This window comes from Sphingomonas glacialis (genome assembly GCF_014653575.1).
Lineage (GTDB): Bacteria > Pseudomonadota > Alphaproteobacteria > Sphingomonadales > Sphingomonadaceae > Sphingomonas > Sphingomonas glacialis.
Genome location: NZ_BNAQ01000003.1, coordinates 522,790 through 576,701 on the forward strand (window position 1 = coordinate 522,790; position 53,912 = coordinate 576,701).

The 53,912-nt window shown below is 63.1% G+C and carries 39 protein-coding genes and 3 pseudogenes; 28 read left to right on the forward strand and 14 right to left on the reverse strand.

The window, feature by feature from the left end:
• The 3 genes and pseudogenes from IE187_RS13235 to rfbA all read right to left on the reverse strand — a co-directional run.
• Positions 1-1,591, reverse strand: a pseudogene (locus IE187_RS13235) (hypothetical protein); the annotation flags it as partial.
• 518 nt (positions 1,592-2,109) lie between these two features.
• Entirely contained in the window at positions 2,110-3,192 is a 1,083-nt protein-coding gene (rfbB, locus tag IE187_RS13240; RefSeq protein ID WP_189676613.1) for a dTDP-glucose 4,6-dehydratase, read from the reverse strand.
• 57 nt (positions 3,193-3,249) lie between these two features.
• Positions 3,250-4,176 (reverse strand): glucose-1-phosphate thymidylyltransferase RfbA, encoded by a 927-nt coding sequence (gene rfbA / locus IE187_RS13245; RefSeq protein WP_189676614.1) that lies wholly within the window; start codon positions 4,174-4,176, stop codon positions 3,250-3,252.
• A gap of 225 nt (positions 4,177-4,401) precedes the next feature.
• Between rfbA and IE187_RS13250 the strand changes: the two genes are divergently transcribed.
• A complete protein-coding gene (locus IE187_RS13250; protein WP_189676615.1) occupies positions 4,402-5,148 on the forward strand; it encodes an HAD-IIB family hydrolase in 747 nt (248 codons plus the stop codon).
• Between the two features lie 99 nt (positions 5,149-5,247).
• Here the strand turns inward: IE187_RS13250 and IE187_RS13255 are convergent, their stop codons facing one another.
• The gene (locus IE187_RS13255) at positions 5,248-6,609 is read right to left on the reverse strand and encodes an LTA synthase family protein (RefSeq protein ID WP_229839404.1); all 1,362 of its coding nucleotides are present in this window, start codon (positions 6,607-6,609) and stop codon (positions 5,248-5,250) included.
• Between the two features lie 331 nt (positions 6,610-6,940).
• Here IE187_RS13255 and IE187_RS13260 point away from each other — a divergent pair, with 331 nt between their 5' ends.
• The 15 genes from IE187_RS13260 to IE187_RS13330 all read left to right on the forward strand — a co-directional run bounded on the left by IE187_RS13260 (position 6,941) and on the right by IE187_RS13330 (position 26,832).
• The gene (locus tag IE187_RS13260; protein ID WP_229839395.1) at positions 6,941-8,311 is read left to right on the forward strand and encodes a capsule polysaccharide biogenesis protein; all 1,371 of its coding nucleotides are present in this window, start codon (positions 6,941-6,943) and stop codon (positions 8,309-8,311) included.
• 215 nt (positions 8,312-8,526) lie between these two features.
• Positions 8,527-9,561: a GDP-mannose 4,6-dehydratase gene (gene gmd, locus IE187_RS13265; RefSeq protein WP_189676616.1), complete on the forward strand. Its 1,035-nt coding sequence runs from the start codon at positions 8,527-8,529 to the stop codon at positions 9,559-9,561.
• Between the two features lie 88 nt (positions 9,562-9,649).
• On the forward strand, positions 9,650-10,549 hold the full coding sequence (locus IE187_RS13270) for an NAD-dependent epimerase/dehydratase family protein (protein WP_189676617.1): 900 nt from the start codon (positions 9,650-9,652) through the stop codon (positions 10,547-10,549).
• Positions 10,550-10,551: 2 nt separating this feature from the next.
• On the forward strand, positions 10,552-11,658 hold the full coding sequence (locus IE187_RS13275) for a glycosyltransferase family 4 protein (RefSeq protein WP_189676618.1): 1,107 nt from the start codon (positions 10,552-10,554) through the stop codon (positions 11,656-11,658).
• A 9-nt stretch (positions 11,659-11,667) separates the two neighbouring features.
• A complete protein-coding gene (locus IE187_RS13280) occupies positions 11,668-12,867 on the forward strand; it encodes a polysaccharide biosynthesis/export family protein (RefSeq protein ID WP_189676619.1) in 1,200 nt (399 codons plus the stop codon).
• A 169-nt stretch (positions 12,868-13,036) separates the two neighbouring features.
• Complete coding sequence (locus tag IE187_RS13285; RefSeq protein ID WP_229839396.1) at positions 13,037-14,158, forward strand: KpsE/RkpR family capsule polysaccharide export protein; 1,122 nt, start codon at positions 13,037-13,039, stop codon at positions 14,156-14,158.
• Positions 14,159-14,168: 10 nt separating this feature from the next.
• Positions 14,169-14,963 carry an ABC transporter permease gene (locus tag IE187_RS13290; protein WP_189676620.1) on the forward strand — a complete coding sequence of 265 codons (795 nt, stop codon included), beginning with the start codon at positions 14,169-14,171 and terminating at the stop codon, positions 14,961-14,963.
• Positions 14,960-15,619: an ABC transporter ATP-binding protein gene (locus IE187_RS13295; RefSeq protein WP_189676621.1), complete on the forward strand. Its 660-nt coding sequence runs from the start codon at positions 14,960-14,962 to the stop codon at positions 15,617-15,619. Before IE187_RS13290 ends, IE187_RS13295 begins: the two co-directional genes overlap by 4 nt.
• 65 nt (positions 15,620-15,684) lie before the next feature.
• Complete coding sequence (locus IE187_RS13300; protein WP_189676622.1) at positions 15,685-16,890, forward strand: glycosyltransferase; 1,206 nt, start codon at positions 15,685-15,687, stop codon at positions 16,888-16,890.
• A gap of 339 nt (positions 16,891-17,229) precedes the next feature.
• Positions 17,230-18,243 carry a right-handed parallel beta-helix repeat-containing protein gene (locus tag IE187_RS13305; protein WP_189676623.1) on the forward strand — a complete coding sequence of 338 codons (1,014 nt, stop codon included), beginning with the start codon at positions 17,230-17,232 and terminating at the stop codon, positions 18,241-18,243.
• Between the two features lie 1,694 nt (positions 18,244-19,937).
• Positions 19,938-20,522, forward strand: coding sequence for a DUF4214 domain-containing protein (locus IE187_RS13310; protein WP_189676624.1), 585 nt, complete (start codon positions 19,938-19,940; stop codon positions 20,520-20,522).
• Between the two features lie 22 nt (positions 20,523-20,544).
• Positions 20,545-23,832 carry a glycosyltransferase gene (locus IE187_RS13315; RefSeq protein WP_189676625.1) on the forward strand — a complete coding sequence of 1,096 codons (3,288 nt, stop codon included), beginning with the start codon at positions 20,545-20,547 and terminating at the stop codon, positions 23,830-23,832.
• A 116-nt stretch (positions 23,833-23,948) separates the two neighbouring features.
• Positions 23,949-24,815: a WcbI family polysaccharide biosynthesis putative acetyltransferase gene (locus IE187_RS13320; protein ID WP_189676626.1), complete on the forward strand. Its 867-nt coding sequence runs from the start codon at positions 23,949-23,951 to the stop codon at positions 24,813-24,815.
• Positions 24,812-25,885, forward strand: a complete 1,074-nt coding sequence (locus IE187_RS13325; protein ID WP_189676627.1) for a GSCFA domain-containing protein — start codon at positions 24,812-24,814, stop codon at positions 25,883-25,885. The genes IE187_RS13320 and IE187_RS13325 overlap by 4 nt, the downstream gene beginning before the upstream one ends.
• 203 nt (positions 25,886-26,088) lie before the next feature.
• The gene (locus tag IE187_RS13330; RefSeq protein WP_189676628.1) at positions 26,089-26,832 is read left to right on the forward strand and encodes a class I SAM-dependent methyltransferase; all 744 of its coding nucleotides are present in this window, start codon (positions 26,089-26,091) and stop codon (positions 26,830-26,832) included.
• 1,210 nt (positions 26,833-28,042) lie between these two features.
• Here IE187_RS13330 and tnpC read toward each other — a convergent pair.
• The 6 genes and pseudogenes from tnpC to kdsA all read right to left on the reverse strand — a co-directional run bounded on the left by tnpC (position 28,043) and on the right by kdsA (position 33,805).
• Positions 28,043-29,515, reverse strand: a pseudogene (tnpC, locus tag IE187_RS21720) (IS66 family transposase).
• A 60-nt stretch (positions 29,516-29,575) separates the two neighbouring features.
• Positions 29,576-29,923, reverse strand: coding sequence for an IS66 family insertion sequence element accessory protein TnpB (gene tnpB, locus IE187_RS13340; protein ID WP_189676629.1), 348 nt, complete (start codon positions 29,921-29,923; stop codon positions 29,576-29,578).
• Positions 29,920-30,306, reverse strand: coding sequence for a transposase (locus IE187_RS13345; RefSeq protein ID WP_189676630.1), 387 nt, complete (start codon positions 30,304-30,306; stop codon positions 29,920-29,922). The genes tnpB and IE187_RS13345 overlap by 4 nt, the downstream gene beginning before the upstream one ends.
• A gap of 91 nt (positions 30,307-30,397) precedes the next feature.
• A protein-coding gene (locus IE187_RS13350) for an IS3 family transposase (RefSeq protein WP_189676631.1) occupies positions 30,398-31,638 on the reverse strand; the annotation gives its coding sequence in 2 pieces (ribosomal slippage) (positions 30,398-31,291 and positions 31,294-31,638; 1,239 coding nt in all).
• Between the two features lie 103 nt (positions 31,639-31,741).
• A pseudogene (locus IE187_RS13355) lies at positions 31,742-32,732 on the reverse strand (IS110 family RNA-guided transposase).
• Positions 32,733-32,977: 245 nt separating this feature from the next.
• Positions 32,978-33,805, reverse strand: coding sequence for a 3-deoxy-8-phosphooctulonate synthase (gene kdsA / locus IE187_RS13360; protein ID WP_189676676.1), 828 nt, complete (start codon positions 33,803-33,805; stop codon positions 32,978-32,980).
• Between the two features lie 151 nt (positions 33,806-33,956).
• Between kdsA and IE187_RS13365 the strand changes: the two genes are divergently transcribed.
• From IE187_RS13365 to IE187_RS13390, 6 genes are all read left to right on the forward strand, one after another.
• Complete coding sequence (locus tag IE187_RS13365; RefSeq protein WP_133190920.1) at positions 33,957-34,952, forward strand: KpsF/GutQ family sugar-phosphate isomerase; 996 nt, start codon at positions 33,957-33,959, stop codon at positions 34,950-34,952.
• A 7-nt stretch (positions 34,953-34,959) separates the two neighbouring features.
• Entirely contained in the window at positions 34,960-35,769 is an 810-nt protein-coding gene (locus tag IE187_RS13370) for a 3-deoxy-manno-octulosonate cytidylyltransferase family protein (RefSeq protein WP_189676632.1), read from the forward strand.
• Complete coding sequence (locus IE187_RS13375) at positions 35,760-36,368, forward strand: histidine phosphatase family protein (RefSeq protein WP_189676633.1); 609 nt, start codon at positions 35,760-35,762, stop codon at positions 36,366-36,368. The genes IE187_RS13370 and IE187_RS13375 overlap by 10 nt, the downstream gene beginning before the upstream one ends.
• 104 nt (positions 36,369-36,472) lie before the next feature.
• Positions 36,473-38,086 carry a capsular polysaccharide export protein, LipB/KpsS family gene (locus tag IE187_RS13380; protein ID WP_308435277.1) on the forward strand — a complete coding sequence of 538 codons (1,614 nt, stop codon included), beginning with the start codon at positions 36,473-36,475 and terminating at the stop codon, positions 38,084-38,086.
• Complete coding sequence (locus IE187_RS13385) at positions 38,083-39,282, forward strand: glycosyltransferase family 4 protein (RefSeq protein ID WP_189676635.1); 1,200 nt, start codon at positions 38,083-38,085, stop codon at positions 39,280-39,282. Before IE187_RS13380 ends, IE187_RS13385 begins: the two co-directional genes overlap by 4 nt.
• Positions 39,283-39,347: 65 nt before the next feature.
• Positions 39,348-40,304, forward strand: a complete 957-nt coding sequence (locus tag IE187_RS13390) for an NADP-dependent oxidoreductase (RefSeq protein ID WP_189676636.1) — start codon at positions 39,348-39,350, stop codon at positions 40,302-40,304.
• A 20-nt stretch (positions 40,305-40,324) separates the two neighbouring features.
• Here the strand turns inward: IE187_RS13390 and htpG are convergent, their stop codons facing one another.
• Positions 40,325-42,202, reverse strand: coding sequence for a molecular chaperone HtpG (htpG, locus tag IE187_RS13395; protein ID WP_189676637.1), 1,878 nt, complete (start codon positions 42,200-42,202; stop codon positions 40,325-40,327).
• 36 nt (positions 42,203-42,238) lie between these two features.
• On the opposite strand from htpG, the gene IE187_RS21620 reads away from it, so the two are divergent.
• The 3 genes from IE187_RS21620 (at position 42,239) to IE187_RS13405 (ending at position 44,474) form a co-directional block, all read left to right on the forward strand.
• Positions 42,239-42,364 carry a hypothetical protein gene (locus IE187_RS21620; protein ID WP_268249511.1) on the forward strand — a complete coding sequence of 42 codons (126 nt, stop codon included), beginning with the start codon at positions 42,239-42,241 and terminating at the stop codon, positions 42,362-42,364.
• A gap of 25 nt (positions 42,365-42,389) precedes the next feature.
• On the forward strand, positions 42,390-42,653 hold the full coding sequence (locus IE187_RS13400) for a hypothetical protein (RefSeq protein ID WP_189676638.1): 264 nt from the start codon (positions 42,390-42,392) through the stop codon (positions 42,651-42,653).
• A 252-nt stretch (positions 42,654-42,905) separates the two neighbouring features.
• On the forward strand, positions 42,906-44,474 hold the full coding sequence (locus tag IE187_RS13405) for an alpha-N-arabinofuranosidase (RefSeq protein ID WP_189676639.1): 1,569 nt from the start codon (positions 42,906-42,908) through the stop codon (positions 44,472-44,474).
• 295 nt (positions 44,475-44,769) lie between these two features.
• Here IE187_RS13405 and IE187_RS13410 read toward each other — a convergent pair whose 3' ends face one another.
• A complete protein-coding gene (locus IE187_RS13410; RefSeq protein ID WP_189676677.1) occupies positions 44,770-45,528 on the reverse strand; it encodes a FadR/GntR family transcriptional regulator in 759 nt (252 codons plus the stop codon).
• A gap of 747 nt (positions 45,529-46,275) precedes the next feature.
• Between IE187_RS13410 and IE187_RS13415 the strand changes: the two genes are divergently transcribed.
• Positions 46,276-47,526, forward strand: coding sequence for an arsenic transporter (locus tag IE187_RS13415; RefSeq protein WP_189676640.1), 1,251 nt, complete (start codon positions 46,276-46,278; stop codon positions 47,524-47,526).
• On the opposite strand, the gene IE187_RS13420 is transcribed toward IE187_RS13415, so the two are convergent.
• Entirely contained in the window at positions 47,523-49,010 is a 1,488-nt protein-coding gene (locus tag IE187_RS13420) for an alginate export family protein (RefSeq protein ID WP_229839398.1), read from the reverse strand. The genes IE187_RS13415 and IE187_RS13420 overlap by 4 nt on opposite strands.
• Position 49,011: 1 nt before the next feature.
• A complete protein-coding gene (locus IE187_RS13425) occupies positions 49,012-50,352 on the reverse strand; it encodes a dicarboxylate/amino acid:cation symporter (protein ID WP_438810930.1) in 1,341 nt (446 codons plus the stop codon).
• 359 nt (positions 50,353-50,711) lie between these two features.
• Here IE187_RS13425 and IE187_RS13430 point away from each other — a divergent pair, with 359 nt between their 5' ends.
• On the forward strand, positions 50,712-52,469 hold the full coding sequence (locus IE187_RS13430; RefSeq protein ID WP_189676641.1) for a sensor histidine kinase: 1,758 nt from the start codon (positions 50,712-50,714) through the stop codon (positions 52,467-52,469).
• Entirely contained in the window at positions 52,466-53,758 is a 1,293-nt protein-coding gene (locus IE187_RS13435) for a sigma-54-dependent transcriptional regulator (RefSeq protein WP_189676642.1), read from the forward strand. The genes IE187_RS13430 and IE187_RS13435 overlap by 4 nt, the downstream gene beginning before the upstream one ends.
• The last annotated feature ends 154 nt before the right edge of the window (positions 53,759-53,912 follow it).

Consider the following 53,912-nt stretch of genomic DNA (forward strand, 5'->3'; position numbering starts at 1 on the left):
CGGCGATGCTATCACGCTCGGCTTCGAGTTCGGCGACGTGGTGGTCGGCGGCGTCCTTGGCGGCTGCAGTCTCGGCAAGCGTTGCGGCGATGCGATCACGCTCGCCTTCGAGTTCGGCGGTGCGATGATCGGCAGCGTCCTTGGCTGCTGTGGTCCCGGCGAGGGTCGCGGCGATGCTGTCGCAGTCCGCGCTGAGCGCCTCATTCGCCTTTTCGACAAGCGACCGCGAGGCCAAGGCCTCGGTTAGCGCAGCGGCAAGGCTGTCACGTTCTGCCGCAACGCTGCTCAGCGTGGCCTCGGCATCGGTGCGCGCCTGCGCCGCTTCCACAAGTGACGCAGCGAGCCGCTCGTGCTCGGCAGTCGCTGTCGCGATAGCCTCTTCGGTCGCAATCCTCGCGGCGTCGGCTTCCGCGAGCCTTGCGGCGATCCGATCGCGGTCCTCGGTGATGGTAATTGTGGTTTCGTCGGCCGCGGCCTTGGCGGCGGCCATGGACGCAAGGGACGTGGCAAGGCGATCGCGCTCCGCGCCGAGCGCGTTCATCGCTGCGTCCGCGGCATCCCGGGCAACGGTCATCTCGTCGAGCGCCGCGGCCATTCGATCGCGTTCCGCCTCGAACGCAGCCGCGGCGTCTTGCGCCACGGTTCGCGCTGCCGCAGTCTCGGCATGGGCGGCCGCGATTGCATCGCGTTCGGCCGTCACCGTCGCCAATGCCGTGTCGGCCGTGATGCGGGCCGCCTCGATATTTTCTAGTGTGGCAACGGCATCGTCGCGCTCGCCGCCAACCGCGGCGACCTGGGACTCGATCGCGGCCTGGGCGCGCACATGCTCGTCGTTCTTGTGCTGCAGCTCTGTCGTCAGGCCGTCATACCAAGTCGTTGCGCTGCGCGTCAGCCTGTCATGGAGTTCCCACTGTGCGAGCGTCTCGTCTTTCAGTTTGAACGCGAAAGCGGCCGCTTCCTCGCTCGCGCAAGTCGATGCGATAATCTTGACGAATTGCTCGATCGTATCGATGAATTGCTTGCGGTCGCGGACCAGCACGATCGAGGTGTCGAAGTTCGATTTCGCATCGGACAGATCGACGGGCGCGAAGACGAGGCTGGACAATTGGGCTTCGACCGAGCGTCGCAACTCGGGATCGGTCGTCAGCGCGCTGGTATCGATCACCACATCGGCGGACTCGATTGACTGAGCATAAAGATAGATATGCATCAGGATAAACAGAAGGAACGTCTGCTCGTCCTTGGGTGACGAGACGCGATTCGATAGGGCTTCGTTGAGCCCATTCAGAAACCTATCGTTGTAGAATGACGCCGCTGTGTGATCGATCGTGTCAAAGAAAAAGCGATTGCCCCGCAAGAACTGTCCGGAGTAAGATGACCACTGTTCGAATATATTGCGATGTAGCAAGACATTCTGTACCGGCATGAAACGTTTGATTGCCGCCATCCGCCCGATGCTGCGCGTGCAGCTCAGGAGTGGGACCTTCCGACTTCGATACGCGTGCTCAACAAGGATGTTGAGATACGATTGCTCTTCGAGTGACAGCTCCCCGTCCATCCCGCCCTGAGGGATGAAGCGTTCGAGCGCCATGCTGGCGTCGAAGCCAATTACGCCACCGCCTTTCTTTAAAAGGGGGAGGTATTCAAGAAAATACGGAGCCTGCGCTGGATGGCGCGAATCCCACGTCGAGTATGTCGTACTAATTATCGATTTTTCGCTAATATCCGAAAGTATGTCATTAAATATTTCGTAATAAGCAAGTACATTTGGTAGCTTCCTGATGCTGGTCCAAAGCCATGTGCTTGACGTGCGAAAGCTCGAGTGCAGAAAAACTGGCAGCGGATGAGAATCGCCACCTTCCAAATTGGTCAGATCATACGATTTGGCGCGGACAAGCTCCCGACCATCCGTAGGACGAATATTGCCTGAATCGCTGCGGCGGCGCTTGTTTGGTCGCGCACCGTCTGCGGGACCTTGTTTCGGCTTCGAAACCAATTACAATGACCTTCCCAAGCGCGGCTACGACGTGTCCTCATACACCTGATAATCCACGGAACTGAACCCATAATCGTGGCGCTTGCACGACGAGACGGGCGAGGTCGCGTTTGCTACGCCCTTGTTGCACCCGGAAGTGCGCCCCGGGCGACGAGCGGTCGCCACCAATCCTCATGCGCGAGATACCAAGTGAGCGTCGCGGCAAACCCGCCGGTAAAATCGCGCCCTGGGCCGTATCCAAGCGCGTCGCGGATCTTGCTTTCGTTGATCGCATAGCGACGATCGTGTCCCTTCCGATCCTCGACAAAGGTCTTCAGTTCGGCGGTAGGACGCCCTTGCGCGGCCGGCGCGCGGGGAAATCGCCTTGCGAGCGTCGGATCGCGTGCAAACGCCAGGTCGACCCCGTGGCAGATCGCGTCAATCACTGCATGGTTGGGCAATTCCTGGCCACCGCCGATATTATACGTTTCGCCGACCCGCCCGCCGCGCAGCACCAGTTCGATCCCGTGGCAATGATCCGCGACGTGCAGCCAGTCGCGGACGTTCATCCCGTCGCCATAGATCGGCAGCGGCTGACCCGACAGCGCGTTGAGGATAAACAGCGGAATCAGCTTTTCGGGGAATTGGAACGGCCCGTAATTGTTCGAGCAATTGCTCGTCGTCGTCTCAAGCCCATAGGTATGATGATAGGCGCGGACGAGGTGGTCCGAGCCAGCCTTCGACGCCGAATAAGGCGAATTCGGCGCATACGCGGTGGTCTCGCCAAAGGCCGCGTCTTCCGGCCCCAGCGAGCCGTAGACCTCATCGGTCGAGACGTGGTGGAAGCGATGCGGCACGCCGCTACCGCGATCGAGCCAGGCAGCCTTCGCCGCCTTGAGCAGGCTGTGCGTGCCGACGATGTTGGTGGTGATGAATGCATCGGGGCCGGTGATCGACCGGTCGACATGCGTCTCCGCGGCGAAATGCACGATCGTGTCGATGCGGCGATCGGCGATCGTCCGCGCCACCAGATCGGTATCGCAGATATCCCCGACGATCAGCTCGACGCCGGCAAGCCCGTCGAGATTGGCGCGATTGCCGGCATAGGTCAGCAAGTCGAGCACGACGATCGCATCGTCGGGGGCCGTCGTGCGCCAATGATGGACGAAATTAGCGCCGATAAAGCCGGCGCCGCCGGTGACCATCAGATTAGCCATTGCGCGCGGTCCCCAAAGGATGGGTGTGGCGGCGCGGGCACGCCATCGTCGGCATGGTCATTGCTGCACCATCGAAAGCGCCGCCCGGCCATCGAGCAGGCCGAGGAGATACTCGCCATAGCCGCTCTTGCGCAGCGGCGCTGCGAGGCGTTCGAGTTGCGCGTCGTCGATAAAGCCCTGCCGCCACGCAATCTCTTCGGGGCAGCAGATCTTGAGCCCCTGGCGCTCCTCGATGATCCGCACATAAAGCGCCGCATCGAGCAGCGAGGCGTGCGTGCCCGTGTCGAGCCAGGCGAAACCGCGGCCCAATATCTCGACCGAAAGCTGCCCCTGGTCGAGATACAGCCGGTTGAGGTCGGTGATTTCGAGTTCGCCGCGCCCGGAGGGTTTGAGCCCGCGCGCCAGTTCGACGGCGCGGCCGTCATAGAAATAGAGCCCGGTCACGGCATAATGCGATTTCGGGGCGGTCGGCTTTTCCTCGATCGTCTCGGCCTTGCCCGAGGCGTCGAGCGACACCACGCCGTAGGCCGAGGCGTCCTTCACGTAATAGCCGAACACCGTCGCGCCCTCGGTCGTTGCGGAGGCGCGCGAGAGCGTGTCGATCAGGCCGTGGCCGTAGAAGATATTATCTCCGAGGATCAGCGCGGAAGGTCGGTCCGCGACAAAATCGGCCGCGATGTGATAGGCCTGCGCGAGCCCCGCGGGTTCGGCTTGCACCGCATAGTCGAGCCGGATGCCGAGCGCGCTGCCATCGCCGAGCAGCGCCTTGAACGCCGGTTGGTCGTGTGGCGTGGTGATCACCATGATCTCGCGGATCCCCGCCAGCAGAAGCGTCGACAGCGAATAATAGATCATCGGCTTGTCGTAGATGGCCATCAACTGTTTCGAGACGCCCTTGGTGAGCGGATAGAGTCGCGTGCCCGATCCGCCGGCAAGGATGATCCCCCTGCGGGGAGTAGTGTTTGTCCGGGGATTGCTGTTCACGACCACATCTTCCGCATCCGGCAGTCTTGCCCACCGCTGTCGGGCTTAAGGCCAGCACCTTAAGACAGTGCAAACCGGAGCGCAGATCATTTTATCGGGGCTGACGCCGTTGTGGCCCCGTCGGCTCGGGCAACAATTGGCTTGCCAAGGATGCGCACGCTGCGCAAAGGCCTCGGGCATTGTGTCCATCGGCCCTTCAGGCCCTAGTTTTCAGAGACCCGGCGTATGAAAAAACTGGTTGCCTTCGACCTCGACGGAACGCTGGCCGAGAGCAAGCAGCCGCTGCAAGAGCCGATGCAGCAAGCGCTGACCGATCTGCTCGGCGTGGCGCATGTCGCGGTGATCTCGGGCGGCGACTGGCCGCAATTCGAAAAGCAGGTCGCCTCGCGCCTGCCCGAGGGCGCCGATCGCAGCAAATTGTGGCTGATGCCGACCACCGGCACCAAGCTCTACACCTTCAAGGACGGCGCCTGGTCGGCGGTCTTCGCCGAGCTGTTCGACGATGCGACCAAGGCCAAGATCCTCACCGAATTCGACGCTGCGCTGGTCGCGACGGGCTTCGTTCCCGAGCAGACCTGGGGCGAGCGGATCGAGGATCGCGGCAGCCAGATCACCTTCTCGGCGCTCGGCCAGCAGGCGCCGCTCGATGCCAAGGAGCATTGGGACCCCGATTTCGCCAAGCGCAAGATCATCCAGGCCGATCTGCGCAAGCGTCTGCCGGGGCTGTCGATCAACATGGGCGGCGCGACCTCGATCGACATCACCCGCGAAGGCGTCGACAAGGCGTACGGCCTCAAGAAGCTGCGCGACGCGAGCGGCATCGCGCTCGACGAGATGATGTTCATCGGCGATGCGATCTTCCCGGGCGGCAACGATTATCCGGCGAAGGAACTCGGGCTCGACACCGTCCGCGTTCGCGATCCGAAGGAAACCGTCGCGGTGATCGAGGGTATCGTCGCCTGCCTTAAATAAGCGGTGCGGCCGCTGGCGGTCAGCCGCCGGCGGCGTACGGCGTCGCGTCTCGTGCGATCGCGTGACCGATCGCCGTAATCGTTGCGGCGAGCGCGACGATTACACCGCCGCGGGCGGCCTGAGGCAGTCGAGCACGGCGTGATGCAGATCGGCGGGCGTCAGGTCGACCCGGCCGTTGCCCGCAATCGTGTTCCCCGTCCCGTCGAAGCGCAGCATGACATAGGGCGTGTGCCGCGCACCGCCGGGTTCGAGAATGCCGGGAATGCTCGGCCGATGATCGCCGAAGAACACGAGCAGCGCCGGGCGGTCGTCGGCGGCGAGGCGAGTGCACAGCGCGGTCAGCATCGCATCGCTGCTGCGCAGATGCCGCAGATAGGCGTCGAGCCCGATTGCCGCGCCGGGCTCGCGATGCTTGTCCCACGGGCCGTGGTTTTCCATCGTCACCGCATAGATCAGCGCCGTTTCGGGCGATTGGTCGACGAGCGCGGCGAGCGCGTCGCCCAGTGTCCGGTCATCGACATACCGCCCGCCGCCTTCCAGCGTGGGCGCAAAGCCCTCCGCGCCGATCAACCTGTCGAACCCGACCGCCGGCATCAGGCGGTTGCGGCCATAGAAGCGCAGATCGTGCGGATGGACGAAGGTCGTGCGATAGCCGATCGCGCCGAGCTGCGCCGACAGCGCATAGCTCGCCTCGCCGTGCGCGCTGAGAAACGGATCGTAGCGCCGGAAACCGAGCGCTGCTTCGCTGCGGCCGAACAGCACGCCATATTCGGTGCGCATCGTATAGGCGCCAAAGCCGCTCACCTCGAGCTCGCCATATTGCCAGGCGGCCGCGCGGGCGCGGTCGAGCCCGGGCAGCGCGCGCGCCGGGTCGCCCGTCAACGCGACCGGATCGGCAAACGATTCGCACTGCACGATGACGATCACCTGCGGCGCGGCGATCCCGGCCGCGGCATGCGGCGCGGGCAAAGCCGGTTGCGGCGGCGGGTCGGCGGTTTCGCGCCAGCGGAGCCAATACAGCGCCGCGGTCGCGATCAGCCCGAACCGCGCGAGATCCGCCTCGAGCCCAGGCCGCAGCGCCTCCGCCGCGAACCACCGTCCGCGCAGCAGCACACCCATCGCGCCACCCGCGCCAATCATCACCGCCAAGCCGACCGCGTGCGCGAGCGGCGCAGGCTCGAACAGCGCCATCAGTGTGAGCACGGCGAGGAGCAGCGCGATCGCCCCGAGCCAGCGCTGCCGCTGCGGGATCGCGGTGAAATAGAATCGCGGGTGACGCACGACGGCGACGAGCAAGGCGAGGTCGGAGAATACCAGCGGCTCGCCGAGCATCGTGAATTTCGCGTTGGAGGCGACGACGAACAACGCCAGCAGGGCGATCGCCAGCAGTGCAGCGACCGGCGCATTGCCCGAGAGGGCGAGGCCGAAGCCGAACAAAGCGGTCATCGCCAGGGCATGCATCGCCAATCCGCGCGCCGCGCGAAAGCGTATCGCGCGCGGCCTCACACTAGCGTCAAGCAGGATCGACGCGATCAGCATAGCAATAAAGACGATCACATCATCCGCCACAAATGCGCGCTTCGAACGGGCGCGTCGTCTGCCTCGACCGAACCTTGCCTGCGCACTTGCTGCAAGGAGAAGCGGCTGCGCTATAGCGTCCGTGGACAAGGCTGTCACGATCGCGCGCGCGCGCTGGCCTCCTTGGAAAGTTCTGCAACGCTCTGTATGAGCGCGTTTTGGTACGATGGCGTATGGGGCACAGCCATTGCCGGGTGAAGACAAGGAAGACCAGATGCCCGAACACTCTACCGGCGCGCCGGTCCTGATGCCGCAGGTCGCGGCGCCGGGCGTGCCGGCCGCGCTCGAGCGGCGCAACATCCTGTTGCTGCAGGGGCTGATGGGGCCGCTCTTTCGCAAGGTCGGGCAAGCGCTGCGGCGCGACGGGTACGGCGTCTACAAGGTCAATTTCAACGGCGGCGACCGGCTGTTCTGGCGCTTGCCGAACGGGATCGACTATCGCGGCACCCCGGCGGAATGGCCGGGGGCGCTCGAGCGGATCATCGCCGATCGCGGCATTACCGACGTCGTGCTGTTCGGCGACTGCCGCCCGCTGCACATCGCCGCGATCGCGCTGTGCCGCGATCTTCACATCCCGGTCCATGTTTTCGAAGAAGGCTATATCCGGCCCGATTGGGTGACGCTCGAACTCGGCGGGGTGAATGGCCATTCGACGCTGCCGCGCGATGCTGCCTGGTATCGCGCCGAGGCCGCGACGCTGCCGCCGGTACCGCCACAGCATCCCTTCCCCTCGTCGTTTCGCCGCCGCGCGGTGGAGGGCATTCTCTACAATCTTGCCGACGTGCTGACGCGCTGGCATTATCCGTTCTGGGAAAACCACCGCCCGTTCCATCCGGTGGTCGAGGGCATCGGATGGGCCCGTCGATTGATGCGCCGCAAGGAAGCGCGCGAACGCGCCGATGCGGTCCTTGCCCGGCTCGCGATGACGACCGAACCCTATATGGTGTTTCCGCTCCAGCTAGATTCGGATGCGCAGATCCGCTTCCATTCGTCGTTCGCGGGTGTCGCCGATGCGTTGCTGATGGTGATCACGTCGTTCGCCAGCCATGCGCCGAAGGATATGCGGCTGGTGGTGAAGGAGCATCCGCTCGACAATGGCGTGCGCGACTGGCGCGACGAGGCGATGATGCTGGCCGCGTTGCACGGCGTGGCGGACCGGATCGATTATCTCGAGATGGGCGACATCGTTCCCGTAACGCAGCGCTCGAAGGGAATGGTGACGATCAACAGCACCAGCGGCACGCTGGCGATCGCGCTCGATATTCCAGTGATCGCGCTGGGCCAGGCGGTTTACGACATCGAGGGCGTTACCTATCAGGGGCGGCTCGACGATTTCTGGCGCGATCCGGGCAAGCCCGATGCCGAAACCTTCGCGGCATTCCGGCGCGTGCTGATCGACCGCTGTCTGGTGGCCGGCGGATTCTTCTCGGACGAGGCGCTCGACAAGGTGATCGAGGGGGTCGTGGCGAGGCTCGAGGCGGCAAGTCCGTTGAAGGTTGCAATTCCACAGGTACGCAACCCGACCGTGCCAGCGACGGCCGTCTGGCAACCTCCCGAGATCGGCGATCAGCATCATCCGCGATAGCACTCGTTTGGCGGTCGTCGCCTAGGTGCTGCAACGCAGCAATCGCCGTTCTGAAAACCGCACTTAAGACTGTACCGGGAAAAAAAGCCTGCTAATGGCCGAGCGGCAGTTTTAGAGCGCGTGGCCTAAGGCGGGTAAGGGCGCGCGCGTTAAAATTGTTTGGGGGCATCGCGTCTGAGCGTTTGTCGGCGCAATGAAAGATTGAGAGGCGATTTATGAAAACCGTTGTCATAACAGGTATTTCGGGCCAAGATGGCGCGTATCTTGCACAAATGCTTCTGGCGAAGAATTATCGCGTCTATGGCACGTATCGCCGGACCAGTTCGGTCAACTTCTGGCGTATCGAAGAGCTTGGGATCCTCAATGATCCGAACCTTCATTTGGTCGAGCACGACCTTACCGATCTTTCCTCCTCGATCCGCCTGCTGCAGACATCCGAGGCGACCGAAGTCTATAACCTTGCAGCGCAGAGCTTCGTCGGCGTGTCGTTCGACCAGCCCGCGACGACCGCGGAGATTACCGGCATCGGCGCGCTCAACATGCTCGAAGCGATCCGCTGCGTGAACCCCAAGATCCGCTTCTACCAGGCGAGCACGTCCGAAATGTTCGGCAAGGTTCAGGCCGTGCCGCAAAAGGAAGACACGCCGTTCTGGCCGCGCAGCCCGTATGGCGTCGCGAAGCTCTACGCGCACTGGATCACGATCAACTACCGCGAGAGCTACGGCATCTTCGGCAGCAGCGGCATCCTGTTCAACCACGAGAGCCCGCTGCGCGGCCGCGAGTTCGTCACGCGCAAGATCACCGACACCGTCGCCAAAATCAAGCTCGGCAAGGCCGAAGTGCTCGAGCTCGGCAACATGGACGCCAAGCGCGACTGGGGTTTCGCCAAGGAATATGTCGAAGGCATGTACGCGATGCTGCAGGCCGACGAGCCCGATACGTTCGTGCTCGCGACCAACCGCACCGAGACCGTCCGCGATTTCGTGCGGATGGCGTTCAAGGCCGCCGATATCGATCTCGAGTTCCGTGGCGCCGACGACCATGAGACGGCCGTCGACGTCGCGACCGGCAAGGAAGTGGTTCGCGTCAATCCGAAATTCCATCGCCCGGCCGAGGTCGATCTGCTGATCGGCGACGCCAGCAAGGCCGAACGCGTGCTCGGCTGGAAGCCCAAGACGACGCTCGAAGAGCTCTGCCGTCTGATGGTCGATGCCGATCTGCGGCGCAATCAGTACGGCATGTCCTTCTGATGATCCGGATTCCGGTGCGTGCCGCCGTCGCGATGGGGCGACCGCGGCGGTCAGTGGCGAACGGACGTGGTCGCGCAGGGCTGCGGCCATGACGACGACGCTCGTTACCGGAATCAACGGCTTCACGGGCTATTACATGGCGCAGCGGCTTCGCGACGCTGGCCATGCGGTTCATGGCCTGGTGCGCGATGCCGATCAGGCAGATAGCGATGCCGCCACCGTGCTGCATACCTGCGATCTGCTCGACCAGGAGCGGATGTCGGCGATCATCGCCGACATCCGCCCGGACTATGTAGTTCATCTGGCGGGCATCGCCTTCGTAGCGCATGGCGATCTCGCCGAGATGTACCGCACCAACGTGCTCGGCACGCGCGCCTTGCTCGAGGCGAGCGCCACCGCTGCGACGCCGCCGCGCGCGGTGCTCGTCGCCAGCAGCGCCAACGTCTATGGCAATGCCAGCGAAGGCACGCTGACCGAAGACGCGCCGGTCCGTCCGGCCAATGACTATGCGATCACCAAGGTGGCGGTCGAGCATCTCGCGGCGATCTATGCCGCGCGCTTGCCTGTGATCGTGGGGCGTCCGTTCAATTACACGGGGGTTGGGCAGAGCGATGCTTTTCTCATCCCGAAGATCGTCAGCTACATCAAGCGCAAGGCTCCGGTCATCGAGCTCGGCAACCTCGATGTCGCACGCGATTTCTCCGACGTTCGCGCGGTGGCCGATGCCTATCTGCGGCTGATCGAGACGCCCGCCGCCGTCGGCGAGACGTTCAACGTCTGCTCCGGAGCAGCGCTGTCGCTGCGCGAAGTGATCGCACGGGCGTGCCGCATTGCCGGGCATGAAATCGAAGTCCGGGTAAACCCTGCGTTCGTCCGCGCGAACGAGGTGAAGCTGTTGCAAGGGTCGCGTGAAAAGCTCGAACGCGTCATCGGTCGGCTGGATATGCCTGCGCTCGAAGACACTCTGCAATGGATGATCGAGTCATAGGTATGCGGGTCGGGATTACGGTCGATTCGCTATCCCCGATTCTCACGGGTATCGGTCGTTACACGTGGGAATTGTGCCAAGGTCTGGCCCGTCACGGTGCGATCGAGGAGATCGGCTATTTTCTCGTCGATCACTGGCATTCCGATCCCGCGACTCTCCTGACCGGGCGTGCGGCGCGGCGATCGCGTTTACCCAGAGCGATTCGGCGCTGGCGGACGCAGACTGGGATGGATCGTCGCTTGATCCACGGCACGAATTATTTCCTGCCGCGGCAAGCCGAAACTGGGATCGTGACGGTTCATGATCTGTCGATCTATCTGCATCCCGAAACGCATCCGATCGAGCGGATCCGCGATTTCGAAAAGCAGTTCGCGAGTTCGCTCGATCGTGCAGAGCACGTGATCACTGACTCCGAGGCCACTCGGCGAGACCTGATCGCGAATCTTTCCTATCCCGCAGATAAGGTGACCACGGTGCACCTGGGCGTCTCGGCTCGCTTCCGGCCTGAGGAGCCCGCGGTGCTAGACGCGCGCTTGCAACGGCTTTTTGGTCGTTCTCTCGACGATTATATCCTCTCCGTTGCGACCTTCGAGCCGCGCAAACGGATCGAGGCGGCGATTGTCGCGCATGGCCGCTTCTGCGATCGGACGGGGCGGGACGTTCCCTTGGTTCTCGTCGGGGCCAAGGGTTGGAGCAATGCCGGCCTGCACGCACTGATCGAGGATGAGCAGCGCAAGGGGCGGTTAATTATGCTCGGCTTCGTCCCCGAAGAAGACCTGCCTGTGCTGTATGCTGGCGCACGGCTCTTCCTGTACCCGTCGGTTTACGAGGGCTTCGGGCTCCCGCCGATCGAGGCGATGGCCTGCGGCGTTCCCACGATCGTGTCCAATCGGTCGTGCCTCCCCGAGGTTACGCGCGGTGCGGCGATGATGATCGATCCCGACAATATCGAGGCCCTCAGCCTGGCGATCGAACGGGGTTTGGATGATGACATTTGGCGCAAGGACGCTATACGAGCCGGCTTACGCGTCGCGGCCCACTATAGCTGGAGCCGATGTATTGAGAAAACGGTCGATATCTACCGTGCATGCAGCGACAGGGGCGGTTAAAGGAACGTGATGACGACTTCTCGGCTGGGCCAGTTTACCGGTATGTTCGGCAGAGCAGTAACGGCATGTGCTGTTGCGCTCCCTTTGTCGGCCTGTGCAATCATGTCGGCGGCGGGGCCGTCGTCGCGTGCGGTGAACCGCGCTGACGGCGCGGTGATGACCAACAATGCGTCGATTAAGATCATCGACGTCTCGGACGCCGTTGCGCGCCGTGTGATCGCGAGCCAGCACGACCGCCTCTTTTCGGAAGCGCTGGGTGATGGCTATGCCGCAGGCTCGATCATCGGACGCGGCGACGTGCTCGACATTGCGATCTGGGAAGCGCCTCCGGCTGCCCTGTTTGGCGCCGCTGGCGGCGACGCACGCCTAGTTTCGTCAAGTTCGACGGCGCGCGGAACGACGCTCCCGGAGCAAATGGTCAGCAGCGAAGGCCGTATCAACATTCCCTTTGTCGGATCTGTCGTTGCCGCCGGGCGGACCGCGTCGCAGATCGAACGCGAGATCGCCAACCGGCTCTCTGGCAAGGCGCATTTGCCGCAAGTCGTCGTCCGCATGGTGCGTAACGCCAGCTCGAATGTCACCGTCGTCGGCGATGTCACCTCGAGCGCGCGTGTTCCGGTTACCGCGAAAGGCGAGCGGCTGCTCGACGTTCTGGCTGCCGTCGGGGGCGTGCGCCAGCCGATCGGCAAGATGACGATTCAGATCACCCGGGGCCAGCAGATCGCGTCGATGCCGCTTGGTTCGGTCATCCGCGACCCGCGCCAGAATATTCGCTTACAGCCCGATGATGTCGTCACCGCGTTGTTCCAACCGTTCAGTTTCACGGCGCTGGGCGCGACCGGACGAAACGAAGAACTGGCGTTCGAGGGGACGGGAGTCACGCTCGTTCAGGCGCTGGGCCGCGTTGCTGGAATTCAGGACCAGCGCGCCGACGTCAAGGGCGTGTTCCTCTTCCGGTTCGAGGATCCGGCGGCTCTTGACCCCGCTATGCGGGAAGGTGCCCAGTTGACGCCAGATGGCAAGGTGGCCGTGATTTATCGCGTCAATCTCAAGGATCCAGCCACCTTTTTCGTCGCTCAGAGCTTTCCGATTCACGACAAGGACGTGATCTACGTGTCGAATGCTCCTTTGGCGGATATCCAGAAGTTCGTCAGCGTCATTTCGTCAACGGTGTTTCCGATTGCAACGCTTTCCACCGCAGTCCCCTGATCTCGTTAGGGTCTTTCTTGGGTGCGGCTCGCTGCCAACTCTTAAAGAGGTGCACGCTGGGAGAATCGGCGAGGGCAAGCCGAGGCGCCAAAAGGGCTTTGCGGTTGCTAAATTGGCACTTCGTGCGCAATAGAATATAGAAATCCGATCGGATCGCGATCGATACGGAATGCTGAACAATATGCAAAATACGATGTTTGAACGGATTACAAAAATCGATCGGGTTTTGCTATTCAGCGTAGTAATTCCAACGATAATCGCCGTTGTCTACTTCTTTTTTGTTGCATCGGATGTTTATATTTCCGAGTCGCGGTTCGTCGTGCGCAGTCCGGATAAGCCTGCCTCTTCGGGTTTAGGTGTTCTGTTGAAGTCGACCGGCTTCTCCAATGGTGGCGACGAAATTTACGCGGCAGAAAGCTTTATCCAATCTCGCGATGCGCTCATCGCTCTCAACAAGGGCGATGCCTTTCGTAAGGCATATAGCGATCCGAATATCTCGTTTATGGATCGTTTCAATGGCAACGGGCTGAATGACAGCTTCGAGGCTCTCTATAGATTCTATAAGGGCAAGATCGCTGTCGAGCATGAAAGCGCGGCATCGATTACGACTCTGACAGTTCGTGCGTTTTCGCCGCAGGAAGCTTATCGTGTGAACGCGCAGCTTCTCCGCATGGCCGAGGCGACCGTCAATCATCTGAATGAGCGTGGCCGGCAGGATCTCATCCACTTTGCGTCGGTTGAGGTCGACGAAGCAAAAGATAAGGCTCGCGCCGCAGCGCTCGCGCTTTCGGCGTTTCGAAACCGCGAGGGCGTCGTCGATCCCGAAAAGCAAGCTACGGCGCAGTTGCAAATGGTATCGAAGCTTCAGGACGAGATCATTGCGGCACGTTCGGAGCTCCTTCAGCTTCGTTCCTACACGCCCCAGAATCCGCAGATCGAAGTGCTCGCGACACGGTTGCAGGGTCTGGAGCGGGAGATGCAAAACCAGGTCTCGATGGTGGCGGGCGGCCGAAAATCACTCTCGTCCACGGCTGCACAGTACCAGCGGCTCGCGCTCGAGAGTCAGTTCTCGGACAAGCAACTTGCGTCGGCCATGTCGTCGCTACAGGATGCGTCCAACGAGGCGCGGCGCAAGCAGGCCTATCTGGAGCGCATCGTCGAGCCCAGCAAGCCGGACGAAGCGCTCGAGCCGCGTCGCGTTCGCGGAGTCCTTTCTACGCTGCTGCTTGGCCTTGTCGCATGGGGAATCGTGACCATGCTGCTCGCCGGCGTCCAAGAGCATAAGAATTAAGACGTTGGCTATGAGTACCTCCTTGAGATCGTTGTCATCGTCTTTCGCGATACAGCGACGGGTCGTGTGGGCGTTGCTCCTTCGCGAAATGCTTACCCGGTACGGTCGACACAACATCGGCTTCTTGTGGCTGTTCGTCGAACCGATGCTCTTCACTCTCGGGGTCACGGCATTGTGGACGCTGACGAAGTCGGTCCACGGGGTTGGCCTGCCGATCATCGCTTTCGCGTTGACGGGGTATTCGAGCGTATTGCTCTGGCGCAACATGCCGGCGCGTTCGATCGGCGCGATCAAGCCTAATCTCTCGCTGATGTATCATCGTCAAGTGAAAGTCCTCGACGTCCTTTTTGCGCGGCTACTGCTCGAAGCGGCAGGGGCCACGATTTCCTTCGTGGTCTTGTCGGTCATCTTTTTGTCGGTCGGCTGGCTTACGCCGCCTGAAGACGTGCTGCAGGTGATTGGCGGCTGGTTGGTGCTGGCGTGGTTCGGTATGTCGAGCGCCTTGCTCCTGACCGCGTGGTCCGAGCAATCGGAACTTGTCGAGAAGCTTTGGCATCCCGCGTCCTACCTCCTGTTTCCGTTGTCCGGGGCGGCATTCCTGGTCGACATCCTTCCGGTTGAAGCTCAGAAGATCGTTCTGTATTTGCCGATGGTGCATTGCACCGAGTTTATCCGCGACGGGTTTTTCGGAAGTAAGTTTCACGCACACTATAACATGCCGTATGCCATCATCGTCTGTGCGGTCTTCACCTTGCTTGCGCTTGCTCAGCTGCGCAAGGTCAGCCGAGAAGTGATCCCAGAATGATCGGGCTTACCAACGTCGACAAATTTTATCAGACGCGCCGCGGTCCGCGGCAAATTCTGAATTCGGTGAACTTGTCGATTGCGCCGGGCGAACGGCTCGGCATTCTCGGTCGGAACGGCGCGGGTAAATCGACACTGATCCGCATTATAAGTGGAGCGGAGCAGCCCTCTTCTGGCGTCGTGACCCGGCAAATGAGTGCCTCCTGGCCTCTTGCTTATACCGGGGCATTTCAATCGGCGCTGACGGGTATCGACAATATCCGATTCATTTGCCGCATATACGGCGTCGAGGCTGAGGAGCGTATCTCGTTCATCCAGCAATTTTCCGATCTCGGAGATTATCTCTACGAGCCGATCAACACCTATTCGGCAGGCATGCGTGCTCGACTGGCTTTTGCCGTATCTATGAGTATCGAGTTCGACTGTTTTTTGATCGATGAAGTCGTCTCCGTAGGCGACTCACGCTTCCATGAAAAATGTCGAGTTGAGCTTTTTGAAAAGCGAGCCGATCGGGCGCTCGTGATCGTCTCCCATGATGCCAATTACATTATGGAGCATTGTACTCGGGCCGCGGTTCTAGTCCAGGGCCAGCTCCATAATTTCGACAACACTCCGGAGGCTTTCGAGTTTTATACCCAATCGCTCGGGGCACGATAAGTTCGATCCGATTTCACTGAGAGGCATAATGCCACCACGATGATTGCGCACGGGACGCATCGAACATGTTTTGGCGGATAGTCCAGCTGCTTCTGCCGATCGTGTCGCCGTATTGGTTGGAGCGCTTGCGCGTCAAGCGCGCTCGGATCGCGGTGCCTTCCAGCGCTGTCGCGAGCGATGATCGTCCACGGCTATTGGTCGATGTCACGGTCATCGCGCGCAACGATGCTCATACTGGCATCCAGCGAGTCGTTCGATCGGTCCTACACTATATTATGGCTGATCCGCACGGCCGGACCGTGTCGCCGGTCCGCTACGAGCGCGGTGCCTTTCGCCATACTGCATGGCCCCCGGCGGATACTGCCGATAACGCGCTAATGGTGCCGCGGGGAGGCGATGTCTTTTTGGGGCTCGATCTGTCCTTCGACGCGATCCGTCGGCAAGCGAATTATTTTATCCGCCAGAGGCGCGCTGGGATCAAGTTCTGGTTCGTCGTCTACGATTTGTTACCGATACAGAGTCCGGAGTATTTTTCCTCAAAGGTCGCGGTTCGGTTCCGTTGGTGGTTGGCGGCAACCGCAAAGATCGCCGATGGGTACATCTGCATTTCGCCGCACGTCGCCGACGAGGTGGGGCGCTTGCTGGCGGATAGGTTCGGGCTCGATGGCGAGATCGCGGTGAAGGTCGTTCCGATGGGGATCGATCTGATGCCGCCGACCTTAAGCCATTCCGACAGGCAGGATCCGTCCTTCGGGATCGGCGATTTTGTCCTGGCCGTTGGAACTGTCGAACCCCGCAAGGGATATGACCTTCTGCTGGATGCGTTCGAACGCCTGTGGGACGAAGGTTCGCCTTTGACGTTTTTAATCGTTGGAAGTGCCGGCTGGAAGACGGAAGCGCTACAGCGCCGAATTCGGCGGGACAAGGAGTTTGGCAATCGCCTTCGCTGGTTGACGTCGGTGGACGACGAGGGACTTGCGCTGCTCTACGATCGCGCACGCGCGCTCGTGGCGGCGTCGCACGGGGAAGGGTTTGGTCTTCCGATATTGGAAGCCGTGGCGCGGTCTTGCCCGGTTTTGGCGCGCGACATACCAGCCTTTCGGGTCCATTCGGCGTTGGGCCTCCGCTTCTTTTCACGCACGGCAGACGGCAATGAAGTCGCCGAGGCGATCTCGCTGATCCCAAAAAAACGGGAGGCGTTCTCGCCCGGGGAATTCCCGACATGGCGTGACACCGCGGATGCCATGCAGCGCATACTTTCGCGGGATTGAGCCTTCGTACCGCCCGTGGCAGGGCGACGTCGCCGCCTCCGTTTCAGCTCGGGTGCGGGTGCCTGCCATTGTCCTGCTCCGCAGAGACCGCGCGGCTAAGACTCATGCGACCGCAAGTCGGACACTTGCCGGTGTTCGAGCGATGGCGTCGGTTGGCCTTGCCGGTCGCTTGGCTGGCCTCCGTCGATCGAATACGCTGCCGCTGAAGATTGCCGCGTTCCGGAAGTCGGGTCGTTTCCTTCGCGGTGGAAAAGCGCATGTACATTCTCAACTGGCCAGTTTGACCTAGCTACGCGTGCGATAAACTGGCTGTCTTGTTCATAACATGTAGGAATCGTGATGTATCGTCTATTTCCTCTATCTGTAATGATGATATCTGCGGCTAGCTCGGGCTGCTACGCCAAGCCAATCGATCCACAGAGTAACAATGGTGTTGAAGAGAGCGCGGACCCCGCCGGCGTTCGCGACTCGACAAAGGCATTTGCAGGAGCGTTAAAAAGATCACCGTCGATAAAGCTTCCGTGTGGTACGTATCGAATGAATCTAGAGCTCACGAATGCGAACAATATTTCATTCGAAGGGTCTGGTTCATGTACGATATTTAAGCCGGCAAACCCAACACTGCCCGTTATTTCTATTACTTCAACAAACTTCTCCGAGTTTAAAAGCTTCTCGATCATTGGGGATCTTCGTGGGAGCGCGAGCGGAATATTCGTAAAATCATCGGGAAATACAATGTTCTCGAAGATTATGGTGTCGGGCTTTAGGGGCGCTGGTGTTCAGTGTGTGGGTGGAACCGGATCGAGTGGTATTAAAGTCACCGAGAGTTACTTGTTGGATAACGTCGAGGCTGGTATATCATACGAAAATTGCCAGGACTTTTTCATACGCGAAAACAACATAGGAAAGAACAATGAATTTGGAATTCTGCTAAAAAATTCGAGTGCGGGACAGATAGTCAGTAACTATATATGGGAAAATGGCGTCGCTATTTCTGCGTCTGGGATATATTATGACTGGTTTTCAAAGAACCGGCTGACCCAAAGTAAACGGGAAGGATTCAAGTGCGAAGATTGCGCATACATAAATATCTCGGATAATCAAAGCTACCAGAATTCGACATCAGGAAAAGGCGTGTATGACGAATGGAAATTCAGATACTCACGTAACATGATATTTTCAAATAACATATTATATGACTGGACTGCGACTCCGCACGTGCGATATGGTATTTCGATCGATAAAACATCGTCGAAAATTATAGTAGACAATAATATATTCGAAAATCAATATATAGCGCCTTTTCTTGTGGATCAAAGTGCAGAAAAAATTACCATCAAAGACAACCAGTGACGGGAAAAGCTTTTGTCGTCATGTGCTGGGTGTCTTGATTGGCATGATGTGCTGCGACACAGGACCGCTATATCATATGTAGTGAAATAGTATGTCGCGTATTATCGGCCCGGCGCGCTAATAGTCAAAGGCGATCTCCCCTCGTTACAGTAAAGCGAAATCGATGTGCCGGCTCGTGTCTCGCAAGAGGCGTTATGGCGGCGGCGCCCGCGGGTTAGCGCCGCTCGCTCGTTAGGTTTCGAAATACAAGCGCTGCGCTAGGTGTCTCAAGTCGACGTTTCGGGCGTCGGCAGCGGGCGCGAGATGTGTTGTGAGCTTCGCCATCAATTTCGTGGACAGCGAGCCGGGGACGGCTTGTGCATCAGCGGATGTGGCTCTGATGGGATGACCCAACCTTTTGGAGGTCCGTATGAGCAGCGCTACATGAAATGCGGTTGAAACTCACGCACGATGTTCGCGCCGCGTGTGTGCGATTCGAGCGACGAGGAAATCTGGTTCGCGCAAACGGTGCCGTGGTAATTCGCAGGATCCCGCGGAGGCCGCTTTTCAAAGTGTCGAGCCGACTTCGACCTGGCGGCAGTCGTGTAATGCGTCGACGCTTTAGGGACTTGCGGCGACGATTATCTGGGCCGGGTGCGGTCGAGTCGTCGCCGTGAGGGCGGGATCCATTGCGACGTCTAGCTGATGTGGCCGGGCGGTCGGTCGGCGCGCGCCCGCGCTCAGGACGATCATTCGGGTCCGACGCGATGCCCGTGCTGCGACCCGCCAAGTCAACCCATTCAGTCGAGCGTTGCCCGCCGGCTGCCTTAGTCCAACAAGGTCGGCCGATAGGGGGCGAGCGAAGTGCTGAAGGTCAATCGAGGAGGCGATGCGGCGGCTCGACGCCTTGCAGGCGCGACGACTGTCTTTGCCCGACGAGCGGACCTTGCTCTTCGATCCCTCCTATACGCCCAATGCCGTCGAGCGCGTTTGGAGCAGCCATCGTCGTTTACCCTTTCTCTTAAGAGGCGTGTCGTGCACTTTGCCCGAGTTGGTGCCCACCGTTTCGTTTGCGACCTGGCCCGCGTCCTCGCCGTAAAGGGAAGTGGTGGCGTGATGCTGACGTAAGTGAGCGCACTCGGCCGACGGTCGCTCGCGCAATGCCAAATCGGGCACGCCCTCCACGACGGTTTCTAATGCGCCCTGATTGTGTTCCGCCGATATCGACGGAGAAAAAGCGATCCGAGTTGCGCTGGAGAGAGGAGTGTCGCCGGTCGCATGACCCAATCCGGGCCAAATCTCTTCGATGGGTGTGACGCAACGGACGCATTGAGCCTTGCCGAAAAAGATCATAATGGGTTAAGGGCATCGCACAGTATGTAGGATTATAAGCTTCGCTCCTTTAGAGTTCGGGGCATCACGATTATCGCGGAGGGTATCAACTCCGGCATTCCGACCGCGGTCTTCGGCAACGAAGGCAGGGGAGGCGCGGTGGGAAATGGTGTTCGGATTGAGGGGCGGCAGTCGGAGCGTTAAGCCTAGAGGGCACTCGCAACGACGGTTCAGCGAATCGCAGCAATCACGATAGGCCTTGGGTAAGCGCAAAGCGCGATCTGAGGCGAATTTTTCAAGGTGCCGTATTGTCGAAAACTTGACGCATTTGCATTGCAAGGTGTCTTGCGTGACTCGGGTGTGGGGCGGGGAAGCCGGTGAGTATGAACGAGATCAAACACGTTAATCAACTGTTGATGCTAAATGGTGCGGTGCTTGTCGATCAAGCCTATCGGCATTTCCTCAAGAGGTCGCCCGATCGCGGTGGTCGCGAACATTTTCTTGCCCGATTGCGCAATGGCGATAGCAAAGAAATGATCGTCCACGCGATTGCCAACTCACCCGAGGCTCGGACAATGCGTTCGACTCTGGAAGGCATGAACGAATTTAACGACCGTTTCGAGCGGAGCAAGAAGGCCGCGAAATCGTCGGTTGGCGTCGCGACTAATCATATCAGCCGCTTGCTAAGCCGCATGGAGTTGGGGTTCGGTCAGTCGCAGGATAAGATCCTCGAGCGCCTTGCGGCGATGGAGTCGGCCGTTGAGGATTTGCAGCAAACCGCGGTCAACACAGTCGTCGTGTCACCCGGCCCGAGCGCTGTTTCACCCGATACACCGGAAGTGAAGGTTTCAATAAGGCGGGGCGTGGCTTTAGCTGATTTTAAGACCCCCGCGGACTTCATTTTGGATCTTCAAAGCAAGATTCGCGGCTCCGCTGAAGCCGGCGTCTTCGCATCCGGCAAGCAATAAGCGCGCAAAGGGTAAGATTTCAATGTTGCTATCGACAGATTTTTCGGGCCGAATAATCCAGCTGACTGATGCCCTTGATCGGTTTGACGCCGTGTCGAACCACGTTGTCGCGCTCGACCGCGTACTTAAAAGTGGTGGATTGGACAGTCTTATCACGTCGCGCTTTGCGCATCCCGACCGCGAACATCTGCGCATTGCACGAGACCTTGTGTCGATTAGCGATAAAGATATTCTTATCGTCCATTATTACGGCTATAGTGAAGGGCTTGAGGCCTGGTTAGCGGATCAATATTGCACGAAGATTATAGCATATCACAATATAACCCCGCATGGATTTTTCGAAAAATCCAACAGCGCTTACGAGTTCTGTCAAAAGGGTCGAGACCAGCTCGCAGATATTCTTCCAAGCTTCCATTATTTTTGGGGGGATAGTCAATTTAATGTCGACGAGCTCGTCGAGCTTGGCGCCGAGCCAGCAAAGACCGCAGTCATCCCCATTATCGTCGATCCGTTCAAGGTCGCTGGCGGCGCGATAGAGCGGCGTGCGGATCAGTGGGTATTCGTTGGCCGCGTCGCGCCAAACAAGGGTGTCGTCGAGCTAGTTAACCTGTTCGCCGATACGCACCGGAGCAATCCCGGTGCGGCGCAAGCGCTGGTCATTGTAGGGTCGTACGATCCGACGGATCACTACGGGAAAAGGGTCGCTGACGCCGTCGAGCGGAGCGGCTTGAGCCCCAGAATTCGTATCACTGGCAAGGTCACGGACGAGGAGCGCGACGAGGCGTTGCTGTCTTCGAGCGTTTACGTTTCGCTAAGTGAACACGAAGGCTTCGGCGTGCCTCTCGTTGAGGCGTGCTATTTCGATCTGCCGACGATCGCGCTCGATCGTGCGGCGGCGGCGGAGACGTTGGGCAATCGCGGTGTCTATCAGGACGTCCGGGCCGCCAGGGCCGAGATCCTGCTCCTCAGCGAGGATGCGGCGGCACGGCAGCAGTTGCTGGCTTTGCAGAAGGACAATGCCCGTCGTTTCACGTCCGGCGCTGTCGGCGTCGCTCTGTCGCAGGCTCTCGGTATGGTCTTGCCGAAAAAAAACCATTTTCGGACCGTATCGGTCGTCATTTGCACCTATAATCGGTGCGACCATCTCGAGCGGTGTCTCGAATATCTCACCTATCAGGCGCGCGACGATTTTGAAGTCATTGTCGTGAATGGTCCGTCGACGGACCGCACGAATGCGGTTCTCGATCAGTACAAGGGGCGGATTAAGCTCGCCTTCAACCCCGAGCGCAACCTTTCCAAGTCGCGCAATATCGGCATTGATCTTGCCGCGGGCGATATCGTCGCGTTTATCGATGATGATGCGCTGCCTTTCGATGACTGGGTCGATAAGATCCTCGCTGCGTATAACGAACGACCGCTGACGGTCGCAGGTCTTGGTGGGCCGGCGTATTACGCGGGTACGTTCTGGTTCCAGGCGGAAGATAACGGGATTGACGCTGACTGTCAGGTCAAGGTCAATATCAACAGTAATGAAATCGGTAAGGATGGCTGGTGCCGGTACAATACCGGTACCAACGCAACGTTTACCCGCGCCCATCTTAGCGAAGTTCGGGGCTTCGATGAGCAGTATGATTACTTCCTCGATGAATCCGAGCTATGCTTCAGAATCCAGAAGAATAATTATTTGGTGGCATACGTTCCTGACATCTACGTCAGGCATGAATTTGCGCAGAGCCACAACCGAGATGGCAAGTTCAAGTATAATTGGTTCACGATCTGCAAGAACACTGCGTATTTCATCGCCGTGCATAGCGGTCGGTCGGGCAATGATCTGCGCGATTTTATCGATCGCCGCATGCAGGACGAGCGCATCAAACCGCTCAACGATGCTGTCGTGGAAGGGAAGCTCGATTCTGCCGAGCGTGATCGCCATGTCGACGCGATCCTGAAGGGCGTAGCACAGGGGTTGAGCGACGCTGCATCGGCGCCGCGGACGCGCGCGATTGCTGATCGGCCGGCGGCGTTCCTGCGGTACGAGGTGCGCCGCGATCGCTGCGCCGTCGGCCGCGACATAAAGCCACTCCACATTTGCATTGTGTCGAGGGAGGCCCCGCCCTTCGCGGGATCGGGCGGCGTTGGCACGCTGTATTACCATCTCGCGAGTGAGCTTTTGCTCATGGGGCACCATGTTTCGCTGCTCGTGCCCAGCGGCGAGGACTATGTTCACCGGCAGGGGCGCCTGTCGGTGTATTTCACTACGCCGATAGCGTTTCAGTTGCCCGAGATGGACAGCGGCTTTGGTGGTAATGTCGAGTGGTCGTTGACCGCCCTCAGCAAGTTGGCGTTGATCCAAAAGGAGCGGCCGATCGATGTGGTCGATGGCGCGCTGTGGGACACCGAGACGCTAAGCTTCGCGTTGCTCGATCCCGCGACGCGACCGCCGTTGGTCGTCCGCCTTGTGACGCCATACGCCGTCTCGGCGGATCACAACCAGTGGAACCCTTCGGCGGATCAGCTCGCTTTGTTCATGGAGGGCGAAAGGTCGCTCATTCGAAATGCCGATGCGGTCATACCGATCAGCTATATGATCGAAGGCACGTTGATCGGTAAGTACGGGCTCCAGCGCGATGCGCGCTGGTCGGTTGGGCATTGCGGCATTGCGCATTGGCCCGCGTTCGACGTGAATGAGGGCTATGGCGAGTTCCCAGAGCTGGGAATGATCGATCAAGCTACGTTGCAGGACAGTAAGCTCGTTGTGTTTGTCGGACGGCTCGAGCGCCGCAAGGGGATCGACCTGATCTACGAGGCGGCGCGGCAGATTTTGGAGGCCGACCCCAAAGCTTTGCTGATCTTGGCCGGCCGCGATCCGGAGGGCTGGGCGGAGCGTTTCCGACAAGACCTCGATGGTCCCCTCGCACGTCGCTTCGTTGCGCTAGGAGAGGTGTCGAACGCGACACGTGAGAAATTGCTGGCGCACGCATATTGCGTCCTCTTTCCTTCGCGCTACGAATCCTTCGGGCTTGTGCCGCTAGAGGCGTTCGTGCACGGTACGCCCGTCATCGCAAGCCGATCGGGTGCGATCCCCGAGGTCGTAATCGACGGAGATTGCGGTATTTTGTTTGAAGTGGATCGGGCCGACGGGCTTGCGCGGGCAACCATCCGGCTCTTGGGCGACGAGGGGCTGCGTACCGAAATGGCTTCTCACGCACGTCAGAGGGTTAAGACATTGAGTGCCCGCAATAGCGCGCTGCACTCTATCGACGTCTACTCGCGGTTGTTGGAACGCAATCGCTCTCCAATCAGCGAGTGATGACTGCAAGGTCTGAACGGCTTCGTAAATCCGACGTACCGTGCTGATTTTGCAGGGTTCAGACCTTGCCATCTTGATCATCTCGCGCAGCAAAAAGTAGTGAATAGGGGCGTCGTATGAGCCGAAATATAGTCGTGACGAGCAACTGCCAGACCGGTGGTCTGGCAGCAGCGCTGCAGGCCATCTTCCCACGGGATACGATAAACCCGATGCCGATCAACCTGTTCGAACCGGGCGGCAGATTCGAGGCCAATATGAACGTGGTTCGCGGATCCGATGTCTGGGTGACGAGTGCACCTGCTCAACTGCTCGAATTCGGCGCTGATGGTCCTAAGGTCGTTCGGACGCCGACGATAAATTTCGAGGCCTTTCATCCGGACCTCGGTTACGTTCTTCCGTCGGCCCAAGAGGCGCCGATCGAGCCGCATTACAATTCCATTATTGCGGTTTGGGCCTTCGTGAATCGGATCGATGCCAAAGACGCTGCTGCGTTGTTCAATTACAACGCTTTCCGCGATTTAGGCTATCTGTCCTTGTGGCAGAACCAGGCGGAGCAACTGCAAAACGATTTTGTCGCCGCTGGCGTCGACTTTTCGCGGTTCTTCTTGTTTGCGAAGCGGCAGGGTGCGTTCATGTACTCTGTCAATCATCCAATCGCCGAAGTATTGGTATTTCTTGCTAAGCAGTTGTCCGTCAAGATGGGAGCGAGCGAATCGATATTCGATCGTGAGATCCGTATCGTCGATGGCCTGTCTAACGTCATATGGCCCATTTATCCCGAAATCGCCCAGTATTATAGTCTGGCGGGTTCGTATTGTTGGAAGATGTCCGATCGGCAATATCTGACGAGTCTGCCAGAGTATCTCGATTGGGCTTACGCCAATATGGAACAATATGGCCTGAAAAAAGATTTGATCGTTTTGAGGCGTCCAATTGGCGAGTTAGACGAAATCCTTTTCAACAATTTTAAGATGGCAGCATGACAAACCCATATCGCGGTCTTGAAGACTTTCGCTTTTGGTCCAAGGCGATGGCGGGCCCGCCGCCAGGTCGCGTTGATCCCGTGACGCGTGGCGGTGAGATAACTCAGACGGATAAGGTGGCGACCATGGGAAGCTGTTTCGCGCAGCATATCGCCCGCCGCATCAGTGATTCTGGCCTGAATTATTTCGTTCCGGAAGGTGCCCCTTCCGATATGGCAGCGGACGTGGCCGCATCGATGAACTACGGCGTTTTTTCCGCCCGGTATGGCAATATCTATACTGTTCGCCAAGCGCGCCAGCTGTTCGATCGCGCATTCGGCACCTTCACTCCGCAAGACGATGTGTGGGAAGCGCGGGGGGAGGCGGGAGGTTACGTCGATGCGTTTCGTCCTCAAATCCAGGTGACACCCTTTTCTAGTCCCGAGGCAGTACGGGCTGCTGCCGCTGAGCATCTTGCGTATGTGCGGCGCATCTTTCTCGAAAGCGACTGGCTGGTCTTCACACTTGGATTGACCGAAGGCTGGGAGTCGACGGTCGACGGCGCGATCTATCCCCTGGCGCCCGGTGTCGGGGGCGGAGCGTTCGACGCTGATAAGTATGCCTTCCATAACTTTTCGGCGGAAGAGGTGACCGAGGACCTTCGCGCGTTCATCGAACGCGTTCACGAGGTTAATCCGAAGATCAAGATCATCCTGACGGTGTCACCCGTGCCGCTGATTGCGACGTACGAGCAGCGCCATGTTTGGGTCTCCACGACTTTCAGCAAGGCAGCGCTGCGCGTCGCAGCCGACGTGGCAGAGCGGTCCTATGATTTCGTCAGCTACTTTCCATCCTATGAAGTGATCACTTCCCCGGCGGCCGGGGGCAGATACTACGCTGACGATCTTCGCGAGGTAAGGCCTGTCGGCGTCCAGCATGTCATGCGACTGTTCGGCGAACACTTCTTCCCCCAGGATCGAGCTCTGCCGCCGATCGAGCCGATCGGTGCACGAGTCGATCTCCTGTCGAGCCGCAATATCATCTGCGATGAGGAGGCGATCGAGCACTCGCTCAAGGCGAGCGGCTTCTAGAATCGAGATTGTCCTGAGCGATCCGGTCACTCGAGGCGAGCCCGAGGGCGCTGCTGGGGCGTTAATCTCGGCACCGCTGATAAGCTCGCCTGTCGATTTGGCGTTAGGCGGGCGCGAAAATGTGGTGACGGTCGAGCGCTAACGCGCTTTGGTACAATTTAGGGTTCGGCTGAAAAGTAGGTCGATTGAGAACGGAATATTCGATGAGTTTTGTCAGCGTAGACAATTTGCCACTGAGACGTGCAGCCGATATTAATTGGTTTCACTCTTTCGAGCTTCCCGACGGCAGTTTTATCGAAGGGATCAAGCCGCTAGATATCCAACGCGCCGAGGCCGACATCTATTTTTCGAGTGGTGTCGAAGGCAAGACGGTGCTCGATATCGGAGCGTGGGATGGCTTTTTTTCATTTGAAGCTGAACGGCGTGGTGCAAAGCGCGTTCTCGCGACCGACCATTTCTGTTGGTCGGGCTTGGGGTGGGGGACCCGCGATGGGTTCGACTTCATGCACGATAGGCTGGCGTCTCGCGTTGATAGCTTGGATGTTGACTTGCTCGATCTCGATCCAACTGTCCTCGGTCGGTTCGACATAGTGCTCTTTCTTGGTGTCTTGTACCACGTCAAGGACCCTTATAGTTGCCTCGAAGCTGCGGCGCGTATGTCCTCGGATCACTTGGTAATTGAGACCGTCACGGCACTCGCGCAGGAGCCGCTGCCAGCAATGCGCCTTTATAGACCTGGCGAGCTGGGTAACGATCCCACCAACTTTTGGGCGCCGAACATTCCGGCGATTGAAGTCATGCTGAAGAGCTTTGGTTTTTCGAAGGTTGAGGCGTTGCCGTCGCCGGTGTCGCCGGAGCATCCTCTGAAGCGGACTCTAGGTTTGAATTCGCTGAAGCGGTCTCGTCCGAGCGCTGAGCATAGGACTATCATTCACGCCCGTAGATAATCTGCGACTGTCCCACGGTCCCCGGGAACCTGACTGTACGTTTCGAAATGCTGATTTTCGCTGTATTGTAGCGCTGCTTTTTTATCACTATCACGGTGGAGCCTTCTCCATTGTACCGATCGGGAATGATGGTTCCTACAGACCGCTCGATGCTTTGCCGTTGTCGGGCTGGAAATATTTCGAGCCCGAACGCGTGCTCGGTTTCCATAAGACAATGATGCCCGGCGCCGGGGGCGTGTCTGAATAACTCAAGTTGAGATTAGACGGGTTTGTAAATCGATAATTTTGGTAATGACACAAGTTTATCGATAAGTTACAAGGCTCTCTGTGAGCCTGAAATAGTCAGCGCAAGAGATCCGCACCTTCGAAACGAAGTGGACGAGATCTCGTGCCGACACAGTCGTCGATTAGGCGGACGTTTCATGGCGTGGACTGGTTCGGTAGGATTGAATTTTCCCTCACCTGTTGCGCTTTGCGGCGCCGGTTTTTTCGTCGAGCTCCGACTGGATGCCCCAACAAGACCATGCGGATTGCATGGTCTACGGCTGACGTGACGGCGTGGACGCCCGCTGCATCGGCGTAGCTGCGCAATACTTCGGTTGTTGTAGGTCAATGTGGGACGACCCTTGCGGCGCAAGAGATTTTGTGCGGCGATGAGCACCGGTCGGGTGCATCCACGTGTTCGGCCTGTTCGCGCAGCACCGGATGGCCGCGTGGCAGCTGGCCCTAATGAAGTCCGCAGGCAGGCTCCGTAATCACGTCATCGCGCTCGACGCACTGTGACTTCCTTGGTTCTGCCGACTCCCTGTCTGACCCGTTCGTCATCACTGCTCAGCTACTCCTACGCCTTCCGGCCTAGGGCGTTACACGGCGGCGCCCACGACGGTCACGCGGCGGACGCCGCTCGGACTTCGTTGGGTGGTAAGCTTGGTCTGAGGACCGCGGAACGGTAATCCCTGATGGGTAGCTACCTGTTGTTGGGTTAAGTTCAGAGAATGAATGATCGGCGGCGCAAACTCCTGACGACAGCTTCTAAAAAAGAAGGCGATGAATGGGTTTGGTATGCAAACACGTTCGCAAAAGAGGTCCCAGTCAGCGCGGAGGAGCGTGAACCTTATCTCAATTTCAATCCTTTAGTGTCAGGACTCATAACCACCAGGTGGTGCGGCTACGAGGTATATAGCGCCGAGAAGGTTGGTGGCGAATTTGCCTACTCGGCTTCGGCGATGGTTTGCTCGTCAGCCCGATGCCAGTTCCAGGGCATAAGCTCGTCCCAGTGTGAGGCTGGCCAGTTGCCGGCGATCTTTGCAATAACGTCGGCAATGTACGCCTGCGGCTCGACGCTGTTGAGCTTGCAGGTCTCGACGACCGTGTAGATCGCGGCAGCGCGCTCGCCGCCGGCCTTTGATCCGGCGAACAGCCAGTTCTTCCAGCCGACCGCGATGCTGCGCATGGCGCGTTCGGCAATGTTGTTGTCGATCTCGAGACGGTCGTCGTCGACGAGCCGCGTGAGCGCGGTCCAGCGCTTGCAGCCATAGGCGATTGCCTTGGCGACCTCGGACTTTGGTGAGACGCCGCAGCGCATCGTCGAGGACGTTACGAAGCGCGTCGATCACGGGTGCTGCGCACTCCAGCCGGGCTCGTCGTCGGACATCTGGCGGCGCCCCGCGGATCTCGTCTGCGATCTTATAAAGCGTGGCGATCCGGCTCAGCAGGTCGGTGGTCAGCGGAGTCGGGCTGGTCGTGTGGATGTCAAAGATTTTGCGCCCGAAATGCGCCCAGGGGGCCACCTCGGTGATACGGTTGGTGGCGTAGAGCTGGTCGTAGCCGGCATAGCCGTCGGCCTGCAGGAAGCCGGTGAAGCGGCCGGGCTGGGCTCTTGGATGGGCGCCGGTGCGATCTTGGTTGAAGTGATACCAGACCAGCGGCGGACTGGTGGCGCCGGAGCCGCGGTCGTCGACGACATAGGTCCATAGCCTGCCGGTCGCGGCTTTGCCGCGGCCACGGTCGAGCAGCGCCGATGCATGGCCGGCCCAGCCGGCAAGCGTCGAACGATCCAGGTCGATCCCCTGGACCGCCATCATCTCTCCCTGGCGATAGAGCAGCAGGTGATGATCGAACTTGGCGACGACGACATAGGCCAGCGTTGCGAACGTTGCCTTCCGCGCGCGATCGCCTTCACCGGCGCGGCCGCCTGAACGACCTTGTCGCAGGAGCGGCAGCTGTACTTGAGGCGGATGGTGCGCACGACGCGCCACTGAACGGGCACAGCGTCGAGCATCTCATCGCTATCCTGACCCAGCGGACGCAAGGCGCCGCCACAATCGGGACAGGTGCAGCAGCCGTGCTCGGGCTCGATCCGCTGCTCCTCGCGCGGCAGGTGTTCCGGCAGGGCCCGGATGGGCGTCCGTCGCTCCGCGCTGACGGGATCGGTGCGCTGTATGCTGGCCACGACTGCCTCGGCCTCGAGCTCTTCGAGCGCCAACTCCAGTTGTGCGATCTCGTGGGTCAGCTTCTCGGAGGAAGTGCCGAACTGCATCCGCCCGAGGCGCGCGATCGGCACGCGCAGCGTGTCGATGAGGATATCGCGGGCGGAAATATCGGCGCGGGCCGATGCCAATGCGGCCTCGAGCTCGGTGGTGCGAGCGTTTTTGTTAGGGAAGGAAAAGCCTGCGTCCGACACCACGATTACATAGCAGATCGGGCGCCTCCGGACCAGAAAAACTGCTTAAATCCAATTGTTTCAGCCCGCCAAAGACGGCACAAAAGTGCGTTCCGGGCGTCGCCAGTCGATCCCTTTGAGGAGCATCGAAAGCTCGACCGCAGTTGTCGCAACCGAGCCGGTCGCGGTCGACGGCCAGACAAACCGGCCGCGGTCCATCCACTTGGAAAGCGGGTACAATCCCTGACCGTCGTATGAGAGAAGCTTGACCAGATCGCCCCGCTTGCCGCGAAACGCGAACAGCGAGCCCGAATGAGGGCTCTGCTGCAATATCTGCTGCACCAGCACCGCTAGGCCGTCGAACCCCTTGCGCATATCAGTCGCGCCACAGGCCAGGAATATCCGGGTCGAAGGAGGACGCGGGATCATCGCGCCAGGACGCCGATCACCCGCGACAGCGTGTCGACATCGACCGACGCATCAACAGTCAGGCGCACGCCGGACTGCAGCTCGATCCTTATCCGGCCGCGGCCAGGCTGGGCGACAGCCCGCGCCGGCAACGTTGCTGCCGGCGCGGCAATCTGGACTTCGGTGAAGCTGGGCTGGGACGGCACAGTCACCCCGGTCAACGCGCCCGACATCGCTTGCCGGCGCCGGGTATAGATCGCGCCGCTGCCGACCTCGTGGCGCTCGATCGCTGCGCGAACCGAACCCTCCGGCCCGAATGCATCGCGCAGGATCGCCAGCTTCTGCTCGACGGTCCAGCGCCGCCGACCTGACACCCGCCCTACGATCTCGATCCGAGCGCTCATACGACCACTCGTATGACTGCTCGTTCGTTCACCCGCTGGCTCTTCGGGTTCGTCTGACATCCGTGTCCCGCTAAAAGGCTGTTGTTGCCCCTTAGAGGCCTGACAGAGCCTCGCAGGTTTGCGCGATGAACTCGCGGGGTGATCGATAGCGCAAAGCGCGGTGCGGATGTACCTCGTTATAATGGGGGAACCAGCCAGGCAGTTGGTCGATAACGCTCTGCGCATTTGGCCTAGGGTTCAGGCGGACATAATCGCGCTTGAGGTTGCGGACGAACGCCTCCGCCATGCCGTTCGATTGAGGACTGCTGACTGGCGTCGTGCGCGGGATCATTCCAATGCCCCGGGCGAAGGCGCGTGTGTTGCGAGCGGTGTAGCAGCTGCCGTTATCGGTAAGCCACTCGATCGGTTCGGGCACTCGGTTCACCTGTCCGTAGCGATGCTCGACCGTGGCGACCATCAAGTCCTGGACGTCCTCTGCGGTGATGCCGCCTGTTGTCGCCATGTGTCCCATGGCCTCGCGGTCGCAGCAGTCGAGCGCGAAGGCGACACGCACCTTCTCGCCATTGTCACAGGTGATCTCCAACCCGTCGGAGCACCAGCGGGTGTTGCGCAGATCGACCGCGACCCGGCCATCGTGACGCCGTTCGTCGCGGCGTTCGCCGTCCCGCTGTAGCAGCAGCCCATGCACCTTAATGACGCGGTAGACGCGTTTCGGATTGGGCGCTTCGCGCCCGGTCTTTTCGGCCTGCCGGCGCAGCAGAGCATGAACGCGGCGATAGCCGTACGTTGGCAGATCAGCGACGAGCGCACGGATGTCGGCAACCAACTCAGCATCCGGCGGCGGTGGTCGTCCGCGTGGTCGGGACGCTGGACGATGGTTCATTGCAGACAGGTGTGGGCGGGTGATGCCGACCGCCTTTGCGACCGCGCTCACCGTCCATCCCGCGGCAACGAGGTCGAGCGCAACAACCGTTTTTTTGGGCCTGCGGCCCGGGACACGGCCTCGCGGAGCAGTTCGTGCTCCATAGCCGTCTTGCCGAGCAGTCTGTGTAGTTCGCGCACCTGCGCCTCGAGCACACGGTATTTAGACGCCGGCACCACTTCCTCGCCAGCTGCCGCGGCGGTCAACGCACCCTGTGCCATTAGCCGACGCCAGGTGAAGATCTGATTGCCGCCGATGCCGTACCGGCGGGCGACGAGCGACACGCTCATCCCGAGCAGATACGTCTCCTCCACGATCCGGACCATCTCCTCCGGTGTCCATCGCCTCCGGCGCTGAACACCGGAGAGAACCTCGCCATCGTTGTAACGCCTGGTCTTACCGTCAGTCATATGCCTCACTCTTAGCTAAGAGCGGGGCCCTGTCAGGTCATTTAAGGGCCCACCTCAAAGGGCGAAAATCAGCCCGCGGGCCGAGCATCCAGCAAGGTGGCCGTCAGAACACGCTTACGTTGGGTGATATAACCGCCCAGGTGATCCGCGCTGTCGTGTGGCGCGCGCTACGGTGCGATGTTCGCCGGTTTGCGCTCGAGAAGCTGTGCCGACCAAGGTCGGCGACCTGCAGTCTAGCGCGCCATGCGCATGACTACCGTCGCGCCGACTACGACTAGCTGCCCTCAATGCTTGGTGGTCCCGCCGAGCCGCTCCTTGCCGCCGGAGCTGTTCGCTAGTGGGGTAACCCGGAGCCATGCTGCGAATTGTCTTCCAGATCGGAACAGCCAGGCATTCGGCACCGTCGCTATTATAGCGGACGCGGCGATAGGACCGATCCCCGGTATCGTGGTGAGCCGTCGGCTCGTCCGTCGGCGCGGTGCCACGCGAATATCTGGGCTTCGAGCCGGTTTACCTCGCTCGAGAGCGCCCGAAGCTGGGGGGCAAGGGCGTGCACGGCGAGCGGGGTTGGACGGGCAGCTTGTCCTGCTGTTCGTGCAACGCTTTCAGCATCGCTGTCACGCCGCCCGCGCCGACACCTGTAACGACGCCGTACTCGGCCAGGTGCCCTCGGAGCGCGTTGAGGAGCATCGTCCTTTGTCGCACCGTCAGGTCGGGGCTTTTGTGGAGCATCGACAACGGCTGCTGGTCGACGGTCTTCAGCGCAATGAACCACATCGTTGGACGTGTCACCGCCTCGCAAATGGCGTCGGCGTCGGCTGCGTCGGTCTTCCCGCGCTTCCCATAGGGCTTCAAATAGGCCGGTGGCATCAGCCGCTCCTCATCCCCAACTTTATCCGCTACCGAGCCCAATTGTTCGCCGACGCACATGACTCAATGCCGACCAGACACGCTGCACGATCAGTGAAAAAGTCAATCAGTTCTGCGTGCCGTAGCTTGCGCCGCATCAGAACTGCACCGTCGCGGCCGATCGCGTGCACTTGAAAAACGCTCTTCGCCAAATCGAACCTGACGGTAACAATCTCCTGCTTCATCTGCCGATCCCGAGACGTGGACCTACAACGACCGCAATATTGCGCGGCTACGCTGGTGGAGGGGCCGTCCACGCCATCACTTCAGAGGCGGCAGCGGAGTTATCTCCACAGCCGACCGGCCACTGCGCGAATCAAGTTATTGCTTATACAGGCGAAGATAAGCATTGTGGCGATCGTCGCTGCTGGTTGGGCGACGGCATGATAGCTAATTGGTCGCACGCGTGCCGGCCAACGCGCGGCGCATGCTACCCCTTCACCACCGCATCGATCGCCATCAGCCGCGCGAGCAGCGGCTCGAGCTGGTCGAGCGGCCAGCTGTTGGGGCCGTCGGACAGCGCTTGGTCGGGGTCCGGATGCGTCTCGAGGAACAGCCCCGCCACCCCCGCCGCGACGGCCGCGCGCGCGAGGACGGGCACGAACTCGCGCTGGCCGCCCGAGCGGTCGCCTTGCCCGCCCGGCAATTGCACCGAATGCGTCGCGTCGAACACCACCGGGCAGCCGGTACCCTGCATGATCGCCAGGCTGCGCATGTCCGAGACGAGGTTGTTGTAGCCAAAGCTCGCGCCGCGCTCGCACACCATGATGTTGCCGTCCGAAACGCCGGCGCTCGTCGCGGCGGCCCGCGCCTTGGCGACGACGTGCGTCATGTCGCCGGGGGCCATGAACTGCGCCTTCTTGATGTTGACCGGCTTACCGCAAGCGGCAACCGCCGAGATGAAATCGGTTTGCCGCGCGAGGAAGGCGGGCGTCTGGAGGACGTCGACGACCTCGGCCACCATCTTCACCTGGTCCTCGGTATGGACGTCGGTCAGCACCGGAAGCCCGGTTTCGGCGCGCACTTTCTCGAGGATGCGCAAGCCTTCTTCGATCCCCGGGCCGCGGAACGACGTGCCCGAGCTGCGGTTCGCCTTGTCGAACGAGCTCTTGTAGATCAGCAGCACGCCGAGCCGGTCGGCGATCGCGCGAAGCTGGGTCGCAATCGCCAGCGACTGGGCCTCGCTTTCGATGACGCACGGCCCTGCGATGAAGAAAATCTGGTGGTCCGGGCCGACCGCTTGTCCGCACAGCTGCATGGTCACGCTTTCTCTGATGGTTTTGCCCCTATGGCTTTTTGCGTAAGGGAGCGCGTATATAGCGACCTGCGCTCGAGCAGCGGTGGAAGTCAATTGGATACCGGGCCATGGCATCCATGCCGGCCGTAAAGGCATGGCAGAAGGGGATTTTATGAAAGCGATCGCGCTTAGCAGCTCGCAACATCCTGGTTTGCTCTCGGCACTGCGCACCACGCGAATCCAGATGGCGGCGCTTCAGGCGCTGTCGCTCGCGCTCAACGAATTCCCCTTACGCGACCGATTCCTCGAAGCCGTCGATACGATTGCCGCAAATACGGGGCGACTCGTCGTAACCGGCATGGGAAAGAGCGGGATCGTCGCGCGCAAGATCGCCGCGACGATGCGGTCGACCGGGACGCCGTCGCTGTTCCTCCATCCCAGCGAAGCGAGCCACGGCGATCTCGGAATGATCGGTCGCGAGGACATCGTGTTCGCGCTCAGCTGGTCGGGCGAGACCACCGAGCTTGGCGATATCATCGCCTATTGCCGCCGATTCGGCATCCGCCTGATCGTCGCGACCGCGTTTGCCGAGAGCACTGCCGGACGCGCTGCCGATCTGTGCCTCACCTTGCCGCAAGTGCGCGAGGCGTGCCCCAACGAACTCGCGCCGACGTCGTCGACCACGGTGCAAGTCGTGCTCGGTGACGCATTGGCGGTCGCGCTGATCGAGCGGCGCGGCTTCACGCGCTCGGACTTCCTCGCTTTCCATCCGGGCGGCCGCCTCGGCGCGCGACTCGCAACCGCGGCGCAGTTGATGGCAAAGGGTGACGACATCCCCGTGGTCAAGGTCGGCGCGAGCTTGATCGAGGCGACGATCGAGATGAGCCGCAAGCGCTGCGGCTGCACCGCGGTGGTCGACGAGGGTGGGCGACTGCTCGGCGTCTTCACCGATGGCGATTTGCGCCGCGCGGTCAGCGGCGATCACATGCATGCCGATATTCGCGACCATATGACGCTCAAGCCGATTACCGTCGGACCCGAGATCCTTGCCTCGGACGCGCTGCGGATCCTCAATGAAAAGGCGGTGTCGGTGCTGTTCGTCGTCAGTGGCGAAAAGCTCGTCGGGCTGATCCACTTGCACGACATCCTGCGCGCGGGCGTTGCCTGACGCTGCAATGCCCGACCTGATCGTAATTCCAGCGCGCTATGGCTCGACGCGGTTGCCGGGCAAGCCGCTGGTCGAGATCGCCGGGAAAACGCTGTTGTCGCGCGTCGTCGCCGTCGCTCGCGAGGGCGCGCGGCGGGCAGGCAATGCCGAGATCGTCGTGGCGACCGACGATGCCCGTATCCTCGATCACGCGCACGCGCTCGGCTGCGACGCGGTGCTGACCGCAAGCGCGATCACCTCGGGTTCGGGGCGGGCCTGGGCGGCGGCGCGCGACCGCGCGCCCGAGATCGTCGTCAATTTGCAGGGCGATGCGCCGTTCGTCGATCCGGCGATGATCGCCGCGCTGATCGGTGCCTTGCGCGACTCGAGCAGCGCGGTCGCGACGCCGGTGGTGCAGCTCGACTGGGATACGCTCGACGCGATGCGCGCGCACAAGCAGACCTCGCCGTTCAGCGGCACGACATGCGTGCGCGATAGCGAGGGCCGCGCATTGTGGTTTTCCAAGATCATCCTTCCGGCGATGCGCAACGAGGCGCAGCTGCGCGAAGCGAGCGCGCTGTCGCCAGTGTTTCGCCATATCGGCCTGTATGCCTATCGCTTCGCTGCGTTGCGCGAATTCGAGGCAACCCCGCCGACGCCCTACGAGCAGCTCGAGGGGCTCGAGCAATTGCGCTTTCTCGAATCGGGGGTCGAGATCCGGACCGTCACGGTCGCGCCGCCGCGCCATGCCATGTCGGGGATCGACACTCCGGCGGACGTCGCGCTGGCCGAGCGGCTCATAGCGCAGTTCGGCGAGCCCGAGCACGCATGGCGCTGAGGGTCACGATCGTCCGTCACGGCGACACGTTCGAGCCGGGCGTCGCGCCGCGGCGGATCGGTTCGCGGACCGACTTGCCGCTCGTCGCGAGCGGGCGGGCGCAAGCGCAGGCGTTGGGCGCCGCCTTCGCGGCTGGCGGGCAGCGCTTCGATCGCGCGCTCACCGCGCCGCTTGCGCGCAGTCGCGAGACGCTCGCGCTGATCCTCGCCGCGCAAGCCGCGCCGCCGCCGGTCGAGACCGCCGACTGGCTCACCGAAATCGACCATGGGCCCGATGAGGACATGCCCGAAAGCGCCGTGCTCGCGCGGATCGGCGCGGCGGCGATCGAGGCGTGGGATCATGCCGCGCACGCCCCCGATGGCTGGAGCGTCGACCCTGCGCAGCGCGTCGACGGGTGGAAGGCGCTCTGGGCGTCGGGATCGGGCAACATCCTCCTCGTCACGAGCAACGGCGCGGCGCGGTTCGCCTTGCTCTCGGACGCAGGACTGCACGAACAGGCGGCTTCGTTGCCGACGCTCAAGCTGCGGACGGGCGCCTTCGGTACGATCGTTCGCGACGCGGGCGGGCTGCGATTGGGCGATTGGAACCGTCGGCCGTAAGCTTTCGCCCGGTCGCACAAGCCCTTGCATCGCCAGGGGGATTGCTGGAGAGCCACGCGATGCGCCTTCCCTTGCTTCGATTTCCGGCATTTCCGGGCGCTGCTGTGGCCGTCATCGACACGACGAGCGCGCTCAGCGAGCGCGTGCTCGCGCCCGGAGCGATCGAATCGCTGTTCGCCGCGATCCGTGCGGCGCGCGTCGGCGGAGCGTTTTGGGCGCCGGCGAGCGCGGTCCAGGGCGCGGCGACCATCGTGCGTCTGCGGACGCGCGAAGATATCGACAGCGTACCCGCAGCGCTCGCGCCAGCGGCTTTATGGTCGATGCCCGCGGCATTGGTGCGCGACGCCGCGGTGCACGCTCGCGTGGATGCCGCGCGGATCGTCGCGACCGAGATCGATCCGTGGTCGGTGCTCGATCGTGCCACGACGCTCGTCGCCCACGGTGACGACGAATGGGTCGCGCTCGCGGCGATCGCTGGTTGCGCGGTCCATTTGCTCACGGCTGGCCGCTTCGGCGCGCCCGGCGACGATGCCGCCACGCTCGAAGCGCGCGTCGCGAGCGACCTCGCGCAGACCGCCTGTCTCGACCCGTTCACCGGCCAGACCGCCGACAGCGGCGCAATGATCGCCTGGCTCTGCGATCTGCGGCAGAGTTTTGCGGCAAATCACGGGCTCGTCGCGGCGTGCGGCTTCAGCTGGTGGAAGCGGCTTGAGATCGCGCGCTTCCTGTGGACGCCCGCGCACCCGTTGCGCTTCTTCTGGTCGGAGCAGCGCGCGATCGCGCATGCCGCGCGGATGGGCGGCGCGATTGCGGTGTGGCCGTCGCGCGTTTCGGCCGGGTTGGCGGCGGCGGCCGCGGCGCGGGGCGTCGCGCTGGTCCGTGTCGAGGATGGCTTCGTGCGTTCGGTCGGGCTCGGCAGCAATCTCGTGCCCCCGTCGTCGATCGCGATCGACCGGCGCGGCATCCATTACGACCCGACGCGCGCGAGCGATCTCGAGGTGCTGCTGGCCGAGGGGGAATTCCCGCCCGCCTTGCTCGAGCGCGCGCAGCGGTTGAGCGCGACGATCCTGGCCGCCGGGATCAGCAAATATGGCGGCGATGCCGCGCACAGCTTTCCCGAACGCGCCGTCGGCAAGCGGCTGGTGCTCGTCGCGGGGCAAGTCGAGGACGACCAGTCGGTGCTGCTCGGCGGGGCGGGGCTGACGAGCAATCTCGAGGTGCTGCGCCGTGCGCGCGTGCTCGAGCCCGATGCCGAGATCTGGTTCCGTCCGCACCCCGATGTCGATGCCGGGCATCGCAAGGGCGCGGTGCGCGACGACGACGCCCTGGCGCACGCCGACCGCATCGTGCGCGGCGGGACGATGGCGCGGCTGCTCGATCTGGTCGATGCCGTCCATGTGCTGACCTCGCTCACTGGGTTCGAAGCGCTGCTGCGCGGGCGGGCGGTCACCTGCCACGGCGTGCCGTTCTACGCCGGCTGGGGCCTGACGCGCGATCTCGCGCCAATCCCCGATCGCCGGGGGCGGCGATTGGGGCTGGCGGAACTCGTTGCCGCGGTGTTGATTGTCTACCCGCGCTATCTCGATCCGGTTACGGGATTGCCCTGTCCGCCCGAGGTGCTGATCGCGCGCATGGCGAGCGGCAATGCGACGAACAGATTGGCCTGGGTGACGAAGTTGAAGCAAGTGCAGGGACGTTTGACGATGGGGTGGCTATGAGCGCGGGCGAGGTCATCCTCGACGTCTCGCGCTTGCTGTCGCGCGCGCGGCATCAGACTCCGTCCGGCGTCGATCGCGTCGAGATGGCGTATGCGCGCGGGTTGCAGGCGCGGCTCGGCGAGCGCTTGGGCTTTGCCGCGGTGCATCCGTTCGGCAATTACGGCCGTCTTTCGCGCGCGCGAACGCTCGCGTTTCTCGACGCGACCGAGGCGCGCTGGGCGAGCGCGCGCGGCAAGGGCGGGCCGCGGCCGATCGCCGAAGTGATGCCGACGCTGCTCAACCTGCTGCCGACGCGGCCGCGGCCCGGCCCCAACGCCGTCTACGTCCAATCGTCGCCGCACCATCTGACCAAGCCCGATCTGGTGAAACGGATCCTCGCGCACGAACAGGCGCGCTTCCTGTGCTTCGTCCACGATCTGATCCCGATCGAATATCCCGAATATGCCCGACCCGACGGGGCGCGGCTGCATCAGCAGCGCGTCGACACGATCACGCGCTTTGCCGACAGTGTGATCGTGAATTCGGTATCGACCGCCAAATCGCTCAAGCCGTTCCTCTTGGCGGCTTGGCGCTCGGTCGACGTGCGCGTGGCGCTGCTCGGCACCGAGGAGATCCCGCACGTCGCGCCGCTGCCGAGCGCGGCGGCGGAACGGCCGTATTTCCTGTGTCTCGGCACGATCGAGCCGCGCAAGAACCATTTGCTGCTGCTCAACCTGTGGCGCGCCATGGCGCAGCAGATGGATCCGGCGGCGATCCCGCGGCTGATCATCGTCGGGCGTCGCGGCTGGGAGAATGAGCAAGTCGTCGACATGCTCGAGCGCTGCCCCGGTCTCAAAGGCCATGTCGAGGAGCTCAACGGCTGTTCGGACGAGCGGATGCACGCGCTGCTGCGTGGTGCGCGCGCGCTGGTGCTGCCGTCGTTCGCCGAAGGCTATGGCATGCCGGTGGCCGAAGCGCTGTCGGTCGGCACGCCGGTGATCTGCAGCGATCTGCCCGCGCTCCACGAGGCCGGTGGCGCCGCGCCCGATTTCCTCGATCCGCTCGATGGGCTCGGCTGGGAGGCGGCGATCCTCGATCATGCGCGTGCCGGGCCGATGCACCACGCGCAACTCGAGCGGATGCGCGGCTGGAATCCGCCGACCTGGCACGATCATATCTCGATCCTGTGCGACGCGATCGAGGCGCTGCAACGCTAGGCGCCTGACGGGGTGGGGGATCGCACTGGACGGCGGCGCGTTTGTCGGCGCGAAGGAGTTCCCGCATGCCCGACCTCGATAGCACGACGCCCGCAACCGCAAACCGCGCGGTGCGCATCACCCATTTCGGCGGCCCCGAGGTGATCGAGGTCACCACGATCGACACGCCCTATCCGGCGGCCGACGAAGTGCTCGTCCGCGTCCATTCGGCGAGCGTCAATCCGGTCGACTGGAAGACCGCCGAGGGCAAATATCCGCCGGTCGGCGAAGATGCGCTGCCGATCGTGCTCGGGCGCGATCTGGCTGGCACGATCGCGCAAGTCGCGGATTCGGACTGGAGCGTCGGCGACCGCGTCTTCGCCTTTATCGGGCAGGATCGCGGTGCGCAGAGCGTCTTCGTCTGCGTCAAGACGAGCGAGCTCGTCGCGATGCCGGACGCGATCGACTTCGACGCTGCCGCCGGATCGGCGCTTGCGGTGATGACCGCATGGCAGGGGCTGTTCGATCATGGCGGGCTCACCGCCGGGCAGCGCGTGCTGATCCACGGCGGTGCAGGCGGGGTCGGGCACATGGCGGTGCAGCTCGCGCGCTGGAAAGGCGCGACGGTGTTCGCGACCGCATCCGGGCATGACCTCGATTTCGTCCGCAACCTCGGCGCCGATACGGTGATCGATTACAAGAACGCGCGGTTCGAGGATATCGCGACCGATCTCGACATGGTGTTCGATACGCAAGGCGGCGAAACGCAGGCGCGTTCGTTCCGCGTCATCCGCGAGGGCGGCATCCTCGTCTCGACGCTCGATCCCGACACGGCCAAGGCGGCCGAGCACAAGGTGCGCATCGTGCCGCGCTGGCATGCCGAGCCGGATGCCGCCACGCTCGGCCAAGTCGCCGACTTGCTCGCGTCGGGCGCGCTCAAGGTTACGGTGGCCAAGACCTTTCCGCTCGAGCAGGTCCGCGCGGCGCACGCCTTTGCCCAGGACGAGCATCCGCGCGGCAAGGTCGTGCTGCGCCTGGTCTGACGCAGCACGACGGCGCGGGCTCAGCCGAGCCCGCGCCCGAGCACGCGCGTCAGCCGCGCCGAGAACGCGCGCGGATCGACCGGCAGCTCGCCATCGGCGATCCGCGCTTCGTCGAACAGCAGATGCGCGGCGTCCTCGCGCAGCGCCGGATCGGCGCCCTCTGCGCCGAGCTGCTCGATCAGCGGATGGCGCGGGTTGATCTCGAGCACGGGCTTGGCGGCGGTCTCGAGCCGGCCCGCGCCCGCCAGCAGCTTCTCGAGCTGGCGGTCCATCCCGGTATCGGGCGCGACGAGGCAGACCGCGCTTTCGGTCAGGCGCTCGGACACGCGCACGTCGGACACTGCATCACCGAGCGTCGTCTTCACGAAGGCGATGAAGTCGTTGACCGTCTCCGATGCAGGCGGCGTCGGCTCGGTGCCTTCGGGAAGCGCGATCAGGCTGAGATCGGCAAGGCCCTGTGTCACCGACTTGAACGGCTTGCCGTCGAAATCCATGCCCGCGGCGGCCCAGAAGCTGTCGACATGATCGGTGAGCAGCAGCACCTCGATCCCGCGCGCGCGGAACCCCTCGAGCTGCGGCGACGAGGCGAGCCGGTCGAGATCGGGCCCGAGCGCGTAATAGACCGCGGTCTGGTTGTCCTTGAGGCCGGCGGCATAGTCCTTGAGCGAACGCCATTCGCCGTTCGAAGTGGTCGTCTTGAAACGTGCAAGGCCGAGCAGCGTCTCGCGCCGCGCATAATCCTCGTACAGGCCTTCCTTGAGCACCGCGCCGAACGTATCCCACAGCTTGAGATAGCGCTCGGTGTCGTTCGCCGCGAGCTTGTCGAGTTCGCTCAGCACGCGGTTCGACACGCCCTTCTGGATCGCGGCGAGCACCGGGCTGTCCTGGATCATCTCGCGCGAGACGTTGAGCGGCAGGTCGCTCGAATCGACGAGCCCGCGCACGAAGCGCAGATAGCGCGGCAGGATTTCGGCCTCGTCGGTGATGAAGACGCGGCGGACATAGAGCTTCATCCGCCCGGCGCGGTCGGGATCGAACAGGTCGAACGGCTTGGTCTCGGGGATGAAGGCGAGCACGGTATATTCGTGCATGCCTTCGGCGCGGTAATGCAGCGTCAGCGCAGGCGCGTCGAACTGGCCCGCCACGCTGCGGTAGAAATCGGTATAGTCCTCGGGGCTGATCTCGGCCTTGGGCTTGGTCCAGAGCGCGGCGCCGTCGGCGATCTGCTTGGGCTCGGCGTCGGGTGTGTCCTTGAGGAAGATCGGCACGGGGACATGGCCCGACTGCGCCTTGATCGTCCGCTCGATCGTGAAGGCGTCGGTATAGCTGGTCGCGTCGTCCTTGAGCTGGAGCAGCACGCGGGTGCCGCGCGCAGGCGCTTGGGCGATGTCGACGGGTTCGATCGTATAGGTGCCCTGGCCGTCGGACGACCACAAGGCCGCGGTCTCGGCGCCAGCGCGGCGCGAGACCACTTCGACCTGATCGGCGACCATGAACGCCGAATAGAAACCGACGCCGAACTGGCCGATCAACTGGCTGCCCTCGGCATCCTTTGCGCCCGCAATGCGATCCATGAACGCCTTGGTGCCCGAGCGCGCGATCGTGCCGAGCGCTTCGCCGAGCTCGTCCTCGCTCATGCCGATGCCGTTATCCTCGATCGTCAGGCGACGCGCTTCGGCGTCGAGCGTGACGGTGATGCGCGGCTGGCCGTCATCGCCGAGCAGGGCGGCGTTGCTGAGCCCTTCGTAGCGCAATTTCTCGCACGCATCGGCGGCGTTCGAGATGAGCTCGCGCAGGAAGACGTCTTTGTCCGAATAGACCGAGTGCACCATCATATGCAGCAGCTTGGCGACATCGGCTTCGAAGGAACGCGGGGTGGTGGTGGTGGTCGTCGTCATGGGGCCACGGTCTCTCCGGTTGATGAAGGCTGCGACATGGACGTCGCGCCGAGGCGTTTCAAGATCGCGCCGACCGACCGCGACGTGCATGTCGCCCGTCGCGACTTCCGCAATGCGTTCCGATGGTTGCGCGCCAACGTCTCGCGCTGGATTTGCAGCTAGCGCCACCATAAGGCGCTCGGGCGCGTTGAGCGATCGGATCCAGGGCTTTCTCGCGGGGGAGGGGATCGACCGCTTTGCCGATCGCGACACGCTTGCGGCGACCGCGGTGGCTGGTTTCGCCGCCACGCCGGGGCCGAACGCGAAGGCGTTTCTGCGGGCGCTGTGGGATATGCCGGTGCCGACCGGCGAGCAGCGCTATGTCGACGGAATGCTCCAATTGCTCAGCTTGATGCATTGCAGCGGCCATTTCCGCGTGATCGACGGGCGTGAGGGGGCGGTGCGGGGGTAGCGCCGCAATCGCGATGCAGCGTTCGACGTACGTTGACGTCGCGGCTTTGCGATTATAGTCAGACAATATAATTGAAAATGCAAGGCCTCGCGCGGGCCGTGCCGGGGGGAGGGGGATGCGGGTCATGGCGACGACGACGACCGAATCCGACCGGCGCACGCGCCCGTCGCTGGACGCCGTGCCAGCCCTCGACCGCGCGCCGTGCGGACTCGCGCCGACAACCCCTCCCGTCTCTCCGCGAAGGAAACCCCGATGACCCGTCGTGCCGGATTTGCGCTCTCGCTCGCCACGGTGCTGCTCGCGTCGACCGCGGCAGTCGCCCAGGATGCCGCCAGCGACGCCACCGCGTCCGCCACGGTCCATGCCGACCGCCCCGGCCCGGTGATGGCGCGCCAGGTGTTCGGCCAGTTCGCCGAGCATCTCGGCCACGGCATCTATGGCGGCATTTGGGTCGGCGAAGGCTCGAAGATCCCCAACGACCATGGCTATCGCCGCGACGTGATCGACGCCTTGCGCGCGATCAAGGTGCCGACGGTGCGCTGGCCCGGGGGCTGTTTCGCCGACGAATATCACTGGCGCGACGGCGTCGGCGCGCGCGGCAAGCGTCCGGTCAAGATCAACACCAATTGGGGCGGCGTCGACGAGGACAACGCCTTCGGTACGCCCGAGTTCATGGGCTTTCTCGAGCGGCTCGGCGCCGAAGCCTATGTCTCGGCCAATGTCGGCAGCGCACCGCCGAGCGAGACCGCGCAGTGGGTCGAATACATGACCTCGCCCAATGGCTCGAGCCTCGCCAAGGAGCGCGCGGCGGACGGGCATCCCGCGCCGTTCAAGGTGCCCTATCTCGGCATCGGCAACGAATTGTGGGGTTGCGGCGGCAACATGCGCGCCGAATATGCCGCCGACCTGACCAACCGCTATGCCGCCTTCGCCAAATCGGGATCGGGCAAGATGCGCAAGATCGCCAGCGGCCCAAGCGATTCGAACTACGAATGGACCGACACGCTGATGCGGCTGTCGGGCAAGCATATCGACGGCCTGTCGCTGCATTATTACACGCGCCCGCGCGACGTGCACTGGAACGACAAGGGCGCAGCGCTCGGCTTCCCCGAGAGCGAGTGGGCGAGCACGATGGCGCACACGCTCCAGATGGAGGAGTTCGTCACCAAGCATTCGGCGATCATGGACAAATACGATCCCGCCAAGAAGGTCTGGCTGGTCGTCGATGAATGGGGCACCTGGTACGATCCGGCGCCGGGCAGCAACCCCGGCTTCCTCGTCCAGCAGAACAGCGTGCGCGATGCGGTCGTCGCCGGGCTCAATCTCAACATCTTCGCGCACCATGCCGACCGCGTGAAGATGGCAGCGGTGGCGCAGATGGTGAACGTGCTGCAGGCGATGCTGCTCACCGACGGCGCCAAGATGGTCAAGACGCCGACCTATTGGGTGTTCGACCTCTATCTGCCGTGGATGGACGCGACGACCTTGCCGATCGAGGTCACGTCGCCCTGGTATCACAAGGATGCGGTGGCGGTGCCGGCGATCAGCGCATCGGCGGTGCGCGATACCGCGGGCCAGGTGCATGTCGCTCTGGTCAATCTCGATCCCAATCGGTCGATCCCGCTGTCCATGGCGCTCGCTGGGGTGAGCGCGACCAGCGTTACGGGCCGGATCGTCACCGGCGCGACGATGGACGCGCATAACAGCTTCGAGCAGCCCGATGCAGTGAAGCCCGTGGCGTTCACGGCGGCGCAGGTCGCGGGCAGCACGCTGACCGCGACGATCCCGGCTAAGTCGGTGGTGGTGCTCGACTTGCGCTGAGCGGGAGCGGCGCGTCACCGGCGCTGGGTCGGCGGTGACGCGTGTTCTCGAAGGGACGGGTGTGCGCGCGACGATCCACTGTTGCGCAATGCCTTCGGCGCGTAGCAGTCGATAGCAGCCCGGCCGACCACGAATCAGGTCATACGTTTGCAGGCCGCGCCAACGTGTCGCGCTGACGCACTAACGCGCGTATACCCAGAGCGCCGTCACCCCAGACTTGATCCGGGGTCCATGCGAGACGACCGCCATGCTCGACCGGCTCGCATGAATGCCGGATCAAGTCCGGCATGGCGCGTTAGACTGCCATCACGCTTTGCGTGTCCTCGAGCGCCAATTCGACCAGCCGCCGCATCGCCGCGGTCGCACCCTCGACATCGGCGGCGACGATCGCGTCATAGACGAGCACGTGATCGGGGATCGGATTGCGCGGCAGCGCGCGCATCCGCTGCTTGAACTGCGTCGTCCAGGCGACTGCGGCGCCGATCGAGGCGCTCATCACCACCAGCGCATCGTTGCGCGTCGCGCGCAGGATCGCGTCGTGGAACTGGCGATCGGCCGTTCGGCCCGGCTCGGTCGCGAGCGAATGGCGCCGCATCGCGGCAAGCGCGTCCTTCATCCGCTTGATGTCGTCGCGGTCGCGCTTGGCAGCGGCGATCCCGGCGGCGGCGGGCTCGATGATCAGCCGCAGCTCGAACAGGCTGCGCACCAGCTGCGGATCGGGTTCGCCCGCAAACGCCCAGGCGAGCACGTCGGGGTCGAGCAGATTCCAGCGGTCGCGCGGCAGGACGCGCGTGCCGGTCTTGGGGCGGCTCTCGACCAGGCCCTTGGCGATCAGCCCCTGGATCCCCTCGCGATACGCGCTGCGCGACACGTCGAGCGTCTCGGCAAAGACGGTCTCGCTCGACAGCGTTTCGCCGGGGGCATATTCGCCCGACAGGATCGCGACGCCAAGCTTGTGGGCAATGGCGCCGCGCAGGCGTCTGCCCTTGCCGCGCGGCTGGCGTGGCAGAGGGGTGGAACCGTCTCCGGCGTCGGCATCGTCTGGCGCGATGATGGGGGCTTTAATCGTCACAGCCTTTCCCTCTAGCAGCGACGGCGCGCTTCGGAAACTGCGCCCATCACAGCGTGTCCGGCATCGTGTCAGCATGTTTACGGATAATCCAGCCTTTCGGTCAAAACGGCGCCCCGCGCACCGCTGCCGGGCGCAGGCGCGATCGTCCAGAGCTGGCGCGGGCGGATCATGGAATCGCCGAGGTCGACCGCGATCGGCCCCTTGGGCCAGTTTGCGGGGGGTGGTGCCGCTTCCTGCATCGCGCGGGCCGGTCGCGGCGGCGCTGGAAGATGCGGCGCTGAACGGGCAGGGAGGCCCTGCCTCAGCGGCCGCCGAAGCAAAGAGCGCGCAATGGCGATCGACACCTGGCCGGGTCATCCCATCTCTCCCGAGACCGCTGCGCGTGGTGGCGGCTCGTCGTGGTGCATCGTGCAACCGGCGTTACGGGACGCTTCCGGGACCCGACTGCAGAAAAGGGTGACGCAGTCTGGCTTGGGTCAATAGTCCGACAACAGAATGTGGTTGTGCGGCGCGCCGCGCTCAAGGCGAGTTGCGGCAAGTTCTTAATCCAAGTGAACTGAAAACGAAGGGAGCTGTTTAGGCTCGATGGTGGCGGTAGCGTTACGCTCGGACACTTCAGGTCTGACGCCGGCGGGCGCTCGGTCCGTGTGAGCAGGAGCGTATGATGACGGCGAGGGGAGTGGCGGACGCCGGGACGCAGCTTGGCCCCGACAAGAATGGACGGCGTCGGTGATCCTCGCGAACGGCGCCACCTGGGGCATTTGCGCTGCCGCCACCGGCGCGGTGATCGCGCGACCGTTCCGCTTGCCCGAGGCGATCTGGGCGGTGGCCGGCGCGGTGCTGCTCGTCGTGTTCGGGCTGATGCCCGTTCCGGCGGCAGTCGCGGCGATCGGCAAGGGACTCGACGTCTATCTGTTCCTGATCGGCATGATGCTGCTCAGCGAAACCGCGCGCGAGCAAGGGCTGTTCGATTGGGTCGCGGCGACCGCGGCGATCAACGCCAAGGGCTCTTCCGCACGGCTTTTCCTGCTCGTCTATGCCACCGGGATCGTCACCACGACCTTCCTGTCGAACGACGCGACCGCGGTCGTGCTCACCCCCGCGGTTTATGCCGCGGCGCGCAAAGCCAAGGCCGAACCGTTGCCGCTGCTGTTCGCGTGCGCGCTGATCGCCAATGCGGCGAGCTTCGTGCTGCCGATCTCAAACCCCGCCAACCTCGTGCTCTATGGTGGGAAGATGCCGCCGCTCGGCCAGTGGTTCGGCTCGTTCGCGCTGCCCTCGCTCGCGGCGATCGTCGTGACCTATGCGGCGCTCCGCTGGATCGAGCGCAAGAGCCTCGCTGGATCGTGCGAATCCGATGTCGAGCGCACCCCGCTCTCGACCGGTGGCAAGGCGGCACTCGCCGGGATCGTCGCGACCGCGGGCGCGCTGATCGGCATGTCGGCGTTCAACCTGTCGCTCGGCCTGCCGACCTGCCTTGCCGGGCTCGCGACGACGCTCGGCGTGTGCGCCCTGGCGAAGAGCTCGCCGCTCGCGCTTGCGGGGCAGGTGTCGTGGAGCGTGCTCGCGCTCGTCGCGGGGCTGTTCGTGCTGGTCGAGGCGCTCGATCGCACCGGCGTGATCGCGCAGGTCGCCGCAGCGCTGAAGGCGGCGGCGGCGAACCCCGTACAGGGTGCGGCGCTGTCGGGCACGATCCTCGCCTTCGCGTCGAACCTGATGAACAACCTTCCCGCCGGCTTGGTGGCGAGCACCGCGGTGGCGCAAGTCCATCCGCCGCGGCTGATCGTCGATGCGCTGCTGATCGGGGTCGATCTCGGCCCCAATCTGTCGATCACCGGGTCGCTCGCGACGATCCTGTGGCTCCAGGCGATCCGCCGCGAGGGCGAGGATGTCGGCTTCTGGCGCTTCCTCAAGGTCGGCGCGGTGACGATGGCCCCCGCGCTCGCCGCCGCACTCGGCGCGCGGCTGCTGATCGGCTAGCTCAGAAGCGGAAGCTCAGCCAGCCAGCCAGCGAGGAAGTCCGAGCTGGCATAGCCGGCCTTCGTCAGTGATGGCCCTGCCGCAAGGTGCTCGTAACGCCCGGTGAACGACAGCCGCGACGCGATCGACCAGACCGCCTGAACGCGCGCGACATTGCCGATCTTGCGGTCGGCGACGGTCTGCGTGCCCGCAAACGGCTGGCCGTTCGCACGGTACACCGCGTCGCGCGCATCGTCGCGCCACGTCAGCTGATATTCGGCACTGACGCGCAGCTTCTTGACCGGCGTGAAGCTCACCGTCGGCGCGACCGCGATCAGGTTCGAGGGCGTGAGCGACAATTGATAGCTGTAATAGACGTTGTTGCCGAACGGCGCATAGGCGTTGCGCAGCGTGCGCCCGCCATAGCCGCCACCGCCGCTCGCATAATCGGCATGGAAGCCGATCCGCGGCGCGGCGGGGCTTTTCCCGAGGCGATAGGTCTGCGCGAAGAAGCCGTGCCACGCATCGATCCGCTGCTCGATGAAATTGCCCCATTGATGGTTGAGCGTCCAGTCGATCGTCACGGGGCCGGCATCGCCCCAGACGTGCACGCCGCCGTAGAAGCGCCGTCCCGGCCCGATCCGCCCGCCCCAGGTGCCGACCGAATTGCGCCGCCGCCACAGGAACGGATCGACGTAGAGCTTCGACCCGCCGAACCACTGCGTCGGGACGACCATGCCGAGCGTCACGCCCGAGAAGCGGCGCGCCGGATCGCTGATATCGTCCTCGACACTGAGATCGCCGTACGCCGTCGGTTTGAGGTCGAACACGTCGAGGCGGAAGCGGCCGGTGCGCGCCCAGGCGCGGATGCCGTTGAGCGTATAGCGGATCGTGTTGTTGTCGCGCTGCGAGACGAGCAGATTGGGGCCGTCGGTGAATTCCTGGCGGCCATAGCGGGCCCCGAGCGCGACGCCGCCGACATCGGCGGTCGCTTCGGCGAAATATTGCTGGAGCGTCAGCGCGTTGCGCAGCGTCGCCGCGGGCGCGCCGAGTTCACGCCCGCCGATCCCGCCATGCGCGACTTCGCCGTAGAGGCGCAGATGCGGCCCGAGATGGAGATCGGCGCCTGCGGTCAGCCGGCGGATGTCTTGCCGCTGGTGCGGCGTCTCGCGCAAGTTCGGGTTGCTCGTCATGTTGATGCGCAACCGCGCCTCGCCCGAAAGCGTCAAATAGACTTGCCCGTCGTCGGCGATCGAGATGAACTTGATCCGATCGATCGGATCGTCGCGCTTGGCGGGATCGCGCAGCACGCGCCAATCCTCGGCCCAGCGCGACAGATTATAGCCGTTGGTGGTGGCGCCATCGCCCGCCGCCGCCGCGGGATATTCGGTCGCGGCGGGGCTTGCGGCAGGCGCTGCGGTCGCTTGCGCCAGTGCTGGCGTGGAAAGCAGCAGGGCAAGCGGGGTGGTGGCACGCAGCGCGCGCATCGGGTTCGGCTTGCGCATGTTATTCGGCCGGAACGGCGTCGGCCGCCATCTCGTCGACGCGCACGCTGCGCCCGGCGATCGCGCTGCGGAACTGCTCCATGTCGAGCTTGCCCTCCCAGCGCGACACCACCACGGTCGCGACCGCATTGCCGATGAAGTTGGTAAGGCTGCGGCACTCGCTCATGAAGCGATCGACCCCGAGGATCAGCGCCATCCCGGCGATCGGCACGCTCGGCACGATCGACAGCGTCGCGGCCAGCGTGATGAAGCCAGCCCCCGTCACCCCCGCCGCGCCCTTCGACGACAGCATTGCCACGCCGAGCAGCAGCAATTGCTGGCCAAGCGACAGATCGACGTTGCACGCCTGCGCGATGAACAGCGCGGCGAGCGTCATATAGATGTTGGTGCCGTCGAGGTTGAACGAATAGCCGGTCGGCACGACCAGTCCGACCACCGATTTGGGACAGCCGGCGCGTTCCATCTTCTCGATCAGGCTCGGCAGCGCGCTTTCCGAACTCGACGTGCCGAGCACGAGCAGCAGTTCGTCCTTGAGATAGCCGATCAGCTTGAAGATCGAGAACCCCGCCCAGCGTGCGACGAGCCCGAGCACGACGATGACGAACAGCAAAGAGGTCGCATAGAAGGTGCCGACGAGCATCGCGAGATTGGCAAGCGTCCCCGCGCCATATTTGCCGATGGTGAACGCCATCGCGCCGAACGCGCCGATCGGCGCGGCCTTCATCACGATCGCGACGACCTTGAACACCGCGACCGAAATATCCTCAAGCGCGCCGAGCAGCTTCGTCCCGCGATCGCCGATCATCGCCAGGCCGATGCCGAACAGCACCGCGACGAACAGCGTCTGCAGGATGTTGCCCTCGGTCAGCGCCGAGAGGAAGGTGTTGGGGATGATCCCGGTAAGGAAGCCGACTAGCGTCGTCGCATGCGCCTTGCTGGCATATTCGGCGACCTTGGTCGTATCGAGCGTGGTCGGATCGATATTGAGCCCCGCGCCCGGCCGGACGACATTGGCGACGATCAACCCGATGATCAAAGCGAGCGTCGAGAAGAAGAAGAAATAGGCGAACGCCTTGCCGACGACGCGCCCGACCGAGCCGAGATCGCGCATCCCGGCGATGCCGGTGACGATCGTCAGGAAGATCACCGGCGCGATGATCATCTTGACCAGCTTGATGAAGGCATCGGCGAGCGGCTGGAGCGACTCACCCGTCGCCGGATAGAAATGCCCGAGCAGGACGCCCGCGACGATCGCAATCAGCACCTGGGCGTAGGTGTGGCGATACCAGGGGCGGCGGGTAGCAGCCGTCAACTCGGCGGCGGGGTGTTGCAAAATCGGGATCACGGCCTTCTCGTCCTCATCCAGGGGGAGCGCCTCTGACGGGCGGTTGACTATGCGAACAGTGTGCGGCGGTGGCGACTGCGGATGGCGCACAATTCGTTATTTTCGCACAAGGCCCTAAGATATCGGCGTTTTTCGCTGGCTGAATGGCTGTGAACGCCCGATCGATATGCAATAATCGGGACAGAGGCTGGCGACATTGTGCCGAAAGTTGCACATTGGCACCGCCACGCTCGCAACCGCGGCGTGTCGAAGCTGTTGTCCCATCGCCCGCTTGCTATGGCAGATCGATCGACCATGACCTGCGCTGCCCTTCGAAGCTTACCCCATCGTGCCGCGCGCGCCCGCCGGGCCGGCGGATGACGGCGCGCACAACGCTGGCGGCGGTCGGGCGGTCGATCGGGGTGCGCTGGGGGATCGTCGCGGCGATTCTGGCGATCGCGGCGGCGTGGGGCGCCGGGCGTCTTGCCGAGCAGCGCGTCGTCACGGCGCTGCACCAGCAAGTCGAGAGCGATGCCCGGCTCCGCGCCGCGCTGCTCAACGGCGAACTCGCGCGATTCCGCTTGCTCCCGCTGACACTGGCGGACGATCGCGACGTGATCGCCGCGATCGGCGGGAGTGCGGCGGCAAAGCGTGCGCTCGACATCAAGCTCGAAGCGCTGTCGCGCGTGACGGGCGCGCCCGCCATCTATGTGATCGGCTCGGATGGCATCACGATCTCGGCGAGCAATTGGCGATCGGCGCAGAGCTTCGTCGGCGCCGACTATCGCTTCCGGCCGTATTTCCGCGATGCGCTCGCGCGCGGCGAGGCGAGCCAATATGCGCTGGGGACGGTGTCGGGGCACCCCGGCCTCTATCTCTCGCGCCGAATCGCCAATCGCGGCGTCATCGTCATCAAGCTCGAGTTCGACCGGATCGAACGCGTCTGGGCGAGCGCCGGCGGGATCACGCTCGTCCGCAACCCACTCGGCGTCGTGCTGGTGACGAGCCGGCCGGCCTGGCGCTTCGCCGCAACGCGGCCGCTCTCCGCGCGCGACGAAGCGCAGTTCCGCGGCGAGGCGCGCGTCACGCCAGCCGCACTCGCGCCTTTGCCGGTCGCGGCGGTCGATGGCGAGGATCGCTTTGTCGGGCTGGGCACGACCTTTCTCGCGCGCGCCGTGGTGACCGCGCAGCCGGGCTGGCAATTGCTCCTGCTCCAGCCGATCGAGACCGCGGTGGCGGCCGCGCGGCGCGCCGCGTCGGTCAGCGCGGCGCTCGCCACGATCGCGCTCGCCGCGCTTGCCTGGGCGTGGCGCCAACGCGTGACGCAGTCGCGCCGCCGGACCGAGGAGCTCGAACGGGCGGTCGCGCGGCAGACCGCCGATCTGCGGCGCGAAATGGACGAGCGCGCCGAAAGCGAAGCGCGTGCCGCCGAACTGCGCGAAGCGCTGCGCCAGGCCAACCGGCTCGCCGCGCTGGGGCAGATCACCGCGAGCGTCGCGCACGAGACCGCGCAGCCGGTCGCTGCGATCCGCACTTATGCCGCCTCGGGTGCGACCTTGCTCGATCGCGGCGCGATGGCGGAGGCGCGCGAGAATTTCGTCAGGATCGGTGGGCTGGCGGAGCGGATCGGCGCGGTCACCGCGCAGCTCCGCGGCTTTGCGCGCCGCCAGACCGGGGAGGTGCGGCCGGTCGACATCGCCGAGGTGATCGACGGCGCGCTGCTGATCCTCAGGCAGCAGCTGCGCGGCGTCACGCTCGATCTCCCGACGGTCGCGCCGCAGCTCGCGGTGATCGGCGGCAAGGTCCGGCTCGAGCAAGTGCTCGTGATCCTGATGCAGAATGCGGTGGAAGCGATTGCGGCGTGCGAGACACGGCAGATCGCGCTGACCCTGGCGAGCGACGCCACGCACGTCCGGCTGGTCGTCGCGGATACCGGGCCGGGCGTGTCGGCCGAAATCGCGGAGCGCCTGTTCACCCCGTTCGTGACGTCGCGGCCGCAAGGATTGGGGTTGGGGCTGGTGATCGCGCACGACATCATGGTCGAACTCGGCGGAACGCTTCGGCTGCTGCCGGGTGAAGGCGAGGGCGGGCGTGGGGGCGGGGCGCGTTTCGAGATCGGGATGCGGCGCGCGTGAGAGAGACCTCCGCCCCGCTCGAGGTCGCGCTGGTCGACGACGACGACGATCTGCGCGCGGCGACGACGCAGTTGCTCGAGCTCGAGGGATTCAGCGTCCGCGCCTTCGCCGATGCGGCGAGTGCGCTTGCGGCCATCGGCGCGGACTATCCCGGCGTCGTCATCACCGATGTGCGGATGCCGGGTATGTCGGGGATCGAACTGTTCGGCGTGTTGAACGCGCGCGATCCCGAATTGCCCGTCGTGCTGATCACCGGGCATGGCGACGTCGAGATGGCTGTCGGCGCGATCAAGGCAGGGGCATGGGATTTCCTGACCAAGCCGTTCGATCCCGAAGCGTTGCTGGCGGCGGCGACGCGCGCGGCGAAGGCGCGGGCGGTGTTCCTCGAGAACCGGCAGCTCCGCGCCGCGGCCGATGCCGAAGCGGGGGATGCGTTGATCGGCGCGACGCCCGCGATCGTCCGGCTGCGCGGGATGATTCCGGTCCTGGCCGATGCCGCGCTCGATATCGTGATCGAGGGGGAGCTCGGCACCGGCAAGGAGCATTTCGCGCGGCTCGTTCACCGCGCAGGCCGGCGCGCGCGACATCGCTTCCTCAAGATCGACTGTGCGACGGTGACGCCCGCGCTGATCGAGCGCGAGCTGTTCGTGCGCAACGGCGTCGTGGCGCGCGCCGACCGGGGCACGCTGTTCCTGCACAATCTCGAATGGGCGAGCGACGACTTCCAGAACCGGCTCGTCCGGCTCGCCGAGACGCGGGCGGTCGCGCTCGAGGCGCGCGATCCCGATCCGGTCGATATCCGCATCATCGCCGCCGTGCAGGCGGGCGAACGCGACCGCGTGTTGCCGGCCTTGTTCCATTTGCTGGCTGGCGTCCCACTACGCATGCCGCCCTTGGCCGAGCGCAGCGCCGACATCCCACTGCTGTTCGCGCATTTCCTGGCCCGCGCAGCGCGGACGCATGGCTGCGCGATGCCCCATGTGGCGGATCATGCCTATCGCCTTGTCGGACACAGCTGGGCGGGCAACGTCCTCGAACTCGAGAAGACCGCCGAGCGGATGTGTCTGGGCCTCGATGAAAGCGGGGGGGAACCCGACATGGCGCTGGCACCCTTGCCGGCCCGGCTCGATGCGTTCGAGCGCGCGGCGATCATCGATGCTGTCACGGCCTCCGATGGCGAGATCGCGCTCGCGATCGAGCGCCTGCAGCTGCCGCGCAAGACCTTCTACTACCGGGTGAAGCGGCTCGGTATCGATCTGCGAGCCCTGCGGCGACAGTCCGGCAACTGATTCGAGGCCGGGAGGGTACGGTTCGAATCAGCGGGTGGCCTGTCGTCCTGCGACGGATGGGTGGCGAAGCAAGGCCGAACCCGAGCGTTTCTGCGGGATTGACGCGGGATTGCAAGAAAAGTGCAAAAAAGGGTTTGACCGAATCAGGGCGTGG

Coding starts and splice junctions, on each gene's coding strand:
- rfbB (WP_189676613.1), bottom strand. CDS start 3,192: ATGGCTAATCTGATGGTCACCGGCGGCGCCGGCTTTATCGGCGCTAAT.
- IE187_RS13250 (WP_189676615.1), top strand. CDS start 4,402: ATGAAAAAACTGGTTGCCTTCGACCTCGACGGAACGCTGGCCGAGAGC.
- IE187_RS13255 (WP_229839404.1), bottom strand. CDS start 6,609: ATGCATGCCCTGGCGATGACCGCTTTGTTCGGCTTCGGCCTCGCCCTC.
- IE187_RS13260 (WP_229839395.1), top strand. CDS start 6,941: ATGCCCGAACACTCTACCGGCGCGCCGGTCCTGATGCCGCAGGTCGCG.
- gmd (WP_189676616.1), top strand. CDS start 8,527: ATGAAAACCGTTGTCATAACAGGTATTTCGGGCCAAGATGGCGCGTAT.
- IE187_RS13270 (WP_189676617.1), top strand. CDS start 9,650: ATGACGACGACGCTCGTTACCGGAATCAACGGCTTCACGGGCTATTAC.
- IE187_RS13275 (WP_189676618.1), top strand. CDS start 10,552: ATGCGGGTCGGGATTACGGTCGATTCGCTATCCCCGATTCTCACGGGT.
- IE187_RS13280 (WP_189676619.1), top strand. CDS start 11,668: ATGACGACTTCTCGGCTGGGCCAGTTTACCGGTATGTTCGGCAGAGCA.
- IE187_RS13285 (WP_229839396.1), top strand. CDS start 13,037: ATGCTGAACAATATGCAAAATACGATGTTTGAACGGATTACAAAAATC.
- IE187_RS13290 (WP_189676620.1), top strand. CDS start 14,169: ATGAGTACCTCCTTGAGATCGTTGTCATCGTCTTTCGCGATACAGCGA.
- IE187_RS13295 (WP_189676621.1), top strand. CDS start 14,960: ATGATCGGGCTTACCAACGTCGACAAATTTTATCAGACGCGCCGCGGT.
- IE187_RS13300 (WP_189676622.1), top strand. CDS start 15,685: ATGTTTTGGCGGATAGTCCAGCTGCTTCTGCCGATCGTGTCGCCGTAT.
- IE187_RS13305 (WP_189676623.1), top strand. CDS start 17,230: ATGTATCGTCTATTTCCTCTATCTGTAATGATGATATCTGCGGCTAGC.
- IE187_RS13310 (WP_189676624.1), top strand. CDS start 19,938: ATGAACGAGATCAAACACGTTAATCAACTGTTGATGCTAAATGGTGCG.
- IE187_RS13315 (WP_189676625.1), top strand. CDS start 20,545: ATGTTGCTATCGACAGATTTTTCGGGCCGAATAATCCAGCTGACTGAT.
- IE187_RS13320 (WP_189676626.1), top strand. CDS start 23,949: ATGAGCCGAAATATAGTCGTGACGAGCAACTGCCAGACCGGTGGTCTG.
- IE187_RS13325 (WP_189676627.1), top strand. CDS start 24,812: ATGACAAACCCATATCGCGGTCTTGAAGACTTTCGCTTTTGGTCCAAG.
- IE187_RS13330 (WP_189676628.1), top strand. CDS start 26,089: ATGAGTTTTGTCAGCGTAGACAATTTGCCACTGAGACGTGCAGCCGAT.
- tnpB (WP_189676629.1), bottom strand. CDS start 29,923: ATGATCCCGCGTCCTCCTTCGACCCGGATATTCCTGGCCTGTGGCGCG.
- IE187_RS13345 (WP_189676630.1), bottom strand. CDS start 30,306: ATGAGCGCTCGGATCGAGATCGTAGGGCGGGTGTCAGGTCGGCGGCGC.
- kdsA (WP_189676676.1), bottom strand. CDS start 33,805: ATGCAGCTGTGCGGACAAGCGGTCGGCCCGGACCACCAGATTTTCTTC.
- IE187_RS13365 (WP_133190920.1), top strand. CDS start 33,957: ATGAAAGCGATCGCGCTTAGCAGCTCGCAACATCCTGGTTTGCTCTCG.
- IE187_RS13370 (WP_189676632.1), top strand. CDS start 34,960: ATGCCCGACCTGATCGTAATTCCAGCGCGCTATGGCTCGACGCGGTTG.
- IE187_RS13375 (WP_189676633.1), top strand. CDS start 35,760: ATGGCGCTGAGGGTCACGATCGTCCGTCACGGCGACACGTTCGAGCCG.
- IE187_RS13385 (WP_189676635.1), top strand. CDS start 38,083: ATGAGCGCGGGCGAGGTCATCCTCGACGTCTCGCGCTTGCTGTCGCGC.
- IE187_RS13390 (WP_189676636.1), top strand. CDS start 39,348: ATGCCCGACCTCGATAGCACGACGCCCGCAACCGCAAACCGCGCGGTG.
- htpG (WP_189676637.1), bottom strand. CDS start 42,202: ATGACGACGACCACCACCACCACCCCGCGTTCCTTCGAAGCCGATGTC.
- IE187_RS21620 (WP_268249511.1), top strand. CDS start 42,239: ATGGACGTCGCGCCGAGGCGTTTCAAGATCGCGCCGACCGACCGCGAC.
- IE187_RS13405 (WP_189676639.1), top strand. CDS start 42,906: ATGACCCGTCGTGCCGGATTTGCGCTCTCGCTCGCCACGGTGCTGCTC.
- IE187_RS13420 (WP_229839398.1), bottom strand. CDS start 49,010: ATGCGCAAGCCGAACCCGATGCGCGCGCTGCGTGCCACCACCCCGCTT.
- IE187_RS13430 (WP_189676641.1), top strand. CDS start 50,712: ATGACGGCGCGCACAACGCTGGCGGCGGTCGGGCGGTCGATCGGGGTG.